Here is a 57,671-nt window from a genome sequence, read left to right on the forward strand (position 1 = left end):
CGTTTCAGTATTTGGATGATATTCAGCAGGAATAACAGTTGTTGCTTCAGTATTAGATGATGCGTACATAGTAATGGTTAAAAATAAAATAATACATTGCAATACTCGCTTGATCATAACATTCACCCTCAGTTTGACAATCAAGATGTAAAAAGAAAACTTGATACGTTTCTTATTATGTATATCTTTCTCCAATAGAGGAACTCTCAAACAATCTATATTTTGGAAATGTAAAATAATGAATAAAAAAATAGCATCCTCTTATAAGAAAGAGGGTGCTATTTGAATATTTCATAATGGTAAAGGCTATACTACAATTAGTCTTCGCGTTTTTTCACTTTTTTATAAAAGGAAATAAGTGGTTTGTAACGTTCATGTACAAGACCGATTATTTCAGCAATGATTTCTGTGAAGAAAATCAAAGCGAAAAGAAGAATAATGGATAACCATAACGTTGCACTAGTAAAAATAATGGCATTTACACTAAAGAAAATACCGAATGCGTATATAATTAGTACCGTTTTACGATGAGAGAATCCCATTGCAAGTAAGCGGTGATGTAAATGCGATTTATCTGGTGCTGAAATAGGTTTTTTATTTACGATACGACGGATGATTGCAAATATCGTATCAAATATAGGTACACCTAAAATGATAATTGGAACGATAAAACTGAATAACGTTACACTTTTGTATAATCCAAGTAACGATATAACAGAAATACAGTATCCTAAAAATAGTGCTCCTGTATCTCCCATGAAAATTTTTGCTGGATGGAAGTTGAAGAATAAAAATCCAATTGTACTTGCTAATATAATTAATGCGAGTGGCAAGATAATAGCTGTTCCAGTACCCCATGGGCTAGTGAAGGCCATATATGCTAGCGTTGCAAGTACGATAGATGAAATACCAGCAGATAATCCATCTAAGCCGTCAATTAAGTTGATTGCATTCGTAATACCTACAAGCCAAAATACTGTAATTGGATAAGCAAGCCATCCAAGTTCAGTATCCCCAAGGAATGGGATATATAATACTTGCACTAATAATCCACTTTTTACAATCATAATGGCAACTAACAGTTGTCCACCGAATTTTACTTTCGCAGATAACTCGTACATATCATCTAAAATTCCGATGATTACAATGATAATCGCACCTAGTGTTATCGATAACATTCTTTGCTCATATAAGCCGCCGACAACAAATCCTACAGCTACACCAATAAATATTGCTAACCCGCCAAGACGTGGCATAATCTTTTGGTGCACTTTACGTGCGTTTGGCTTATCTGTCGCTCCTATTTTAAAAGCTAATTTAATAACTAAAGGAGTAACGACGAGTACAGTGATGAAAGATGCCAAAATGGCATAAATCACTTGTGAGTCCATTAATACCCCACCCTTTATATTCTAACGTAGTTTTTTTTTTTTTGAAAATATATTTATCTGAAAATTATGATGTTTATTTACAGGCTCATAACATATGGTATCACAAAAAGATTAGAATTCAATCTTTTTTTCTCTTTACGGTTAATGGAAGCGGATAGAATATATGACAATTGTATATAGAATGTTGCATCATATGAGAAGGTTAATCGTACTGGACTTTGGAATATGACATTTCCTTTTTTCTTCGATAGTGAATACTTTTAGTTCAGTATTATAAGTGTTACACGTAGAAATGAGTAAGTTTCATGTTAAAATGTGGGAATTTATCTCGCGTCAACTAGTAGCCCCATTCCTACTAATTAAAGTTTTACTTTATCCCGCATTAACGGGCAGTAAGACCCCCACCTCAAAATTCAGCGAAGCAAAGAAGTTAGGTGGGGATCAACTGCCCGTAAAAGCCCCACTGATTAAAGTTTCACTTTATATTATAGTGCATTTAATTTTACAAAAACTTTAAAAAGAATGAGGGAAGTAATTCATATAATGAAAAAGGAAAAGAGTTTTCTCATTTTTAATGTGAGAGGGGGAAGCGCAGGGAGAATTCTATATTTCATATCTTTTCTATTGTATATTCCTGTGCGAAAAGGAAATGAAAATTACGATAGTAGGTACTGGATATGTTGGATTGATTACAGGAGTAGGACTGGCAAAGTTGGGGCATTCAGTTACATGTTTTGATATAGATGATGAGAAAATTGAACGGATAAAACAAGGGGATTTACCTATTTATGAGGTTAGATTACATGAATTAATAAATCATGCATATGAGAATAATGCTTTAACTTTCACATCAAATAAAGAAGAGGCGTTTGAGGATGTAGAGTTTATATTTATTGCAGTTGGAACACCACCTTTATTAGATGGGACGGCGGATTTAACATATATTCAGAGTGCTTGTAATGATATTGGAGTATATGCGACGAACGATATTATTGTTGTTACGAAAAGTACAGTTCCAGTAGGTACAAATGATGTAATGAAAGGATGGATTGAGGAGGAGTTAAAGGGGAGATATACATTACATATCGTATCGAATCCAGAGTTTTTGCGTGAAGGTTCAGGTATTTATGATTTCTTTCATGGAGATCGTATTGTAATTGGAGCAGATAGTGAGGAAGTAGCAAGAAGAGTAAAGAGTTTGTATAGCGAATTACGCTTAGAAACGTATGTTACAGATATTAAAAGTGCAGAGATGATTAAATACGCGTCGAATGCCTTTTTAGCTACAAAGATTAGTTTCATTAATGAAATTTCAAATATATGTGAGAAGGTAGGCGCAAATGTATTGGATGTTGCTAAAGGGATGGGAATGGATAAGAGGATCGGTGCATCTTTTTTAAATGCAGGTATTGGATACGGGGGATCATGTTTTCCAAAAGATACGAAAGCGCTGGTGCAAATTGCGGGAAATGTTGCTCATGATTTTCGTTTGTTAAAAGCGGTTATTGAAGTAAATAATAAGCAACAACTGCTATTGATTGAAAAAGCGAAAAAAGTCATGAACATGAATAAAAAGCGGATTGCAGTTCTTGGCGCATCCTTTAAACCGAATACGGATGATATTAGAGAGGCATCATCTCTTATTATAATAGAAGCATTAATTAATATAGGTGCAGATATTGTTCTTTACGACCCAAAAGCAATTCAATATGTGAAAAATATATTTGGAGATGCTATACAATATAGTAGATGTATAGATGAATCGATTAGAGATGCGAGTGCGGTTTTTATCGTAACAGAATGGGAAGATATTCAAACTTATCCGTTAGAAAAGTACGTACAACTTATGAGGGAGCCTATTTTATTTGATGGGAGAAATTGTTATACTGATGAAGATGTTAAGAAACAAAAGATAGATTATTACTCGGTGGGAAGAAAAAGTATTTGTAATAGAAAAGTTTCTGTTATGCGTTAAAAAGGGATGTACTCATACATATTTTTATATGTCATAATAGAAGCTGTAATTAGTGAAAGAAAAGAGGCAATCACATGACTGAACGTTTAAAAGTAATGACAATTTTCGGGACACGTCCAGAAGCAATTAAAATGGCACCTCTTGTATTAGAGTTGCAAAAACACCCAGAAAAAATTGAATCGATTGTGACTGTAACAGCACAACATCGCCAAATGTTAGACCAAGTATTAAGTATCTTTGGAATTACGCCAGATTTCGATTTAAATATCATGAAAGACCGCCAAACTTTAATTGATGTTACAACGCGTGGCTTAGAAGGTTTGGATAAAGTAATGAAAGAAGCGAAGCCGGATATTGTACTTGTACATGGTGATACAACAACAACATTTATTGCAAGCTTAGCTGCTTTTTATAATCAAATTCCAGTAGGTCATGTTGAGGCGGGCCTTCGTACGTGGGATAAGTATTCTCCATACCCAGAAGAGATGAATCGTCAATTAACAGGTGTAATGGCGGATCTTCATTTCTCACCAACAGCAAAATCAGCAACGAACTTACAGAAGGAAAATAAAGATGAGTCACGTATTTTCATCACAGGAAATACAGCGATTGACGCGCTACAAACGACTGTAAAAGAAACATATAGTCATCCTGTACTAGAGAAACTTGGAAATGATCGTCTTGTACTTATGACAGCTCACCGTCGTGAAAACTTAGGTGAACCGATGCGTAATATGTTCCGTGCAATTAAGCGTCTTGTTGATAAGCATGAAGATGTACAAGTTGTGTACCCTGTTCATATGAACCCTGTTGTTCGTGAAATAGCAAATGAAATTTTAGGTGAACATAACCGTATTCATTTAATTGAGCCGCTAGATGTAATTGATTTCCACAATGTTGCAGCTCGTTCATACTTAATGTTAACGGATTCTGGTGGTGTACAAGAAGAAGCTCCATCACTTGGGGTACCAGTTCTTGTTCTTCGTGATACAACAGAGCGCCCTGAAGGTATTGAAGCAGGTACGCTGAAATTAGCAGGAACAGACGAAGAGACAATCTTTGGTCTTGCTGATGAGTTGTTATCAGATAAAGAAGCTCATGATAAGATGGCGAAAGCATCTAATCCTTACGGTGATGGTCGTGCATCAGAGCGTATTGTAGAAGCAATTTTACAACACTTTAATAAGTAAATAAAAAAGGCCCAATCGGATAGATTGGGCCTTTTTGTTATGGCTGATTGCGCATAATCCACTCTGCATGAGCATTTGTAGAAGGTGGCGGATCAGTTGGTGTTTTATTTTGGTTTGTTTCTTTTTTTGTTTGTTCGTTAGAACTTGAATTTGAATCAGGATTTGAGTTGTTTTTTGTAGTTGGATTTTTTGCTTTTTCTCCTAATTCTTTTTCAATTTCGTTACGCACCGTTTCTACACTGATTGGATCTGGAAGGAAGTAATAAATACCGCCTATCTTTTTGTCTTCGCCTTCAAGCTTTAACGTTTGCATTGTAGAAGGATCAAATCCAGAAATTTTATTGTAAAGAGCAAGTCCGTCTGAAATAGGAATGTCGGTTTTTATATATTTTCCAACGACAGCCGTTAAATCTTTAATTTTAAATACAGTAGATGTGGAGTTTAGTTTATGAGCAACAGCGGCCAGTAATTGTCTTTGTCTAGCAGCTCGACCATAATCGCCATTTGGATCTTGCTTTCGCATACGGACGTAAGCAAGTGCTTCTTCACCGTTTAAGTTTTGCTGTCCTTGCTTAAATTGAATTTTTTTGTAGTAATCCACGTCAGAGCGCTCCCAGAAATCGAAGGGTACGTCAACAGTAACACCGCCAACAGCATCAACGATACCTTTAAAGCCTTGGAAATCAATTTTAAGATAATGGTCTACAGGAACTTTTAGAAAGCCTTCGACAGTTTTGATTGCCATTTCTTCTCCGCCGTAAGCATGGGCAGCGTTAATTTTGTCTTCTTTATTTTTACCAACAATTGTAACTCGAGAATCACGAGGAATACTCATAAGTGAAATCTTTTGCGTTTTCGGGTTGACTGTTGCAAACATTAATGAGTCTGTACGACCATTTTGACCGTCTGTCGCATAATCTTCTATACCCATAATGAGAATTGTAAAAGGTTCCTTTGTAATTTCTACATCTTTGTTTCTTAAATCCGATTTTTCACGAGTAAAACCACTATACATCCCCATAAGAGAAGAGTAAGAATTTAACACATAAACTCCTATACTGCCAAATAAAAATGCGAAAATAAGGAAGAAGAAAAGTTTCCTTCTTCGTTTCTTTTTTATTCTGCTATTTTGGAGATGATAATAACGTTCTTCCATATATAATCTCCTTAGTTCGTTAGTTCATTTGTAGGGAAGTAATTCACTACATTAATCTTTAAAGGTGATAAAAGAGTTATGCTTAGATAACATCTTGTTCTAAGTACAACATATCTCCTTCTGTAATTGTACATTTCCCGTTTGTTAATTCAATCATCCAATCTGTAAAGGCTTGTTTGCCGTCTTCTTCAACATACGTATCAAATGTGACATTTTCTAGATAATGTATATCTTTAATGGCATATTTTGAATTGCGTAATTCATTTTCCACTTTGCCAAGTAATGTGTAATCAATCTCGGTTTGCATCACACGCATTAGTTTTCGCTGGACAACACCGACATGATTAATGCCTTCGCTTGTACACTTTCCATATGCACGAATTAATCCACCTGCGCCAAGTTTAATGCCACCAAAATAGCGTGTTACGACAACAACGGTATCTTTTAGTCCACGTTTTTTAAGTACTTCTAGCATTGGTACGCCAGCTGTACCGCTAGGCTCGCCGTCATCATTTGCTTTTTGAATATGATCTTGTTCGCCAATTAAATAAGCGGAACAATTATGTGTTGCATTCCAATGTTGTTTTTTTATTTTTTGTATAAATTCTTGAGCCTCTTCCTCAGTCGTTGCTCGGCTAATATAACAAATAAATCTTGATTTTTGAATGACGATTTCGTGTTCGCCGTAGTCTTTGATTGTTAAATATTGTAATAGCACTTGTATACGCCCCTATCTATCAAAATGACTAGTACTTTCCATTTTAAAAGCGAGCCTTTTTATATTCAAACATTTTTTCTAAATACGTTGAAGTTTTTGGTGATTATTTTATCTTTTTGTTGTAATTTGTCGAGATGGTGAGTATAATTTCAACCGGCATTTCCCTGTATGGATGCACCATTTGTAGTTTTCGTGTAAAATTAGGAAATAAAACTTTTTATAAGGCAGGTACGAAAATGAAAATAGCTATTGTTACTGATAGTACAGCATATATACCGAAGCAAATTCGTGATGAACTCAATATATATATGATTCCATTAAACGTTGTGTTTGGAACAGAATCTTATCAAGAAGAAGCTGAAATTTCAGCAGATGATTTTTATGTGAAAGTACGTGAACAAGAGGAACTTCCAAAAACTTCTCAACCAGCAATCGGAAAGTTTGTTGAGCTATATGAAGAACTAGCTAAAGATTATGATGCAGTTATTAGTATTCACCTATCAAGTGGAATTAGTGGTACATATCAAACATCAACAACAGCTGGACAGATGGTAGAGGGTATTGATGTATATACGTATGACTCTGAAATTAGTTGTGAAGTACAAGGATTTTATGTGCGTGAAGGTGCAAAGTTAGCAAGTGAAGGAAAGAATCCAAAAGAGATTATCGCTCGTTTTGATGAAATGAAGAAAACGATGGACGCCTATTTTGTAGTTGATGATTTACATCATTTGCAACGTGGTGGTCGATTAAATAGCGCGCAAGCTTTCATCGGCAGTCTGTTACAAGTGAAGCCAGTTTTATATTTTAGAGATAAAATCATTATTCCGTTTGAAAAGATTCGTACACGTAAAAAAGCATTAAAACGTATCATTGAAATTTTTGATGAGCAAGCAAGTAAAGGTGTACCTATGGAAGCAGTTATCATTCATGCGCAACGTGAAGAGGAAGCGAATGAATGGAAGAAAGAATTAGAAGCAAAATATCCTCACGTCACAATTCGTACAGGTTATTTTGGAGCTGTAATTGGTACGCACTTAGGTGAAGGTGCATTAGGTCTTGGATGGTATACGAAGTAATAAAGATATAAAAAGCTCTCTTTTTAAGAGGGTTTTTTTACGGGTATGTTACGTTTAGTTGACAAGTTAATATTTGGAAATGGTAAAATGTACGTAAAATAAAATAATGAGGAAAGTTTTATAACTTACTTTTTACAAGAAACTATATTATAATAGAAGAGAGGTGAAACATATGGAGCATAATTCTTGTTTATGTCCAAAGTTTGAGTCAGCTTTTACTTTGCTTAGTAAGAAATGGACTGGCTTAATTATTAAATCTTTGCTTGAAGAGTCGAAACGTTTTAGAGAAATCGCAGATATTATCCCAAATATGAGCGATCGTATGTTGTCAGAGCGTTTGAAGGAATTGGAAAGCGAGGGCATTGTAGTTCGTAATGTTTATCCAGAAGTACCAGTTCGAATCGAGTATGGCTTAACTGACAAGGGAAAAGCGTTAGAAAGTGTTATGGATGAGGTCCAAAATTGGGCTGAGAAATGGATGAAGTAGCATTTCATTTGTATTCGTATATTTAATAAAACGTAAGGGATTCCTTACGTTTTTTCTTTGTTCACAGAAGTGAGAAAAGTATATAAATTTCTACACATACATACAAAAATATACGAATTTTGCGCTAGAGCTACAAATAATATTACATTTGTTTTACAAAAACGTAACATTAGCAAAAAAAATCCCGAATTATGGTATAAATTTTATAGGTTATATACGGAAAAAGAAAAAAGAAAGCGGTGTAAAAAATAAAATGAAAAAGCTAAAAATGGCATCTTGCGCATTAGTTGCAGGGTTAATGTTTTCAGGACTAACACCAAATGTATTTGCAGAAGATAAAATTTCTGACGTGAAATCACAAATTAATACACAAAATGACACTTTACATAAACAACAACAAGAACGTGATGAATTACAAAAACAAATGAATGACTTAAACAAAACAATTCAAGGTTTAGATAAGTCTGTTCAAGAGAATGCTGCAAAACTTGATGAAACAACGAAAAAAGTTTCTGATACTGAGCAATTGATTGAAAAGAAAAATAAAGATATTGCAGAATTACAAACAAAGATTGCAAAACGTGAAGAGTTATTAAGAAAGCGTTTAGTTGCACTTCAAGAACAACCAAATACGAACGTTGTAACAGAAGTTCTTGTAAACTCTAAAAACGTTGCAGATTTAGTTGATCGTTTAACTTCTGTTTCTAAAATTCTTGAGTCTGATGAAGATATCATGAAAACACAGCAAGAAGATCAAGCTAGTGTGAAAAAAGATGTTGCAACGGTAAAAGAGAAACAAAAAGAATTAAAAGAAGCACAAGCTCAAATTGAAACTGCTAAGAAAGAACTTGACGCTGAAAAAGAGAAAAAAGCAACAGCGGTAAACGATTTAAGTGGTAAAATGGATACAGTTGTAACTACAATGACAAGTACGGAAAGCCAATTAAAAGAGCTTGAGAAACAAGCGTTACAATTACAACGTATTGCAGAAGAAGAAGCACAAGCAAAAGCTGCACAAGAAGCTGCTGCTCAAAAACAAGCAGAGCAAGCTGCTAAAGCTGCGCAAGCTCAGCCAGCACAAGCACCTGCAGAGCAAGCTGCACCAGCAAACAATGGTGGACAAGCTCAAAAAGAAGAGCCTAAAAAAGAAGAACCTAAAAAGGAAGAACCTAAAAAAGAGGCACCTAAAGCAGAAAAGAAAACACCAGAGCAAAACCCAGCACCAACTCCACCGGATACTGGCGTAATTGGTAAAGCTAAGCAATATTTGGGTAAGCCATATGTTTGGGGAAGTGCATCTCCATCAAACGGTGGTTTTGATTGTAGTGGATTCATTTCTTACATTTTTGGTGTAGGTCGTCAAGATGTTAGGGGTTACTGGAACTCAGTTTCTAAAATAAGTAGTCCACAGCCGGGAGACTTAGTGTTCTTCCAAAACACTTATAAAGATGGTCCATCTCACATCGGTATTTACGTTGGTAATGGCCAAATGATCCATGCTAGTGATAAAGGAATTGCGTACGGTGATATTAACAGCTCATATAACCAAAAACATTTCTTAGGTTACGGTCGATTCTAGGATCTATAAAAGAATAAAAAACGTGTATAAAGTCGATAGCTTACTATTTTATAAGTAGGTTATCGGCTTTTTTGAGTTTTTACGGGATTTGAAGAAGGGTTTATAGTAGTGCTGGAGGTGATTGTTGATGCTGGCGGGGAAACAGTTGCTATTAGACGAACTTTCTTCAGATTTACAGAGGGAATTAAATGATTTGAAAAGGAAGGGAGAGGTCATATGTGTACAAGGTGTAAAAAAGAAGAATTCTAAATATAATATGTGCCAACGCTGCGGAAATGTAGATCAGCGGCTATTTGCGTCGTTTTTATGTAGAAGGTGCAGTAAAGTGTGCACATATTGCCGGAAGTGTATAACGATGGGGAGGGTAAGTGAATGTGCTGTACTTGTTCGCGGGATTGCTGAAAGAAAGAGAGAAAAGAAATTAAACTTGTTACAGTGGAACGGGAAGTTGTCTACTGGTCAGAATTTGGCGGCACAAGGTGTTGTAGAGGCTATTAAGCAAAAAGAATCATTTTTTATTTGGGCTGTATGCGGGGCTGGGAAAACAGAGATGTTGTTTTACGGTATTAACGAAGCGCTTCAAAAAGGAGAAAGAGTTTGTATCGCAACGCCGAGAACGGATGTTGTTCTGGAATTAGCACCGAGATTACAAGAAGTATTTCCATATATAAAGGTAGCGGCTTTATATGGAGGGAGTGTGGATAAAGAAAAAGATGCAGTATTAGTCGTTGCGACCACGCATCAATTATTGCGTTATTATAGGGCGTTTCATGTCATGGTTGTAGATGAGATAGATGCTTTTCCATATTGTGCAGATCAAATGTTACAGTACGCGGTAAAACAAGCGATGAAAGAAAGGGCGGCGCGTATTTATTTAACTGCGACTCCAGATGAAACGTGGAAGCGAAAATTTAGAAAAGGTGAACAAAAAGGTGTTATTGTTTCTGGACGATATCACCGTCATCCTTTACCAGTTCCTTTATTTTGTTGGTGCGGGAATTGGAAAAAAAGCCTCATTCATAAAAGAATTCCTCGAGTTTTACTACAGTGGTTACAAACATACTTAAATAAAAAACATCCTATTTTTTTATTTGTCCCCCATGTGCGATATATAGAAGAGATAAGCCTGTTGTTAAAATCATTAAACAAGCGAATTGAAGGTGTACATGCAGAAGATCCGGGGAGAAAAGAAAAAGTAGCGGCTTTCAGAAAAGGAGAAATCCCATTATTAGTTACAACGACAATTTTAGAGCGAGGCGTAACGGTGAAAAATTTGCAAGTAGCGGTTTTAGGGGCTGAAGAAGAAATATTCTCAGAAAGTGCACTCGTACAAATTGCGGGCCGAGCAGGGCGGAGCTTTGAAGCACCGTATGGAGAGGTCATTTATTTTCACTATGGTAAGACAGAGGCGATGGTGCGCGCGAAAAAACATATTCAAGGTATGAATAAAAATGCCAAAGAACAAGGATTGATCGATTAATGCATTGTTTACTTTGTGATGAGTGTTTTGTAGAAAAGGTTAGTTGGTACACTTTTTTTGTAAAGTGTCATAGAAAATATATATGTGATAGATGTGAGCAGAAACTTTCCTATATTATAGGAGAAATTTGCATGGAGTGCGGCCGACCTTTAGAATTTGTTCCTGCCTCATTTCAAGAAGACGGTATTTGCATAGATTGTATAAGGTGGATGAATGAGGAGAAGTATCGTCCTTTTAAAAACCGTTCGTTATACATGTACGATAATGAGATGAAAGAAATAGTAGCACAGTTTAAGTTTCGGGGTGATGCAGAGTTAGTGCGCATTTTTTATCGTCCTTTTCGAAGTTTATTTCAAAAGTATTTTGCTGATGTTTCAACCGTTATCGCTGTTCCGCTTAGTAAGGAAAGGGAAGTTGAACGTGGCTTTAATCAAGCGGAGTTATTAGCAACTTGTTTGCCTGTCCGTATTTCTGATTTTTCCTTAAGACGGCGAGAAACAGAAAAGCAAAGTAAGAAGACGCGTAAAGAAAGGATGTCAGGAAGCAATCCTTTTTATTTTCAGGGAGAAGAGATGTTTTGTGGGCAACATATTTTACTCGTTGATGACGTGTATACGACAGGAATTACAGTTAGGCAAATCGGAAGTTTGTTATATGAAAGAGGGGCAAGGGAAGTATCTAGTTTGACACTTTGTAGAAGTTAATATGGCAGTGTCGAAAGGGATAATAAAAAGGCGATAAGTCTTCTTTGACTTCATATGTTGTCATTCGTTATAGTCAAAATATGGGGCGAATGCCCTGATTTTTAGAGTGAAGGGAATGGAATGAACATGCAAGGACGAGTGAAATGGTTCAATGCAGAAAAGGGATTTGGATTTATTGAGCGCGAAGATGGTGACGATGTATTTGTCCATTTTTCTGCTATTCAACAAGATGGGTATAAGTCATTAGAAGAAGGGCAACAAGTAGAGTTTGACATTGTAGATGGAGCACGTGGACCACAAGCAGCTAATGTTGTAAAACTGTAGGAATATTGTTTTTGGGAAGAGAAAGCTGCATTTGTGGCAACGTTATATATATGGTAGAACCTCTTGTTTTTCGCAAGGGGTTTTTTGTTATAGGGTAAGTTGTCAAAAAGTTGTTTCTTTTCTGTAACGAATTGGCCACAGTTATATTCGTTATTCACGATGTTAATAGGATAAAATAAAGATAGAAACGATGCATCTTTTCATTTCAACAAAAAACGATAAAAAAATCGCAATTCCACTAATTTTTTTAAAAAAGTTAGAAGGAGTTTTTAAGCCAGTGTCGAAATTATAGTACATAGGCTTGAAAGGAGGAATTCATCTATGAAATTCAACATTCGTGGTGAAAATATTGAAGTAACTCCAGCATTAAAGGAATATGTAGAGAAAAAACTAAGTAAGTTAGAACGTTATTTTGATACATTCCCAGAGATTAAAGTTAATTTAAAAGTATACTCTGACAAGCAACGTGTCGAGGTAACAATACCATTTACTGATTTATTACTTCGTGCAGAAGAAACTAATAGCGATATGTACGCTGCTATCGATTTAGTAGTTGATAAAATTGAGCGACAAATTCGTAAACATAAAACAAAAGTAAATCGTAAGTTACGTGAGAAAGGTTCTATGAAAACAAACTTTATCCTTCCAGAAGCAGTAGCTGTTATGGATGAGGTAGAAGAGGATGAATTAGAACTTGTACGTACAAAACGATTCGATTTAAAACCGATGGACGTTGAAGAAGCGATTCTACAAATGGATATGCTAGGACATAATTTCTTCGTCTTCACAAATGCTGATACAAATGAAACTAATGTTGTATACGGCCGTAAAGATGGGAAATATGGTTTAATCGAAACTAAATAATAATTCAAAAGCGCAGCCGAATGAGGCTGCGCTTTTTTGTATTGAGATTTTGAATGTGATTATCTCCATAAGTATGTACTTGTTAGGAGTATACTAATTTTGTTTAATTTAACAATATTTTATAATTGTAAATAAAATATTAAGTTTTCTGGAATCAATTGATAGTGTATTTTGCTTTTGTTATCTTTAAATTGCATTATATAGATTCACTTTGTTTCTTTAGTAAAAAAATAAAATCAATATAATGCTACAAATTATCGGAGGTGCTTTTAGTGAGCATTAAGAAAAAAGTCGTTTTATGTTTGGATCTGTTTTATCGTTAGGTATTTTAGCTAGTACTTTTGCTTTAACCGAACCGGCTAAGGCTAATACTAAGGCTAACACAAGGGATGATCATGTAGAATTTACCTTTAGACTTTGGAGTGCATATGATTTTACTAATGCACGTCCTAAAGAGAACCCTACTTCTATGTATATGCGTGTGAAGAGTAGTGAGAAGGGCCGTGGTTCTTTTAACGTTTGGACAGAAGCGGATAAAAATAAAGGTAAAGGTGATAGAGATTGGGTAAATGTTTCAGGTAAGCATGAAGGAGAAGTGAAACCATATAAAACTTATCTTTTCATGAATCATGCGGTAGAAAGCTATGGGAAAAATGTTCCGGTTAGATTTGGTGGTTATTCTAGAGAAAATAATGCTTATCCTACTGCTTGGAGTCCTGATAGTGTAAGACCTAGTGGACCTTACACTGAATATTGATTTAGAAATTATAAATTAAAATTATTTATTTTATAGTGCTAGAAAAAGTCGTATAGTTTCAAATCTAGATTATACGACTTTTCCTGCTATTTCATTTTAAAAATAGGAGGAGCTGTAATGAAACTTATTTTAAAATATATTGTATTCTGTTGTTTTATATTGAGTATTAGTTTCTTAGTTTCTTGTCAAAAGAAAGTAGATGAACCTATTGTAAATATTGAAGATACTTTAACGGAAAAATATAATTTGAAAAGTATTCAGTTGCAAGAAATTAAGAAAAATACTATTTATGAACAAGTATTTTCGGGGAATAAAAATGGTAATGATTTCTTTCAAGGTCAAATAGATAGAAATGATATTGCAATAGAAGATAGGCTTTCAGATAAAAATTTAAAGTCAGGAGTTATACCAGAAAATTATTATGTGTTTTTATCGGGTGTTACGAATAAGAAAAAACCAACGTATCTTTTGGGACGGATTGAACAAACTGATGGGAAAGTAATTGAGTGGAAACAAGAAGTTAAGAGTGTAAAAAGAAAAGGTACAAATGATGTTTATCAGTATGAAGTTGAGTTTCCTAAATTTGAAGGAGAGAGAGCAAATGTTGCTTTTCGTTACATCTGGTTAAATAAAGAAAATAAATGTTATGGTGTTGCAGATCAATTGTTCATATTAAAAAAGGTTTAAATTTAATTAATGGTTTATGGAGGAGCTGTAGATGAGTTACTTTTTAGGAAGGATTTTAAAAGGTAGGATGTTTTGGTTGTCTTTATTTATTATGTTAATAATTGTTACTGCTCAATATATTGCTATGTTTGTGACAACTAAAGGATTTAACGATGCTGGGATTATAAAGGTATCCCCATATTTATCTAATATTTTACATTTTAATAGATTGTCATTTTATAGTGAGTTTTATCTACTTATATTTCCTATGCTTTCCGCAATGGCTGTAGCAGGGATCTATAGAATTGATAAAAATTATGGATTTATTTATCCTGTTATTTCTAAAATGGGAACAGGTTATTATTTTAAGCTACTTTATTTTATTAACTTTAGTGTATCTTTTTTTATTATAAGTTTCCCTTTACTATTTAATTTTGTAACTACTCAGCTTCTTCAAATAAAAAAACAGGCCAAATACATGTTTCCGATTCGAAAACATGAAAAGAAAATACTCCAATCAGAGAAAGAATCTATGCCAAATAGAGAAATTCTCTTATGAAGTCGTGTTATTCCAAGGAACCGTTCTAGTTTCTATGACTTGGTTTATCGCTTGTAAGACCGATTGTTTTTGTTTTTTCATGGTACTCATAAAGCTTCGTATCTGACAAAAAGATTCTGCGCCTTTCTTACTTCGGAAAGTCCCAGACACTTTCTGTTTTACTTTCGTCATCCGAATATCCCGTTCTGCTTGATTGTTATCAAATGGAATGGCTGGATGTTCTAAAAACGCTAGAATTCTGTCAGAATACTTGACGAAGCGATTCCATAAATTTTGAGAAGGCGTCTGCTTTCCTTTCTTCTTTTGTTTCGTGGAAAGAATCTGTTGTTCTTTCAATATGGATTGATACATAATAAACAGATTCTTTTGCGTCGCTTTTGGCATGGTACCTTCGGATTGCTTTTTCATCGTCAACGCTTGCGTTAGAAATTTCTGCATCTGTTGTGCCCATTGTTCTCCAGTACTATCTATAATTCCTTGTAAATCTCGTAAGAGATGGGCATTACATAAAACGTGACGACAATCTGTATACGCATCATACGATTTCCAACCATCATGCATCGCAATTCCAGAAAAAGATGGCAAGATTTCTCCAGCATCCATTGCTTCTTTTCCACGTTTTTGATGAATATGTTGCAATGTCACCTCCGGTGTACTGGCAGTATGTAACCATTGTGTTTTGTTTTCTACACGCATACCAGTTTCATCAAAATGGACAACAGGAGACTGCAGAATCTTTTCCTTTACTTCTTTTATGAATGGCTGCAATTGAGAAGCGAAAGCCTGTGTATGATTTACCAGGGTTCCTTCGCTTATAGAATGTCCAAAACAATCCTGAAAGAATTCTTTTGTTCGCTTCAAAGAAATGCATTGATAATGCGTTAAATAGGGAATCAGTCTTTTTATATTTGGACCATATTGAACAGGACGAGATACTGTCGAAGGAAATTGGGCTTCTTGGATAGAATGGCAATGTGGGCATTCTTTCTGTTCTACTTTATGTTCTGTCACTTCGATCTGAATAGGTGGTAAGTCATACACTTGGCGAATGCGATACCCTTTTACAGGCTCGTGGTTCAAGGAAGTATGACAACAAGTACAATATGTAGGAGAATGTGTAATCGTATGATCTGGAGTCGCTGTCAAACCAAGAGTATGTCCCTTGTGGCCCAACTGGCCACCCGTTTGACGATGAGACGGTTTGCGCAAACTTTTTGTAACGGGCTTACCCAAACCATCTGTAGAAGGTGGCTTATGACTATTTTTGGAGTTTTTTTTTGAAGCATTTTCTAGTTCTTGTATACGTTTTTCTAACTTAGAAAATGTTTCTTCAAATAAAGAAATAACAGCTTCAGGTCCTTTTTTATATGTATCTAAAATAATTTTTCGATCGACCATAAGATTCACCTCCCCTGTTTGATATACTCAGTATTTACAAATGGGAGGCATATGAAACTAGTAAAATTTAAAAAAGACACCGAAAGGTGGCTGAGTAGTTACTTAATTTTTATTTATATGCAATGACTTATCCAACAGTCGCTCCGCATCCAATATTAAATTATATGGCTGCTACTGTCTCACCAACAGCTCAATTTAATACAGTTTATTATGAGTACCCTACTTTATATTTTCTAATGTATGTATTTTTAAATGGTTTATACGGTGCGGTTTTTTCGAGTTTGGCTTTATCAGTTTCATTTTTTATAAAACGAGTTTATTTTATTTATTTAGTTCCATTTGTTTTACATATTTTTTGGCTTGGTATTGGAAAAGGGATTCTCAATCCTAAAGATTATGTAATTAAAGATTTCGGCTTTTTTGAATTACAAATTTTTCTTAGTGTCTTGTTATGTATTTGGTTTTGTTCTGTAGTTCTTTATTTACGGGGGAGTAGGAAGCATGTTCTTTTATAATGTAATGAAAGAAACTATAAGGATGAAGTACGTTTGGTTAAGTATTCTTTTTTTACTTAATGTTAGTATCATTGGTTGTTTGTTCAATTATTTTGAACCTGGAATTATAAAAGAGAAAATGAACGAATTGGAAACCTTGTATAAGGTTATGTCGTTTTATAATTTGTCGACTATATTTATTCCTTTAACCATCGTTTTTTCTGTATATTCTATGTCGAATTTTTTTAGTATTTATGTAGTTTCTCGAGTAAATAATGCATTGAAATTAGTTTCTATATATTATTTGAAACTATTCATTTTTGTTTGTTTTTTCGCTGGGAGTATGATTTTACAGTTATTTTTGATGTCAAATATGATGGCTGTAAATAGTGTTTCTGTAAATTATGAATTGTTATTTTGCATTCAATTATTTGCGAATATTTTTATATGCATGATAAGTGCTGTATTGCAATTATTTTTACCTAGTTTACTTGTAATAATATGTATGATTACTGCTGTTTTATTAGATAGATTTATATTACATGGATTTTTATTTACAAATGCTTTTTATATAAATGTTTTTGAAGATGCTACTGGTTTACTTATACGCTTATTTGGATGTTTTTTTATCTTTTTTATAAGTGTATGGATTTTATCTAAAAAAAGTTATATTGCTATGAATGATGAGACAGAGGTGATCTAGTTTACATTATGATTTTATATCATTTGTTAAAAAGAGATTTACATGTAAGGTTTAGAGATTCCATCAAGATAATGGCTTTTTTATTCTTAATTTACGCTATGATTGTAGTTACTTTTTTATACAATCAGCCTCTTAGTAATGGTAAAGAACCTGTATTGGTGGATGTTACCTTTTATCGATTTTTTCATGGAGTAGACTTTGTGGATTTATCTTATTTTTATAAGGAAGGGCGATTTTCTATTCCTTTTTATTGGATATTTTTTCAAATCGTTCCTTTGTTGCTAGTAGGGAAGTTTGCTTTTTCAGATATTCAGCAGAATGGTGTTTATTTATTTCCTCGTGTTAAGAAGAAGCATTTTCTTTGGTTAACGAAAATACTATCTTTGTTTTTTTACATAATTAGTATTTGGATTGTTATGTATTTGATTTGGTTTACTGTTTATTATTTGCTTACTTTTGGCGGGCATTCTTTTTCAAATGTATATAGTCAATTTTCTTATAAGATAGTAGGTACTATGCTAATTCAAATAATTATCAGCTTTTTATTAGCTTTAATTTTTGAGTTTTTAACGCTTTATATACCAATAACTATTGTTTTTATACTGATGTTGATGTACCTATTTTTGTCTATTTTCTTTCATAGTATTTATTTTTTAGGTTCTTTTGTTATGCCAAATCGTTGGTATTTTGTTGATCACAGTTCAATGCAATTGACTTTAGGTAATAATCAATCTATTCAATGGCATGAGTTACTTTTAATCGGAGTAGTAATTGTTGTTGTAATGATTTTGTTAGGTAGTTTTTGTTTGAAAAAACTAGATGTGATAGGTGAATAATTTATGGACAATTATATTAAATGTGAATGTATGACGAAAAGATTAAAGGGAAATATTGTGTTAGATAATATTAGTTTGTCAGTAAAAAAAGGAGAGTTTTTAGTTTTGAAGGGGCATAATGGTTCTGGTAAAACAATGATTTTACGTGCTATATCAGGATTAATGCGTTTAAATTCTGGAGTTGTTTATGTAGATAATGAAATGATTGGAAAACAAAAGCAATTTCCTGATTCTATGGGGATATTGATTGAATATCCAAGTTTTATTCCGGGGTATACTGGTTTTCAGAACTTGAAGTTTTTATCATCGATTAACAATAAAATCTCTGATGAGGAAATTTATAATATTATTCAAAGGGTTGGACTTGATAAAACAGATAAGAGAAAGTATAAAAGATACTCTTTAGGTATGAAGCAACGTTTAGGGATAGCGCAAGCTTTAATGGAACAACCAAAATTATTGTTATTAGACGAGCCAACTAATGCTTTAGATAGTGATGGAATAAAAGATGTTTTGGATATTTTGAAAGTAGAAAAATCTAAAGGAACGACTATTATAGTAGCTAGTCATGATGTGCATGTTCTAGATAATGAAATAGTAGATCGCATTGTACATGTTAATAATGGAAAGTTGGTAGATTAAGAGTGACAAGAAATCATGTCTTAATAATCATTGGATTGTGTCTGTTGCTATGTATATTTGCTAGTTTCTTTAGATTTAAAACATTAAATCTAAAGAATGAATCTTATAAAGTGGTAAATGGTGAGTTTTTATCTGATAGAAATTTTGAAGATGGACAAGGAATTACGTTTCATGCACTTGATCCTCTTGATCCTACAAAAGTTTATGATCCTTATGAAGACCGTGAAGTAGTGACGTATGTGTTACCTTTAGATATTACAAATACAACGAATCGGGATATTAATTTGCTTAGTAACAAGTCTATTTCTAATACAATGTTTTATTCTAAAATAGGAGAGTTTTATAATTTAATTCCGTATGCAATGGAGTTACCTAAACAATATCAGTTTGAGCCTGTAATACCTGCTGGTAAAACGGTACGAGGATATATTGGGGCAAATTATTTTATAGGAGATGACCCTGGTAAGAATTATAAAAACTTTTCAAATGAATCAACTAAGGTGAAATTCATTTCTTTTATGAAGGATCAGAAAGGGAAATATCATGAATTAGAAATACCAATAAATTAATAAAATTCATGATTGATACAGATATATTTTAAGGGTGTTTTTTGCTGTGGTTGAGTAGATCTTGCAACATAATAATATCTTTTAAAGTCGGAGTTGTTTCGCAGGTGTAAGTATCTATGGATGCTGCACTTGCGGAATTTCCGACTTTTTGTAATTGTTCATTTAAAACTAATAGATTTCCTTCGATTATCCTCTTTTAAAGACCTGCGGTAGTATGTCAACTGAAAAATAATATATTTTGAAGTTATCAAAGGACAAATTGCTTAAAAAAGACATCACGAAACTAGACCAGCACCGCATGTAAAATACTGGAATTGATTGAAAGGTAGCGATGACAAGTTTTATGTCACACTTTCACACACCTTTCAGGCGTAAAGAGTTGGTGATTACGTAGTAGCGCATCCACCAATCGCACAAATTTTCTTGCGGTTAGAACGAGTGCACGTTTGTGTTGATGTTTTGGTACTTCATTATACTTTTTTGCGTAATATTCTTGGTATTCCAATACATGCTTTCTTACAGAGTTGGCGGCTTCAACTAAGTAATACCGCAAGTAATGATTCCCATTACGAGATAATGAAGTATTTTCAGCGGTGAACCGGCCAGACTGGTATGTACGCCAATATAACCCGGCATATTTTGCGATTTTGGTTTCATCGTCAAATCTTTCGATTTGGCCAATTTCAGCGATAATACCAGCGGCATATATAGGCCCGATTCCAGGAATGGATTCTAATGTTTGCGTTAATCCAGCCATGATCCGCTTAATAGATTTTTCTAGTTCTTTAATTTGTCTTTGATAGGTACGAATGATTTCGATTGATGTTCCTAAAAGAATATCGATTGAGTCTTCTACCACCTTATCTAAACGGTACGACGTGCGAACAGCCTTTTGAATGGTTGATGCGACACATTTCGGGTCACCAAATCGATTTTTACTCTTTTCCTGTAGGAACTCAGCGAGTTCCTCTAAAGGCATGTCAGCTAGCTCTTCTAGACTGAATTTTTCAAGGAACAATTCCATCATGGCGTTACCAAATATAGAAGAATCGACTTCTTGTGAGAACGTATTACATTTATAACTTAGGTGTTGTAGAAAATGTTGTTTCTCCTTTGTCAACATTCTAACGAGTTGATAACGAGCTCTTGTTAATTGCTGTAATGCCACGTATTGACTTTCTTTCACGATGGACATTTGATTTCGCCCAAATCGTAAATAATCAGCGATGACAAAGGCATCAATTTCGTCAGTCTTATTCATGTCTGAATAACTTTTCTTGAAGTTTGCGACTTGTTTTGGATTTAGAAGAAATACCTTTGTGCCAAATCTTTTTAAGTCTTCGTCATGATGGAGAAACATGGATGGGTGAAAACTGTAAACAGATGTAGATTCTAAGCCGATTTTTAAAGTTTCAACCTCTTGATTGGTTGTGCACTGTAATAATCGTTCTTTAAGTACCTGTGCACCTGGTAAGTCATTACTGACTGAAAAAGAATCTAGCTTTTCTCCTTCACCATTTAAAAAGCAAACTTTCATATCAAACGAACTTACATCTAGACCAACAAATAATCTCACGTAAGAGACCTCCTTTCGATTTAGAATCATTGCTTGGACGTCTCGAGATATCTCTAGTGTGTACGCCGACCAACAACCTCGTGTATAAGAGCTAGTCCTGAATCGAAAGCCGCCCTAGAGCTACTAACATCTAGGTTCGAGGATCAGGCTGCTCAGCCTGCGAGTAGGGAGCCCCGCGCGTTCACTGAGAAACACTCTTTTCGTGTGGTAAATCCACAGGGGAATACAGAATTGTCCCAAATGATCCTAAGACCATTATCTAGAAATATCTTGAGACGTCCAAGTATTTTCTTTATTACTGGACTCTTATTAGAGAGAAAAACTAAGCCTGAGATAGGGCTTAAATATTAATATACGAGGGGGATATTTAATACGAAATTTGCAATAGAGGGATAGAGAAAAGACATATTAGTTTGTTGGAACAAATGAAATGAAAACTTTTTTTGAATATAAGGCCTGACATTCGGCCGATTGTTGTCATAGTTATAAGACAAGTGTTACAATTATCATTAGGTATATACATTTTAGTTTTTTTAATTAGGAGAAAAATTGGCATAACATACATTTGATTTTTACAACGACTGATTGTAATAGAGAAAAAGAAAACAATCGGAAGTTTTATTTTAATAAAAGAGGAGCGTATTTCCTATGATCGGTATTTTAAAAAAGGTGTTTGATGTAAACCAACGCCAAATTAAACGTATGCAAAAGACAGTTGAGCAAATTGATGCATTAGAGTCATCTATTAAGCCACTAACTGATGAACAATTAAAAGGAAAGACGCTTGAATTTAAAGAACGTCTAACAAAAGGTGAAACAGTAGATGATCTACTACCGGAAGCTTTTGCAGTTGTTCGCGAGGCGGCAACTCGTGTTCTTGGAATGCGTCCATATGGCGTACAGTTAATGGGTGGTATTGCCTTACATGAAGGGAATATTTCTGAGATGAAAACGGGTGAAGGTAAAACGTTAACATCTACATTACCTGTATATTTAAATGCTTTAACAGGAAAAGGTGTTCACGTTGTTACAGTCAATGAATACTTAGCACAACGTGATGCGAACGAAATGGGACAACTTCATGAGTTCCTTGGCTTAACGGTAGGAATTAACTTAAATAGTATGTCACGCGAAGAGAAACAAGAGGCTTATGCTGCTGATATTACGTATAGCACAAATAATGAGCTTGGATTCGATTACTTACGTGACAACATGGTTTTATATAAAGAGCAGTGCGTTCAACGTCCACTTCATTTTGCTATTATCGATGAAGTCGATTCTATTTTAGTCGATGAAGCACGTACGCCGCTTATTATTTCGGGACAAGCTCAAAAATCAACAGAGCTATACATGTTTGCAAATGCATTCGTTCGTACGTTAGAAAATGAAAAAGAGTATTCATTTGATGTGAAAACGAAAAATGTAATGTTAACAGAAGATGGTATTACGAAAGCAGAGAAAGCCTTCCATATTGAAAACTTATTCGATTTAAAACATGTAGCACTTCTTCACCATATTAATCAGGGGCTTCGTGCACACGTTGTTATGCACCGTGATACAGATTATGTTGTACAAGAAGGCGAAATCGTAATTGTAGACCAATTCACTGGTCGTCTTATGAAAGGTCGTCGTTATAGCGAAGGATTACACCAAGCAATTGAAGCAAAAGAAGGTGTAGAAATTCAAAATGAAAGTATGACACTTGCGACAATTACATTCCAGAACTACTTCCGTATGTATGAAAAATTATCTGGTATGACTGGTACAGCGAAAACAGAGGAAGAGGAATTCCGTAACATTTACAATATGAACGTTATTGTAATTCCAACAAACAAACCGATTATTCGTGATGATCGTGCTGATTTAATCTTTAAATCAATGGAAGGTAAGTTCAATGCTGTTGTTGAGGATATTGTAAATCGTCATAAACAAGGGCAACCTGTTCTTGTAGGTACAGTTGCAATTGAAACTTCAGAGCTTATTTCAAAAATGTTAACGCGTAAAGGTGTACGTCATAACATTTTAAATGCGAAAAACCATGCACGTGAAGCAGATATTATTGCGGAAGCTGGTATGAAAGGTGCTGTAACGATTGCGACGAATATGGCTGGTCGTGGTACAGATATTAAGCTTGGAGATGATGTGAAAATCTTCGGTCTAGCAGTTATCGGTACAGAACGTCATGAAAGCCGTCGTATTGATAATCAGTTACGTGGTCGTGCTGGTCGTCAAGGGGATCCTGGTGTGACGCAGTTCTACTTATCGATGGAAGATGAATTAATGCGCCGATTTGGTTCAGATAATATGAAAGCAATGATGGATCGTCTTGGTATGGATGATTCTCAGCCAATTGAAAGTAAAATGGTTTCTCGTGCGGTAGAGTCTGCACAAAAACGTGTTGAAGGAAATAACTATGATGCACGTAAGCAGTTATTACAATACGATGATGTACTTCGTCAGCAACGTGAAGTTATTTATAAGCAACGTCAAGAAGTAATGGAATCGGAAAACTTACGTGGCATTATTGAAGGTATGATGAAATCTACAGTAGAACGTGCTGTTGCGCTTCATACACAAGAGGAAATTGAAGAGGATTGGAACATTAAAGGTCTTGTTGACTACTTAAATACAAACCTTCTTCAAGAAGGAGACATAAAAGAAGAAGAATTACGTCGCCTTGCTCCTGAGGAAATGAGCGAACCGATTATCGCGAAATTAATAGAGCGTTACAATGACAAAGAAAAGCTTATGCCAGAAGAGCAAATGCGTGAGTTTGAGAAAGTTGTTGTATTCCGCGTTGTAGATACAAAATGGACGGAGCATATTGATGCGATGGATCACCTTCGTGAAGGTATTCATTTACGTGCTTACGGTCAAATTGATCCACTTCGTGAGTACCAAATGGAAGGATTTGCGATGTTCGAGTCAATGGTTGCTTCTATTGAAGAGGAAATTTCTCGTTACATTATGAAAGCTGAAATTGAACAAAACTTAGAACGTCAAGAAGTTGTTCAAGGTGAAGCTGTTCATCCATCTAGCGACGGCGAAGAAGCGAAGAAAAAGCCAGTTGTAAAAGGTGACCAAGTGGGCCGCAACGATTTATGTAAATGTGGTAGCGGTAAAAAATATAAAAACTGCTGTGGTATTGTTCAGTAATATAGGGCGGTAGCTTTGGCTGTTTTGCAAACTTTTATATCAAAAATGTATAATTAAGAAGGGTTAAACTCTCTCCGTAATAAGTGGAGAGAGTTTCCCTTGTTTTCATACGAAAGTAACAGCAATTACATAGAGGTGAAGGAAATGGAATTAGTAGAAATTAGACAGGAATTAGAGAAAATGGCTAAGCGATTAGCGGCTTTTAGGGGGTCTCTTTGACCTTCCTACTAAGGAGAAACAAATTGCAGAATTAGAAGAAAAAATGATGAGCGCAGGATTTTGGGATGACCAACAAGGCGCGCAAGCTGTAATTAATGAAGCGAATGCGTTAAAAGATATGGTTGGAAGTTTCCGTCAATTAGATGAAACGTTCGAAAATTTAGAAGTAACGCATGAGCTTTTAAAAGAAGAATACGATGAAGATTTACATGAGGAATTAGAGTCAGAAGTAAAAGGCTTAATTCAAGAAATGAATGAGTATGAGCTTCAGTTACTATTAAGTGATCCTTATGATAAAAATAATGCAATTTTAGAATTACATCCAGGTGCAGGTGGAACTGAGTCACAAGACTGGGGTTCTATGTTATTACGTATGTATACACGTTGGGCTGAAAAACGTGGATTTAAAGTAGAAACGGTTGACTATTTACCAGGTGATGAAGCTGGTATTAAGAGTGTAACTTTATTAATTAAAGGTCATAACGCTTACGGTTACTTAAAAGCAGAGAAAGGTGTACATCGTCTTGTACGTATTTCACCATTTGATTCTTCAGGTCGTCGTCATACGTCGTTCGTATCTTGTGAAGTTGTACCAGAGTTCAATGATGAAGTTGAAATCGAAGTACGTACAGAAGATTTAAAAATTGATACGTACCGCGCAAGTGGAGCGGGTGGACAGCACGTTAATACGACAGATTCAGCAGTTCGTATTACACATACACCGACAAATACAGTTGTAACGTGTCAGTCGGAACGTTCTCAAATTAAAAACCGTGAGCATGCGATGAAGATGTTAAAAGCGAAATTATATCAAAAGAAACTAGAAGAGCAACAGGCACAATTAGATGAAATCCGCGGGGAACAAAAAGAAATCGGATGGGGTAGCCAAATCCGTTCTTACGTATTCCACCCGTATTCTCTTGTAAAAGACCACCGTACAAATACGGAGGTTGGTAACGTACAAGCAGTTATGGATGGAGAGATTGATCCATTTATTGATGCCTACTTACGTTCTCGCATCTAATAAGTGAAAAAAAGCCAACTAAATTGTTGGCCCACGCTGAGGATATAGAGGATATAAAGAATTTGATTTTATTTTTATAGATGAAGTAAAGAGGAAGAGAAGTTGGAAACGACAACTTCTCTTTTTGATGGGATTATATGTAGATTACAATGGTGTATATTGTTTTGTAAAAAGTAGAGAATAGTAAAATAGAGCGATAATAGGGTAAAGATTTATATAGAACATTTCTAATTTTCCTTTTAAAAAGGATTCTTTATAGAAGTTTTTTAAGCTGTTCACAGAATTGAAACAACTTATGAAAGCTTTATTTTATCAAGGTTCTCACTGTATTTTTGAGGAATATGAAATACACCTTAGTTTTTCTATATAAAGATAATGCTTATAATGAAAATGAGTGTGTTAGGAATAAAAAGAATATCAACAATGGGGAGCGATAGAAGTGAAAAAGAAATTGTTGGCTATTGCGCTAGGGACATCGGTTGTTTTTGCTTTAGGAGCATGCGGAAATAAAGAAGAGAGTAAGTCTTCGAAACAGTCTGCAAGCACAGACAGCGCAGAACAAATTTTCCAAAGAAGTTGTGCTGGATGTCACGCGACAGATTTATCAGGGGCAACTGGACCTGATTTAAGAAAAGTAGGCGGTAAGTACGACGCTGCAGATATCGAAGAGATTATTAAAAAAGGCCGCGGTTCAATGTCACCAGGACTTATTCAAGGTGAAGATGCGAAAAAAGTATCTGAATGGTTAGCTGAACATAAATAAAAAAGGTGAACTGGACGAGTTGATAATATAGGTCAACTCGTTTTCCTTTTCATTTATGTAACATAACTGTAACAAAAATGTATCCGAACTGGAAACCGTTTGATGTTACAATGGGGTTTGTAGAATTTTGCTGAAATATATTACATAGAGTGGTATTGCTTATGAGAAAGCATAAGTAAACTACCTTCAACAAGGATGACTAAGTGAAAATGAAGGATGTCTTTTATTTTCAGATGTACAGAAAAGTATTTCGAAAAAAATCATTAAGTATTGGGTGATAAATAATGATAAAAATGACGAATGTTTATAAGGAGTACCCGAATGGTATGAAAGCCATTGCTGGTCTTACAGTTAACATTAAACAAGGTGAGTTCGTATACGTAGTTGGACCGAGTGGAGCCGGAAAATCTACATTTATTAAAATGATGTATCGTGAAGAGAAGCCATCTACAGGATCAATTAATGTAAATGGACTTGTTATTGAAACATTGGCAGAAAGAGATGTTCCATATTTTCGTCGTCAATTAGGCGTAATTTTCCAAGATTTTAAATTACTACCTAAATTAACGGTATATGAGAATGTTTCGTTTGCTTTAGAAGTAATTGAAGAAGAACCAGATGCAATTCGTGAGCGTGTAACAGAGGTTTTAGGTCTTGTAGGTCTTGAAGATCGTGCAGATGCAATTCCAAGTGAACTTTCAGGTGGAGAGCAACAACGTGTGGCTATTGCAAGAGCGATTGTAAATCGACCAAAGGTTGTAATTGCCGATGAGCCAACAGGTAACTTAGATATTGAAACAGCTCTTGATATTATGAAGATTTTTACTCGCATTAATGAGCGTGGTACAACAATTGTTATGGCGACGCATAATGCAGATATCGTAAATACAATCCGTCATCGTGTAATCGCGATTGAAGGCGGAAAAATTGTTCGAGACGAGATTGAGGGAGGATACGGATATGAAGGCTAAGACCCTTAGTCGACATTTGCGAGAAGGTGTAAAGAATCTATCACGTAACGGATGGATGACATTTGCTTCTGTTAGTGCAGTAACAGTTACATTATTACTTGTAGGTGTCTTTTTAACAGCGATTATGAATATGAACCATTTTGCGACAAAAGTAGAGCAAGATGTAGAGATTCGTGTACACATTGATCCAGCTGCGAAAGAAGCTGATCAAAAGAAATTAGAAGAAGATATGAGTAAGATTGCAAAAGTAGATTCTATTAAATATTCTTCTAAAGAAGAAGAGTTAAAACGTTTAATTAAAAGCTTAGGTGATAGCGGAAAAACGTTTGAGTTATTTGAACAAGATAACCCACTTAAAAACGTATTCGTTGTAAAAGCAAAAGAACCAACAGATACAGCGACAATCGCGAAGAAGGTTGAAAAAATGCAGTTTGTCAGTAATGTTCAGTACGGAAAAGGGCAAGTTGAACGATTATTTGATACTGTAAAAACTGGTCGTAACATTGGGATTGCGTTAATTGCTGGTCTTTTATTCACAGCAATGTTCTTAATCTCTAACACAATTAAAATTACAATTTATGCTCGTAGTACAGAAATTGAAATTATGAAACTTGTTGGTGCAACAAACTGGTTCATTCGTTGGCCATTCTTGCTAGAGGGGTTATTCTTAGGAGTATTAGGATCAATTATTCCAATTGGCCTAATTCTAGTTACGTATAATTCGTTGCAAGGTGTGTTTAACGAAAAACTTGGCGGAACAATTTTCGAGCTTCTACCATACAGTCCTTTCGTATTCCAATTAGCTGGTTTACTAGTGTTAATCGGTGCGTTAATCGGTATGTGGGGAAGTGTAATGTCAATTCGTCGTTTCTTAAAAGTATAAAAAGTTGCAAACATAATTCGTACAAGCTTATCATATAGTAGAAATAGGTAAAGGCATCACACACTGTGTGATGCCTTTTGCTACACCACCTGTGTGTTTTGGAAAGGGGAATTCCGCATTGAAACGTAGAGTTGCAATTATTGGAATGGTTGTTGCATTTTTAATTGGTGCTGGCGGAATGTTTGCAGGCATGTCTGTATTTGGGGTTAACCCAGCAGAAGTAACGCAAACAATTTCGAGTGGGAATGCTAGCACTGCGCAAGGGAATTTGGCAAAAATTAATGAGGCGTATGCACTAATTGATTCACGTTATGTGGAAGACGTGAAAGATGAAAAGTTAGTTGAAGGTGCAATACAAGGCATGTTGTCTACGCTGAAGGACCCTTATTCCACGTATATGGATAAAGAAACAGCCAAACAGTTTAGTGAATCGCTTGATCCTGAATTAGAGGGGATTGGGGCTGAGGTGAACAAAACGGACGATAAGCTTATTATCGTATCGCCAATTAAAGGTTCACCAGCAGAAAAGATAGGAATTAAACCGAATGACCAAATTTTATCTGTAGATGGAAACAGTGTGAAAGACTTATCACGTGAAGAAGCAGTATTAAAGATCCGTGGTAAAAAAGGAACGACTGTCGCAATTGAAATTAAACGTGCGGGAGTAACTGATCCGATTGTATTTAAAATTAAGCGTGAAAAAATTCCGATCTTTACAGTGTTTAGTTCTGTGAAGCAAGAGAGCGGAAGAGATATCGGTTATATGCAAATCACTTCTTTTGCTGAAAATACAGCGAAGGAATTTAAGGATCAGTTAAAAGAGTTAGAGAAGAAAAATATAAAAGGCTTAGTTATTGACGTGCGTGGTAATCCTGGTGGCTATTTAAATAGTGTAGAAGATATACTGGGAGAAATTATGACGAATAAAAAGCCGATGCTACAAGTAGAGCAGCGAAATGGTGAGAAGAAGAAATTCTCTACGGAACTGAAAGAGAGAAAACCATATCCAATTTCAGTATTAATTGATAATGGAAGTGCTTCTGCTTCAGAGATTTTAGCTGGTGCACTGAAAGAAGGAGAAGGATACGATTTAATTGGTGAAAAGACATTTGGTAAAGGTACTGTCCAGCAAGCTGTTCCATTTAAAGACGGTAGCAACATTAAATTAACGATGTTTAAATGGTTAACACCGGATGGGAACTGGATTCATAAAAAAGGAATCGCGCCAACAGTAGAAGTGAAGCAACCAAATTATTATCATGCGACACCAATTCAAATTGAAAAAACACTTTCATACAATTCAAATGATGTACAAGTAAAACATGCTCAAGAAATGCTTAAGAGCTTAGGATATGTACCAGGTCGTGAAGATGGATACTTTAGTAAAGAGACAGAATCAGCGCTGAAAGCATTCCAAAATGCGAATGAAATGGAAGCGACAGGACAGCTTGATAAAAAGACAGCTGAAGCGATTCAAACTAAAATTATCGAAAAAATCCGTTCTGGAGAAAATGATCTACAATTACAGTCAGCATTAAAATTAATGGCAAAATAAGAAGAAATACAGGCAGTTTGCTGCCTGTATTTCTTTGTGTTAAACAAACGTTTGTTTAGTTATGATAATATAAAAAGAAAGAATGATATAAATGGTGGTGAATGAGTTCGTGGAGTCGTGGATTTTTGAAATAATGCGGGCAGTTGGACGTTTTTTCTTACACCCTGCTGTCTATATATTTGTAATAAGTAGTATCTTCGTTGGATACTTACGTATGTTAAGAGAACGAAAAGATTTTTCTTTTAAAGTTTATGATATTTGGTTTGAACTGCGAACCTCTCTATTTGCAGGGATTGGATACGGATTAGTAGTATCTATTATTACGATTGGGCTTGGACTTGTTGTTTCTAAAGCAAGCTTATGGGCCATTTTAATTTGGACATTACTATTTGGATTAACGGCTATGTATCGATATTTATCAGCGGCTTATACATTTAGCATTGCGATTGTATGTGTTCTATTATCTTCTAAGCTACCAGTTTCCTTCTTACAGCTTCGAGAAGGTGAAGAGAATACCATTGTATCCCTTGCTATTTTGCTAGGCGTTATGCTTATTGTAGAAGGCTTATTGATTTCTAAAAACGCAGTAGGATATTCTACACCGAAGATTAGGAAGGGGAAGCGTGGATTAAAGATTGGTTTACACGAATCAAAGCGTTTATGGATCGTTCCTATTTTTATTCTTGTACCGGGTGATGCGGTAACGCAGTTTATTTCATGGTGGCCTGTCGTTTCAATAGGTTCAAATACATATTCTCTATTTCTCGTTCCATTTTTAATTGGATTTATGAGAAAGATTAAAAGTTATGAGCCGACGGAAGCTTTATTATTTACAGGAAGACGTGTTTATGGGTTAGCAGGACTTGTGCTCGTTTTAGGAATCGCAAGTTACTGGTGGCATGTACTTGCAATTATCGCGATGGGAGTCGCAATGCTTGGGCGTTTCACAATTTCGATGCAAGAGAAAATTACTGATGAAACAAGACCAGCGTATTTTGCTGCACGCAATGATGGGCTCGTTGTACTAGATACAATCCCAAATACAATTGGAGCAGAGCTAAAATTACTACCTGGAGAAATTATTACGAAAGTAAATGGAGTCATTCCAAAAAGCGCCGAGGAATTTTATGATGCGCTTCAAACGAAGACGACAGGAGCATTTTGTAAATTAGAAGTATTAGATACAAATGGTGAGCTTCGTCTTGCACAAACTGCATTATATGCTGGTGGACATCACGAATTAGGTATTGTATTCGTTGAGCAGGAGCATGAGTGGGATTCGGAAGCGATGTAATAGAAGGAATGGTATCACCTTGTGGTGGTACCTTTTTTGTTTTGGGGGAGGGTAGTTAGTAAATGAAATTTATATCGGCGATTATTTGAATATATCGACTCTCTGGAAAAAATGACAAATACCAAAAATCTTATTTTTAGTTTCATAGACGGATAACTTGAATAATTATTTGATAATGGTTATCATTTAGAGAGTCTTTTTAATTTTGGAAAATGGAGGTAAGATATGCTGCGTAAATTTTTTTCTTACTATAAACCGTATAAAGGTTTATTTATACTCGACTTTTCTTGTGCGGTTGTCGCAGGATTACTAGAACTTGGCTTCCCGCTTATCGTAAATCAATTTATTGATAAGTTATTGCCAGGACAAAACTGGACGCTTATTTTATGGGCTTGTTTCGGTTTACTTGCAGTGTATATATTAAATGCAGGCTTACAATATGTTGTTACATATTGGGGACATATGCTCGGTGTTAACATTGAAACGGATATGAGGCAGAAATTATTTGATCATATTCAAAAGCTATCATTTAGATTTTTTGACAATAATAAAACAGGTCATTTAATTTCACGTCTTACAAACGACTTAATGGAAATTGGGGAAATTGCTCACCATGGACCAGAAGATTTATTTATCGCTATTATGACTTTAGTTGGGGCATTTTCATTTATGATGATGATCAACTGGAAGTTAGCGCTATTAACGTTCTTCGTCATTCCATTCTTATTATGGTTAGCACTTTACTTCAACAAAAAAATGACAGGTACATTTAGACGTTTATTCTCAGACGTTGCTGACTTCAATGCATGTATTGAGAATAATGTTGGTGGTATTCGCGTAGTACAAGCATTCGGAAATGAAAAGTTTGAGAAAGAGCAATTTGCTGTTAACAACGCTCGTTTCCGCACAACGAAATTAATGGCGTATAAAATTATGGCATTAAATTCATCGATTAGTTATATGCTCATGCGTCTCGTAACACTCTTCGTCTTAATATGCGGTACATGGTTTGTTCTGCAAGGTGAATTAACGTACGGTGGATTTATTGGATTCGTTCTATTAACGAATATTTTCTTCCGCCCAATTGAAAAAATTAATGCGGTAATCGAAAGCTATCCGAAAGGGATCGCTGGTTTTAAGAGATATGTAGAGCTTCTTGAAACAGAGCCAGATATTGTAGACTCTAAAGGTGCGATGGAAGTTAAACATGTACATGGTGATATTCAATATAACAACATTACGTTCGGATATGAAAATAAAGAACCGATTTTAAATGACATTAGTTTGAACATACATGCAGGTGAAACGGTTGCGTTCGTTGGACCATCAGGAGCTGGAAAAACAACGTTATGTAGTTTACTCCCACGTTTTTATGAACAATCGTCTGGTTCAATCCGAATTGATGGTATTGATACGAAAGATATGACATTATCTTCACTTCGTAAACAAATTGGAATTGTGCAGCAAGATGTGTTCTTATTCTCAGGAACGATTCGTGAAAATATTGCTTACGGAAATTTAAAGGCGTCAGAAGCTGAAATTTGGCAGGCGGTAAAACGTGCGCAGTTAGAAGACTTAATTTACTCACAACCAGACGGTTTAGATACCGTTATCGGTGAGCGTGGTGTGAAACTTTCTGGTGGACAGAAACAGCGTCTAGCGATTGCTCGTATGTTCTTGAAAAACCCACCAATTTTAATATTAGATGAAGCGACTTCTGCATTAGATACAGAGACGGAACTAGCGATTCAAAAATCGCTTGCAGAACTATCTGTCGGCCGTACAACATTAGTTATCGCTCACAGGCTTGCAACGATTAAAAATGCAGATCGTATCGTCGTTGTAAATAAAGATGGTATTGCAGAACAAGGTTCGCATGAGGAACTAATTGAGCAAGGCGGAGGATACAGCCGATTATACGAAGCTCAGTTCAGTTCATAAATATAATTTCTGCTGAATTAGTGCACCATAAGTAAGTGAAAATCTTATATTGGAGGCTATAAAGCATGATTGTAACAACAACGTCTACAATTCAAGGAAAAGAAATTATTGAGTACATCGATATCGTCAATGGAGAAGCGATTATGGGCGCGAATATCGTTCGTGACCTTTTCGCTTCTGTTCGTGACGTTGTCGGCGGCCGCGCGGGTGCTTATGAAAGTAAATTAAAAGAAGCGCGCGACATCGCAATGGAAGAAATGAAAACTTTCGCAAGACAAAAAAATGCGAATGCAATTGTTGGTATCGACGTGGATTACGAAGTAGTTCGCGAAGGGATGTTAATGGTTGCGGTGAGCGGGACTGCTGTCCGTATATAAAAGTGAAAAAGCCGTGCTGATGCACGGTTTTTTCACTTTTATTAATGCTATTCTGTGTCGAAGTTCCAATATTTCTTGGGAAATGCGGAAGGCCTTGTCGATATATAGGGAAGACATTAGAGCGCTTCTTTACATTTTCGGATTTGAACTAATAATGTTTCGTATTCTTGTTCGAGAGATGTGATGTCATCGTGATGATTTGGTATGGAAATTCGGCCGATGATTTCTGTTAATTTTGTTTGTAATCGTAATAATTCTTGTTCAGTAACGTTTACAGAATCCCCGGTTGTTCTTTTTGTGTATTGCTCGTAATTACCATGGAATATTCTTGGTTCACTCTCATCTACTTGTAGAATATGGTCTGCAACAGAGCGAATAAAGGCACGGTCATGGCTAATGAAAAGTATTGTGCCAGGGTATTCTTGTAACATAATTTCTAATTCTTCTTGCGTCGCTAAGTCTAAATAGTTTGTCAAACTTATTTCTGTTCGCTATTTTTGAATTTATTATTATACAATTGTGCTTTTGCCAGCGCCTCAGCATCATTTTTGATTTCATCCAATCCATTCGCATCCCCAATAATATATCCTTCAAATGATGAACCAACAAAATCAAAGATGTATTGAAACTGAGCGATAAGCGGCAATGCTTTCAGTTTAGGATTGTCTCCGCCAACGATGACAACATACATTTTTTTGCCTTTCATTTTTTCTTTGAAATGAAGAGATGTATCGCGCAAGCTTTGTGACCAACGATCGACGAAGTTTTTCATATGTCCGCTCATTCCGTACCAGTATAGCGGTGTAGCAAAGATAATTGTGTCGTGCTCTAACATGCGTTTCGTTAACTGCTCATAATCATCATTTACAGGTTGGAATCCTTCTGCATCATGACGTTGGTCTGTAATAGGATGGACTGTATGATCTCGCAAGTGAATTTGTTCTGTTTCAATGCCCTCTATCATCATATGTGTTAAAGCTTCTGTATTTCCGTTTTGTCTTGAACTGCCATGTATAACAAACATGTAATCATCCCTTTTCTTTTGCTTGTTTTAGGAGTGAAACGTGTTTTTGCAAATTTGTTTGAATGTTGGAAAGCAATGAGATTTGCTTTGTTACTTCATTGAGTTTATCTTCATAAAGCGTAAGAATGCTGCTGCACGGATTGTCGTATAGGTGCGGTTCAATTGCAAGGCAACGCAGCATCCTTGCCGTCTCTTCTAAATTTAAGCCAATTTGTAAGTACATTTGAATAAGCTCCACTTTTTCGATGGCACTTTCATCAAAATCACGGTAGCCATTTGCGAGGCGCTTAGAAGGGAGTAGTCCCTTTTCTTCGTAATGTCTTAGTGATCTTTCACTAACGCCAGTTTCTTTTGATAATTCTCCAATTCGCAATGTGTTTCACTCCTTTTACATGTATTGTAAACCTTCACACTAATGTGAAGGTCAATGCTGTTTTTTCGCAAAAGAGTCTACATGATTTAAAAACACCTGAATGGCTTTAGACGGGATGAAGTATTTGCCGCGCACGATGGAGAATGGACGGATGAGTTGTTCATTTGGAACTTCGACGTGGAATAGCTCTTTTGCCAGTAGCTCTTTTCGTACAGTCCAATCAGAAAGTATAGCGATGCCAAGTCCGGCACTAACTGCTTCCTTAACGCTTTGGATACTACTAAATGTAAAGAATCGTTTCATTTTCAAATGGTGTTGATGAATAAAGCGGTCACTATAAGCGCGTGTACCAGAACCACTTTCTCTTAATACCCATACTTGATCTTGGAGTGTACTTTCATTTATTTCATTTGTGCGGAGCAGTGGATGATTTGGAGGGACGACGAGCTTCATTTCATCTTGCATAAACGTTTCAACGTCAACGTCGGCGTATACGACTTGCCCTTCCACTAAGCCGATATCGATTTGATTAGAGCGAAGACTTTGTAAAACGTCTTCTGTATTTGAGATAAAGGTATGAACTTCGACGTGTGGATTTTCATTCGCATAGTTAGCGAGTATTTTTGGAAGTAAGTATTCGCCAATTGTAAAACTAGCACCGATGCGAAGTGTTCCTGTTACAACGTTATGTAGTTCATTAATTTCTTGCTTAGCATCTTCGTAAAGAGAGAGCATTTGCTTTGCATGTATATATAATATGTTTCCAGCTTCCGTAACTTGGACATGCTTCGGGGAGCGTTGAATAAGTGTAGTGCCAAATTCGTTTTCTAAGTTGCGTATATGCATACTTACTCCGGGCTGTGAAAGGTTTAATAATTCTGCTGCACGAGAGAAGTGTTTCTGTTCAACGACAGTAACAAAAATTTTTAAAATGTCTACGTTCATTTGCAAAGCTCCTTTCGTTTTTCTTTCATCTTATCATAAGTATTTCTGATGATAGAGATTTGGTATTGGTATTAAACTTATTATAGAAACTCTCTTATAATGTAAGTAGAAAGAACATGCATGTTCCAATACGATTATTGGGGTGGTACAAGGTGGAACAAACACTTGTTATACAAAAGAAGAAGGGCTTTGGATTTTCGCAAGGAATTGGGATTACATTATTAATCGCAATTGCCGCGAAATATTTAGCGGAGCTTCCATTTTTAAATATTATGGGACAATTAGTAATTGCTATTCTAATTGGGATGGTTTGGCGCGCTGCAATTGGAGTTCCTCATGATGCGATTGCAGGAACGAACTTTGCGAGTAAGAAGTTACTGCGCTTTGGGATCATCTTACTTGGAATGCGATTAAATCTTGTTGATATTGCGAAGGCGGGGCCGAAAGTATTGGTCATCGCGGCGGTTGTTATTACATTTACTATTTTTGTTGTGTACGGACTAACGAAAGTATTTAAAGTAGAAAAGAAACTTGGGATTTTAACAGCATGCGGTACGGCAATTTGCGGCGCGGCCGCGGTCGTGGCAATTGCACCGCAAGTGAAAGCAAAAGATGACGAAACAGCAGTTGGAGCGGCGATCATTGCAATTTTAGGTACAATATTTACGCTTATTTATACGTTATTATATCCAGTGCTTGGCCTATCTCCATACGGATATGGAGTGTTCTCAGGGGCGACACTGCATGAAATTGCTCACGTAATTGCGGCTGCGGCGCCAGGAGGAAGCACGGCTGTAGATATCGCAGTTATCGTGAAACTAACGCGCGTTGCAATGCTTGTACCAGTAGCGATTTTAATCGGATTATGGTTTGGTAAGAGTGAAGGTAGCGAGGAAAAAAGATCATGGCGCGACCTTCCAATTCCGTGGTTCATCTTCGGGTTTTTAGCAATGAGTGCAGTGCATTCGCTTGGGATTATTCCAGAAGTTGTTGCGGGGTACATTGTTGTCATTGCTTATATGCTAATCGCAATGGCGATGGCAGGGCTCGGTTTAAATGTAGAGTTTAAAACTTTCCGTAAATTAGGAAGTAAAGCATTTGTGGCAGGGCTGATTGGCTCGGTTTGCTTATCGGTTCTTGGATACGTTCTTGTATGGGGATTAGGATTTATGTAAGTAGGACGAAGAAGCTGTTCCAAAAGATATTTTGGGGCAGCTTCTTTCTTATGCTTATGGTGCTACTGATTTCGATATTTGTCGGTAAGTCGATATATTTTAAGGTGCGCTGATATATTTAAAAAATCGCTGATATAAATTGAATTACTCTTGTACTTTGTTAGGGTAGATGTTCAATGAAACGTTTTTCTAAAATTTGTAAAGATATCTTTACTTGTAACTGGAAAATATTTATAATTTAAGTAAAGATATCTTTACTTTTGAAGGTGGATCCTATGGGTGTGAAAAATAAAATAAAAGAGTTAAGAAAGCAAAATCATATAACACAAGTTGAAATGGCAAAGGCGATGCAGGTGACGCGGCAGACGATAGTGGCGATTGAAAATCATCATTACAATCCGAGTCTAGAGTTATCCTTGAAAATCGCCAAGTATTTTGGAGTGAAGGTGGAGGAAATCTTTACGCTGGAGTAAGGGGAGAGAAATGGTAGGAAAACGAGCATAGCGATAGGCGGAATAAAAAATGCAGGATGAGTTTGAGAGATTTCAGTCAGATAAAGCGTTTAAATATGTAGGGTTATTTTTTTACGATTAGTTTAGCGATATGGAGTTTATATAATTTAATTGTTGATGGAAATGCTGGTATGCCGTTTGTTTTATTTGTACTAGGGCAGTGGGTGTATTTTCTTGTGAACTATTGGCCGAAGTGGAAATATAGAAATCGAAAAGAGGCTGATCATGTATGAGTAAGAGAGAGGTCATGAGATTCGTAGGGAGTTTGCTTGTAGCAGGAATTCTTTTAAATACGAGTTTAATGATTTTAAGTATTTCGTGGGGAACTATTTTTATATCGAATGTAGCGCTAGTCATTTTATATGGAATTTCGGAATATAAAGAGCAGAAGCGTTTGAAAGAAGAGGGAGTACCATCGATTGATGAGCGAGTTGTGAACAAGATGAAGTCATATTTTACGATTTGTATTACAAGCTTCGTTTTCTTGTTTATTATGTATCTTTGTGTAAATAAGTATTTAGATAGGCAAGCAGTACATGTAACTGAGCTATTATATATTGCTATTTTTGGTGTATTAATAAGTATGGCATCAACGAGCGTGTTAGCAACAAGGAATAGATAGAAAAAAGGGGAACTGGGATGGGATTACCGGTATTATGTGTCGCTACGGCTATTTTTGCTTTGTTTTGGGGAATGCAAAACTTTTCTCGTAATCCAGTGCCAAGTATTTGTATTATGCTCGGTACTGTCGGTTTATCATATTATTTATTAGTTTCAGCTCATTATCATAAAACAGCAACGAGTGTTGTTGTTGGAGCACTTATTTTATTTTGTGGGCGCGCCATACAAAAGGGGTTATTTCCATAAAAGCTGTTTATACACTTTGTATAAACAGCTTTTTGTATTTTTTTACAAATTACTTGAAAGTTACGTAACGTCATCTTTTATAATGAAGGGGAAGAGGTGATGGTAGTGATTTCAATACAAGAATTGACGAGAGAAACAGGGGTTACAGTACGTACATTACGTTATTACGATCAAATAGATTTGTTAAAGCCGAGCGGGAAAACAGAAGGTGGGCATCGTTTATATAGTGAAGTTGACGTAATAAGGCTGCAACAAATTTTATTTTTAAAGGAAATGGGATTTTCATTAAAAGAGGCTGCGAATATGTTAGTAAAAGGTGAGCTTAACTTAAAGGATTCTCTTGAAAAACAACTTCGGTTTGTACAGGAAGAACAAAAGAAATTTAATCGGATGGAGCGTGTTTTACAAGCTGTTGTTTATTCGGTAGATGTGGAGGGAGATCTTGATTGGAAAGTTATGTTTGAACTTATTCAGCTTTCGAAACAGTCTCCTCGTATACGTGAAATATTCCAAAATGAAGTGTTTTCAAAGGAAGAACAAAAGTTGCTTCACAATTTGCCGAATATGAGTGAAGAAGATCCGAATGTTTTAGAATGGGTAGATTTATTAAAGCAATTCCGTACTTTTATGAAGGAAGGTAAAGAAGCTGCTAATGATGAGGTACAAGGGGCAACGAAAAAATTAATGCAGAAGTGTTTAGAAATGGCTAATGGTGACGAAGCATTTTTAGATAAGTTATGGGAAGTTAGAAAATCGAAGGAAGATTCACAGAAAATGAGCATGTATCCAATTGAAGAAGAACTTTTAATATATATGGATGAAGCTTTTCGTATTTATGATGAAAAGGAGAAGGATAAATGAGTATACTCGCAGAATATCGTTGGTATTTTTTAATTGGGGCAGAAATTGTATTTTGGTTATCAGCTATCGGTTTCTTTTTACTCCGTTACGGATTCCGTTTGAAAAAGGCGAGCTTTATTATGGGGATTGTACTCCTCGTAAATGAAGTGTTTATTTTAACATTAGGGGTAGTGGACTATTATCAAACAGGAAAGTTCTCTAATTTTCAAATCATTACTGTAATTATTTTATTGTATGCAGTTTTCTACGGGAAAAAGGATTTGAAGAAGCTGGATATATTTGCGCAAAAGCTAGTTGCGAAATGGCGTAATGAACCAGCGCCAATTATGGAAGAGCACATAGAATTAACAGGTATGGCCTATGCGAAGCAGGAAATAAAAAATTGGGTATTACATCTTGTTTTATTCGTTGGTGTGCACATATTCTTTTTCTTCGCGTATGGATTTATTCCGTTTGAACAATGGGGTAATTGGTTAGAATCAGGAATCGTTTTAAATAAAGCTGCAAGCCGTGTGAGCCAAGTGTGGGCGATTATATTTTTAGTTGATACAGCAATTTCATTTTCATATGTTATTTTTCCAAAGAAGGAGAAAGGAAAAGAAAAGAAAAGCTACTTTCATAGTTGAAAGTAGCTTTTGGGTATACAAATAATTTTTATAGGAGAGGATGACAATAGGAAAAAGAACTAGTTTTATATGTCTATGTCTATTTCTCTTTAGTTTAGTAGCATGTTCACCATCTAACACTACAATTAATAAGAAGAATGATGCCATTGTAAAGGGAACCAGGATTTCCAATCTAGATAAATTCGAGCAGTTCGTTTGGAATGTGGAACAAGGGAAAGTTGATGAAATAAGAATTGTACAGTATACCGATGAAGGTGACCCGGTTTTTCAAACGTTAGAGCATAGTGGGAAAGATATCCTTTATGTGTTAGATAGTAGACAAGACAAATTTGCTGGTGAGGATAAAAGGTTATATAAAGATAGCTGTAAAAGGATTGTTAAAGAGCAGCGTGAATCACAAACGGCTTATAGGTTAATAGACTGTGTGAATGAAAATGGGCGCAATGGATATGATTTATTATATGTACCTAAAAAATAGAGTTAGTAGAGGAAGGAAGTTTTGACTCCTTCCTTTTTCTATGTGTAGATTGTCGAAAATTTTACCGAATATCTGTTCGTTTTTTTAGGTTTTTTATGGGCGTTCGTGGTAAAATAATAATACAGATTTTTATGAGGAGGTCGGATTTTACTTGGAACATCAATTTGAAATTATATCAGCGTATTCCCCGCAAGGTGATCAGCCGGTAGCTATAGAGAAGCTTGTAGAGGGAATTAATAGTGGAAAGAAAAAGCAAGTGTTGCTTGGAGCGACAGGAACGGGTAAGACATTTACGATTTCAAATGTCATTAAAGAAGTGCAAAAGCCAACACTTGTTATGGCTCACAATAAAACGTTAGCAGGACAGCTATATAGTGAGTTGAAAGACTTTTTCCCGAATAATGCAGTTGAGTATTTTGTTAGTTATTACGATTATTATCAGCCAGAAGCGTATGTACCACAAACAGATACGTTTATTGAAAAGGACGCGCAGATTAATGATGAAATTGATAAATTGCGTCACTCAGCAACGTCTGCATTATTTGAACGGGACGATGTAATTATCGTTGCGAGTGTTTCGTGTATATATGGTTTAGGTTCTCCTGAAGAATACCGCGAGTTAGTTGTATCACTTCGAGTTGGTATGGAGAAGGACCGTAATCAATTGCTTCGTGAACTTGTTGATGTACAGTATGGACGTAATGATATTGATTTCAAGCGTGGTACATTCCGTGTGCGTGGAGATGTAGTTGAAATCTTCCCAGCATCACTTGATGAGCATTGTATTCGAATTGAGTTTTTCGGTGATGAAATCGATCGTATTCGCGAAGTAAATGCGTTAACAGGTGAAGTATTAGCAGAACGTGATCATGTAGCAATCTTCCCAGCATCTCACTTCGTTACACGTGAAGAGAAAATGAAGGTCGCTATTGAAAATATCGAAAAAGAATTAGAAGAGCGTTTAAAGGAGTTAAATGATAACGGTAAGTTGTTAGAAGCGCAGCGTATAGAGCAACGTACACGTTATGATTTAGAAATGATGCGCGAGATGGGCTTTTGTTCAGGTATTGAAAACTATTCCCGTCATTTAACACTTCGTCCAGCAGGTGCAACGCCGTATACGTTATTAGATTATTTCCCGAAAGATTTCTTAATCGTTATGGATGAATCGCACGTATCAGTGCCACAAGTAAGAGCGATGTATAACGGTGACCAAGCACGTAAACAAGTGCTTGTGGATCATGGATTCCGTCTGCCATCGGCTTTAGATAATAGACCGCTTATGTTTGATGAGTTTGAGGAGAAAACGAATCAAGTTATTTACGTTTCAGCAACGCCAGGACCGTACGAGTTAGAGCAGTCGCCAGAAGTAATAGAACAAATTATTCGTCCAACAGGGCTTTTAGATCCACCAATCGATATACGACCTATTGAAGGTCAAATTGACGATCTATTAGGAGAAATTCAAGATCGTATTGCAAAAAATGAACGTGTACTAATTACGACTTTAACGAAGAAAATGTCAGAGGATTTAACGGATTACTTAAAAGATGTAGGAATTAAAGTGAACTATCTTCACTCTGAAATTAAAACGTTAGAACGTATTGAAATTATCCGTGACCTTCGCCTTGGTAAGTTTGATGTACTTGTCGGTATTAACTTATTACGAGAAGGATTAGATATTCCAGAAGTATCACTTGTAGCGATTTTAGATGCAGATAAGGAAGGGTTCTTGCGTTCAGAACGTTCGTTAATTCAAACGATTGGTCGTGCGGCGCGTAATGAAAACGGCCGCGTTATTATGTACGCAGATCGCATAACGAGATCGATGGGAATTGCAATTGAAGAAACGCAGCGTCGTCGTACTATACAAGAAGCTTACAATGAAGAGCATGGTATCACGCCGAAAACGATTCAAAAAGGCGTTCGTGATGTAATCCGTGCAACGACAGCGGCTGAAGAGACAGAAACATACGAAGCAACTCCTGCTAAGAAAATGACGAAAAAAGAGCGCGAAAAGACAATTGCGAAGATGGAAGCAGAGATGAAAGAAGCAGCAAAAGCGTTAGACTTCGAGCGTGCAGCTGAACTAAGAGATTTACTATTAGAATTAAAAGCGGAAGGGTGAAAAGAGTGAGTAAGAGCAAGGATTTTATCGTTGTAAAAGGTGCTAGAGCACATAACTTAAAAAATATTGATGTAACCATTCCGAGAAATCAGCTTGTCGTTGTAACGGGATTGTCTGGTTCGGGGAAATCATCATTAGCATTTGATACGATTTATGCAGAAGGGCAGCGCAGATATGTAGAATCGTTATCTGCGTATGCGCGCCAGTTTTTAGGACAAATGGATAAGCCGGATGTAGATACGATTGAAGGATTGTCACCGGCGATTTCAATCGATCAAAAAACGACGAGTCGTAATCCACGTTCAACTGTCGGAACAGTGACGGAGATTTATGATTATTTACGTTTATTATTTGCACGAATTGGTACGCCAATTTGTCCGAATCATGGGATTGAAATTACATCACAAACAGTCGAGCAGATGGTAGACCGTGTTCTTGAATATCCTGAGCGTACGAAATTGCAAGTGTTAGCGCCTATCGTGTCTGGGCGTAAAGGAGCGCATGTGAAAGTACTTGAAGATATTAAGAAGCAAGGGTATGTTCGTGTACGTGTTGATGGTGAAATGCTTGATGTGTCTGAAGAGATTACGTTAGATAAAAATAAGAAGCATTCCATTGAAGTTGTAATTGACCGTATTGTTGTAAAAGAAGGAATCGCAAGCCGTCTTGCTGATTCACTTGAAAGTGCATTAAAGCTTGGCGGAGGCCGAGTGTTAATCGATGTAATGGGAGAAGAGGAACTTCTATTTAGTGAACATCATGCTTGTCCGCATTGTGGTTTTTCAATCGGAGAATTAGAGCCGCGTATGTTCTCATTCAACAGTCCATTCGGAGCATGTCCTTCTTGTGATGGACTTGGTTCAAAGCTAGAGGTAGATTTAGAACTTGTTATTCCGAACTGGGATTTATCATTAAATGAACATGCGATTGCTCCATGGGAACCGACAAGCTCACAATATTACCCACAGCTTTTACAATCTGTATGTAATCATTACGGCGTTGATATGGATGTGCCTGTGAAAGATATACCGAAAGATTTATTTGATAAAGTGTTGTACGGAAGCGGTGAAGAGAAAGTTTATTTCCGTTATGTAAATGAATTTGGTCAAGTAAAGGAAAATGAGATTTTATTTGAAGGTGTTATTCCAAATATCGAACGTCGTTATCGTGAAACGAGTTCTGATTATGTCCGTGAGCAAATGGAAAAGTATATGGCAGAGCAAGCTTGTCCGAAGTGTAAAGGTGGACGCTTAAAGCCTGAGAGTTTAGCTGTTTTCGTTGGTGATAAAACGATTGCTGATGTAACGAAGTATTCTGTTCAAGAAGTACAGGAATTCTTCTCGAATGTGGAGCTAACGGAGAAACAACAAAAAATTGCTCATTTAATTTTAAGAGAAATCCAAGAGCGCGTTGGGTTCTTAGTGAACGTCGGTTTAGATTATTTAACGTTAAGTCGTGCCGCAGGAACTTTATCAGGTGGTGAGGCGCAGCGTATTCGTTTAGCGACGCAAATTGGTTCTCGTCTCACTGGCGTACTTTACATTCTTGATGAGCCTTCTATCGGTTTACATCAGCGCGATAACGATCGTCTTATTCGTACGTTGCAAGAAATGCGCGATTTAGGTAATACATTAATCGTTGTTGAGCATGATGAAGATACAATGATGGCTGCTGATTATTTACTTGATATCGGACCGGGTGCAGGTATTCACGGTGGGCAAGTTGTATCGGCAGGGACACCAGCTGAAGTGATGCAAGATGATAATTCGTTAACAGGAAAATATTTAAGCGGTAAAGAGTTTATTCCAGTTCCACTTGAAAGACGTAAAGGTGACGGACGTAAAGTGGAGATTGTCGGCGCAAAAGAGAATAACTTAAAGAATGCAAAAATGTCATTCCCACTCGGTACGTTTGTAGCGGTAACAGGTGTATCTGGATCAGGTAAAAGTACGATGATTAATGAAGTACTATATAAATCGTTAGCGCAAAAGTTATATAAAGCGAAAGCGAAGCCAGGTACTCATAAAGAGATTAAAGGTCTTGAACATTTAGATAAAGTAATTGATATTGATCAATCGCCAATTGGTCGTACACCACGTTCTAATCCAGCGACGTACACAGGTGTATTCGATGATATTCGTGATGTGTTTGCACAAACGAACGAAGCTAAAGTGCGCGGATATCAAAAAGGACGTTTCAGCTTTAACGTAAAAGGTGGCCGTTGTGAAGCGTGCCGTGGAGATGGAATTATTAAAATCGAAATGCACTTCTTACCAGATGTATACGTTCCGTGTGAAGTTTGTCACGGTAAACGTTACAACCGTGAAACGTTAGAAGTGAAATATAAAGATAAGAATATTTCTGAAGTGTTAGGGATGACAATTGAAGATGGAGTAGAATTCTTCGCCAATATTCCTAAAATTAAGCGTAAACTTCAAACGCTTGTAGATGTTGGGCTTGGTTATATGAAATTAGGGCAACCAGCTACGACTTTATCTGGTGGGGAAGCGCAGCGTGTGAAATTAGCTTCTGAATTACACCGCCGTTCTACAGGTCGTACGTTATACATTTTAGATGAGCCAACGACTGGTTTGCATGCACATGATATCGCGCGTCTTCTAGAAGTGCTGCAACGCCTTGTTGAGAGCGGTGAGACGGTACTTGTAATTGAACATAATTTAGATGTGATAAAAACAGCTGATTATATTGTTGACCTTGGACCAGAGGGCGGAGATAAAGGTGGACAAATCGTTGCTTCTGGCACGCCAGAGCAAGTAGTGAAAGAAGAGCGCTCGTATACTGGTAAGTATTTAAAAGAGATTTTAAATCGTGATAAAGCAAGAATGAAAGAGAAAATAAAAGAAGTAGAGTTATCGCAATAAGTGTATGAATAAAACCGGGTGGAAATGACACTCGGTTTTTATTGTATAGGGGGAGATGATGGAGTTTTTAGATGTGTTGCGAAAGAAGAATATGAAGGTAAGAAAGTTCCAAAAGTGGGGTGTATATTTTCGGAAGCGCTGGGAGAATAACTTTGCAAACCATTTAAGTGATGAAGAAAAAGAAGACATTTTTTTTTACGGAGATAAGTATGTATGTGGATATCTTTGGCACATATTTAGTTATGAGAAAAAGAAGTGCTTAGAAGGAATAGAAGCAGAGAGCGCGTTTCATAATGAAGTGAAAAAGGAGTGCTACATTTTCTACCAACACTGTGATGAGGTACTATTAATAAAGGATGCGAGTTTATTACATATGGATGATACATTGTGTGAGACAGATGATGCGTATAAAGGTGATATCTATATTGTAGATAAAGATTTCACCTGGACTTTTGTAAAAACTCATGAACATAGATGGTGTGGTCCCTATTTCACAAAGAAATGTTGGTAGGTATACAAGCGTGAAGAGTAGAATAAGTTGGTATAAGTATTTGTATGATACTTGCGTTTATTGTCTATTAGCGTATGATGAAATATATATGTTAAAAGGATGTGTAAGAAAATGAGATGGATTGTATCACTTCTTGTAAATAGCGTTGTGTTAATCGCTGTATCGGGACTTTTAAAAGGGATTGCACCAGACGCGTTTTACGTAGCAAATATACAAACTGCAATTATTGCGAGTATTATTTTGGCTGTTTTAAATGTGTTCGTAAAGCCGTTTTTAATTTTAATTACGCTACCAATTACTGTTGTAACTTTCGGCTTCTTCTTAATTGTTATTAATGCGATTACGTTAAAAATAGCAGATTCATTATTAGGAGATGCTTTTAATATATCAGGATTTGGTGTAGCGATTGTTGCGGCAATTTGTATTTCAATTTTTAATATGATTATTGAAAAGGCAATTGTGGAACCTCTATATGAAAAAAAGAGAAAATGACAAAAAGAAAAACATTTCATTATTCGTATGAAATGTTTTTTTCTATTTATCAGAAACCGTATTTCTTGTTTCCAGAAAAAAATGGTACAATATCCGGTAGAATGGAATTTTACATCAAACGAGACTGAACCCGCAGCGGAGTGGAGGTTTATACATATGCCAAAAGTAAGGACAAAAGATTTAATTGAACAATTTCAATTGGAGTTAATAAGTGGTGAGGAAGGAATTCATCGTCCGATTGATACAAGTGATTTATCACGACCTGGAATTGAAATGGCAGGATTCTTTACATATTATCCAGCTGATCGCGTGCAGCTTCTTGGAAAAACGGAGCTTACGTTCTTTGATACGTTAACGACAGAACAAAAACAAGAGAGAATGAAAGCGCTTTGTACCGAGGAGACGCCATGTATTATTATAACTCGTAATCAAGATGTACCAGATGAGTTATTACAAGCATCACGTGAATCAGGCATGCCTTTATTACGTTCTTCTCAAACGACAACGAGATTATCAAGTCGTTTAACCAATTATTTAGAAGGTAAGCTAGCACCAACAACTGCTGTTCATGGTGTATTAGTGGATATTTACGGTGTTGGTGTTTTAATTACAGGTCAAAGTGGTGTTGGTAAAAGTGAGACAGCTCTTGAACTTGTGAAGCGTGGCCATCGCCTTGTTGCGGATGATAGTGTAGAAATTCGCCAAGAAGATGAAGACACATTAGTAGGAAGCTCACCAGATTTAATTGAGCATTTATTAGAAATTCGTGGTCTAGGTATCATTAACGTTATGACGTTATTCGGTGCAGGGGCAGTGCGAAATTATAAGCGTATTACACTTGTTATTAATCTTGAAATTTGGGATCAAAAGAAAAATTATGATCGCTTAGGTCTTGATGAAGAGAAGATGAAAATTATTGATACAGAACTTACGAAGATTACACTTCCGGTTCGTCCTGGTCGAAACTTGGCTGTTATTATTGAAGTAGCAGCGATGAACTTCCGTTTAAAGCGTATGGGAGTCAATGCAGCACAGCAGTTCTCAGAACGATTAATGAGTGCGATTGAGTTAGGGAATCAGGAGTAAACATTGGAGAGGGAGGTCATACATATGCTGTTAGGTTCTGTACCGCAGCTTGACCGCGTAGCTGTCCAACTTGGGCCGTTTCCTGTTTATTGGTACGGGATTATTATCGGTACAGGTGTGCTATTAGGTCTTTGGCTAGCAACTCGCGAGGGAGAAAGGCTAGGTATTCCAAAAGATACATTTGTTGACCTTGTATTAATTGCAGTACCGATCGCTATTCTATTTGCGAGAATGTATTATGTTATTTTTGAATGGGAATATTACGCGCAAAACCCGAGTCAAATTATTAATATTCGTCAAGGTGGCTTGGCGATTCATGGTGGTTTAATCGGAGCGGTTATTACCGGAATTCTTTTTGCAAAGCGACGCGGGGTTTCATTCTGGAAGTTGGCGGATATTGCTGCGCCAAGTATTTTACTAGGACAAGCAATTGGCCGATGGGGAAACTTTATGAACCAAGAGGCACATGGTGATGAAGTAACGAGACAGTTTTTAGAAGGTCTTCATTTACCAGATTTCATTATTAATCAAATGTATATTGAGGGTGTGTACTATCATCCGACGTTTTTATATGAATCATTATGGAATTTTGTAGGTGTAATTTTACTACTTGCATTAAGAAAAGTGAATTTACGCCGCGGGGAATTATTCTTCACATATTTAATTTGGTATTCAGTAGGACGCTTCTTCGTAGAAGGCTTACGTACAGATAGTTTAATGCTAGGACCACTTCGCATTGCACAAGTAATGTCAATTGGACTTGTTGTTATTTCTATTATTTTCATTATTGTGAGACGAAAAATGGGGCAAGCTGATAAAAGATATTCGGAAAATTAGAGAAAAGTAGCATCTTATTGTAAGATGCTGCTTCTTTCATATTCAGGAAAGCGAAAGGACTAAGGCAATGAGAATAAATACAGTGTTATTTGATTTAGATGGAACTTTAATTAATACAAACGAACTTATTATTTCTTCTTTTTTACATACTTTAAATACATATTATCCAAATCAATATAAGCGTGAAGATGTGTTGCCATTTATCGGTCCATCTTTGCATGATACTTTCAGCAAGATTGATGAAAGTAAGGTTGAAGAGATGATTACAAGCTATCGCGAATTTAACCATGATCATCATGATGAATTAGTAGAAGAATATGAAACTGTATATGAAACAGTTCGAGAGTTGAAGAAGCAAGGTTATAAAGTTGGTATTGTTACAACGAAAGCGAGACAAACCGTTGAGATGGGATTACAGTTGTCAAAGCTTGATGAATTTTTTGATGTTGTCGTGACAATTGATGATGTAGAGCATGTGAAACCACATCCAGAGCCACTTCAAAAAGCGCTTGAATTATTAGATGCAAAACCAGAAGAGGCATTGATGGTTGGGGATAATCATCATGATATTGTCGGTGGTCAAAATGCGGGGACGAAAACAGCTGCGGTTTCATGGACGTTGAAAGGTAGAGCGTATTTAGAAGCTTACAAGCCGGACTTTATGCTAGATAAAATGAGTGATTTGCTACCGATTTTGTCTAATATGAACCGTTCATAAAGGTCCAAGTAAGTTAGTAGAGGAGCGAGCTAAGTGCGACGGACAACGCGCTATCCTGTTTCAGGAGGAAATTCATTATGGAATGTGTATAAAACAGTGTCTTTTTGGAAGGTAATGAAAAACTTTATTATTATCCAAATTGCGCGTTACACGCCATTTTTATCTGTGAAGAATTGGTTGTACCGTACTTTTTTACGGATGAAAGTAGGAAAGAAAACATCATTTGCACTTATGGTAATGCCGGATATTATGTTCCCAGAAAAGATAACTGTGGGAGAGAATTCGATTATTGGTTATAACACAACGCTTTTAGCACATGAATATTTAATTCGTGAATATCGACTTGGGGAAATCATCATTGGAAATGAAGTGATGATTGGAGCGAATGTAACAATATTACCAGGTGTGAAAATTGGAGATGGTGCGACTGTCTCAGCTGGCACACTTGTTCATAGAGATGTACCGAGCGGAGCTTTCGTAGGTGGAAATCCAATGCGTATTATTTATACGAAAGAGCAAATGACCGCAAGAGAAGGTTCATGGTGAAAATGTAACATTTCTCTTCTTTTTTTATGAATAAAAAGGAAATAATTGAGTAGAATATACTGTTTTGTTTTTTACGGAATCGTTTATACTTATAGATAGAAGAATGTGTGAACGAAGAAAACAAAAAACTGGAGGATATATGGGGAAAAATCAAAGAATATATAAGGAGAACGGACAAGTTATCTCTTTTAATCAGCTAGCGGACTTCTTTTATAAAAAAGGGATGAGAGCTTACAAAGGGCAAAAATTGCAAGATGCAATTAAATATTTTCGAAGAGCGGCACAAAGTGAGAAGGAGCCGTTTATTTTATGTCAATTAGCATCAGTATTATCTGAGGCTGGTGAATATCAAGAATCGAATCAAATCTTCTTAAAGTTAGTTAGATCTAATCCAGAACTTGAACAGTGCTATTATTTTATTGCAAATAATTATGCATATATGGGGTTATTTCAACAGGCGAAGAAATATGCGGATCGCTATTTAGAATTTGCAAAAGAGAAGGAATTCGTAGAAGATACATTAGAACTTCTTGAGATTATGGAAGAAGAAGCAATGGGTGCGGAAGAGATTGAAGATGAAGATGATTTAATTGTTATGCAGGAAGAAGCGAATCGTTATATTCGTAATGGACAATTGGAAGAAGCGATTGCTACATTAGAAATTGTTACGAAAGATTATCCGGAATTTTGGTCAGGTCATAATAATTTAGCCATTGCACATTTTCAATCTGGTAATGTAGACAAGGCACTGAAGTTAACAGAAATGATTTTAGAGAAAAATCCTGGTAATATACATGCGCTTTGTAATACGCTTATTTTTCTATATTCAATTGGAGAGCATAAACAAGTAGAAGCGTTAGCGGGACAGCTAGTTTCAGTATATCCGATTTCATTTGAACATCGTTTGAAACTGGGAACCACACTTGCAACGATTGGTTATTTCGAGCATGCATATAAATGGTTCAAATTATTAAAGCGTCAAGGATACGAGGGAGACGTTAGTTTTTATTATTGGTTTGCATATTCTGCTTATATGGTGAAAGATCAGCAACTAGCTGAAAAAATGTGGCAACATGTCGTGGAATTGCACCCTGATAAAAAAGGAAAAGAGCCCTGGAATGCGCTGAATTTAGCAGATGAAGGACAAAGTTTGCTATTTGAAGAATTACGAAAATCATTTCAGCAAAGTGCGACGTTAGAAGAACAAATGCTGGCTTTATATTTAATGAATGAATTGTCAACGCCGGAGAAGGTTGGATTCTTCTTTGATATAACGCAAGCGAAGAACGGTGTTCCCATCGTATCACAACTTGCAAATTACTTCTTTTTACTTAATAGTCATAAGAGTATTCCAGCTGATTTACAACAATTTGAGCAGTGCGTACGAATCGCGGATGCATTATACAATTATACGAAAAAAGATGATGAATTAATTGAAGAGTGTTTACACTTTTGGTTTTGTACGTTCATACGTTTATATACATCTGGAGATATATTTACAAATGTGTACGGCTGGTCAGCTGCGATTGAATACATTGTACGCGGCGAACAAGGAAATAAAATGACACAGTCGGAGCTTGGAGATGTATATAATGTATCTGTAGCGACTGTCCGAAAGTATGTGCAAGCTGTTAAGCGTACGCACACATAAGATAAGCAAATCATTGGGAAAAAAATGATGCTAACAGTATAATGAGGGTAACTTAATTGTGTAGGAATGGATAGGAGTGAATAGTGTGTCAGAAGAAAAAATTTATGATGTCGTTATTATTGGTGCAGGACCAGCTGGTATGACAGCTGCAGTATATACATCTCGTGCAAATTTAAGCACATTAATGCTTGAGCGTGGTATTCCAGGTGGCCAAATGGCAAACACAGAGGATGTAGAAAACTACCCAGGTTATGAGTCTATTTTAGGACCAGACTTATCAAATAAAATGTTTGAGCATGCGAAGAAATTTGGTGCTGAATATGCATACGGTGATGTGAAAGAAGTCATCGATGGTAAAGAATACAAAACAATTATTGCTGGTAAAAAAGAATATAAAGCACGTGCAATTATCGTTGCAAGCGGTGCAGAGTATAAAAAAATTGGTGTACCGGGTGAAACAGAACTTGGCGGCCGTGGTGTATCATATTGTGCAGTATGTGACGGGGCATTCTTTAAAGAAAAAGAACTTATCGTAATTGGCGGCGGAGATTCTGCTGTTGAAGAGGGTGTATTCTTAACGCGCTTTGCATCAAAAGTAACGATTGTTCACCGTCGTGACACGCTTCGTGCACAGAAAATTTTACAAGACCGTGCTTTCCAAAATGAAAAAGTAGATTTCATTTGGAACCATACTATAAAAGAAATCAACGAAGCAAGTGGTAAAGTAGGAAGTGTAACACTTGTCGACGTAAACAGTGGAGAAGAGAAAGAAGTCAAAACTGACGGCGTATTCGTATACATCGGTATGTTACCATTATCAAAACCATTTGTTGAACTAGGTATTACAAATGAAAATGGTTACCTTGAAACGAACGAACGTATGGAAACGAAAATTCCTGGTATTTTTGCAGCTGGTGATGTTCGTGAAAAAATGCTTCGTCAAATTGTAACTGCAACAGGTGACGGTAGTATTGCAGCACAAAGTGCTCAACATTACGTAGAAGAATTATTAGAGGAATTAAAAACTGTATCAGAAAAATAAGGGATAATATACCTTGTGAGAAGAAAGCTACCGACAGGAGCTTTCTTCTTTTTTTGTTTGAAAATGTCAAAGTTTTGTCAAAAAATATTAGGATTATAAGCTTTCTTATTGATATACTGGACTTTACGGAAAAAATCACTATAAGAAATGAGGAATTTATTCAGTATGGAATGGCGTAATATATATCGTGGATTTTGTATGGGCGTTAGTGATTTAATTCCTGGTGTGAGCGGCGGTACAATCGCTGTTGTGTTAGGGATTTATGAACAATTGCTTGCGGCAATTAGTGGATTCTTTAGTCGTGAATGGAAAAAACATTTAGGATTTTTAATTCCCCTTGCAGCTGGTGTGGCAGCAGCATTTTTAACGTTAAGTCACGTTATTAAATATTTACTTGCAAATCATTATGAACCGACTCAATTTTTCTTCCTCGGTTTAATTATTAGTATATTACCGATGTTAATGAGAGAAGCTGATGCAAAGTCATCGTTTAAAGGTAAGCACATTGTTTTATTAATAGTTGCAGCAATTCTTGTTGCGATTACAGCTTTCTTTAAACCAGATAAGGCAGCAGATCCAATTACGACGTTAACAATTTTAAATGCAATTGGTTTATTTTTCGCAGGATGGATGGCTAGTATGGCCATGCTGCTTCCTGGGATTAGTGGATCGTTTATTTTATTAATTATTGGTGTGTATCCAACAGCAATTAACGCTTTAACTACACTTAATTTACCTTTAATCGTGGTTATCGGTGCTGGTGTTATGGTCGGATTTGTTGTAAGTAGTAAAGGCATTAGTTTTTTATTAGATCGTTATAAAAGTATGACATTTGCGGCAATTATTGGACTTGTAATCGGTTCGATTGTAATTGTGTTCCCTGGGATTCCGACTGGCGGATTTTCAATTATAAGTTCGATTATTACCTTTATTTTAGGATTTGCGATTGTTACTTATTTCGGTAAGAAATAAAGGCTTTAATCCCCTTAGCGATAAAAATCGTTAAGGGGATTTTTTATGCTATTCATTGAAAGTCTAAGCATTTACATTGCTTGTTATAGAAAGCTTTTTTAAAATTGTTGAGTAGCATATGCTTAACGAAAGAGGACTGGCTCCTTCGTTGTAGCAAACTGTTTTTGATAGTATAATGAAAGAAGTATGCAGTGAGGAATTTTACTGCAAGTAGCTGAGGTGAAGAAACATGCAAAGAGTGACAAACTGTGTGTTAATTAGAGATAATGAAGTACTCTTACTCCAAAAACCTCGCCGAAATTGGTGGGTTGCACCAGGCGGGAAAATGGAGCGTGGTGAGACTGTAAGAGATTCCGTTGTTCGCGAGTATCGTGAAGAAACAGGTATTTATTTGAAAAACCCAACGTTAAAGGGGGTCTTCACCTTTGTCATCCAAGAAGGTGATAAAGTTGTTTCTGAATGGATGATGTTCTCCTTTTTAGCGACAGATTTTGCAGGAGAAAACAAACTAGAGAGCGAAGAAGGCATCATTGGTTGGCATACATTTGACAAAATTGATGATTTAGCAATGGCGCCAGGAGATTATCACATTATTGATTACTTAATTAAAGGAAATGGCATAATCTACGGTACATTTGTATATACCCCAGATTTTGAGTTGCTTTCATATCGATTAGATCCGAGTTAAACCGTCAAGGAGAGGATACGATGACAGAGAATAATGATATAAAAATGGTAATTATTACAGGGATGTCTGGAGCTGGAAAAACAGTAGCTTTACAAAGTTTTGAAGATTTAGGATATTTTTGTGTAGATAATTTGCCACCGATGTTATTGCCAAAGTTTATTGAACTTATGGCGGATTCAAAAGGGAAAATGAATAAAGTGGCACTTGGTATTGATTTACGTGGCCGCGAGTTTTTCGAACATTTATGGGGAGCGCTTGATGATTTATCAGAACGTACATGGATTATTCCTCATATTTTATTTTTAGATGCGAAAGATAGTACGCTTGTAACTCGTTATAAAGAAACGAGACGTTCGCATCCACTTGCACCAACTGGTTTGCCGTTAAAGGGAATCGAAGCAGAGCGCGATTTATTAACAGATATGAAGGCACGAGCGAATATTGTGCTTGATACATCGGATTTAAAACCGAAAGAATTACGTGAAAAAATTGTTCACTTGTTCTCAACAGAAACTGAGCAAGCATTTCGTGTAAATGTTATGTCATTTGGATTTAAGTACGGTATTCCAATTGATGCAGATTTAGTATTTGATGTTCGTTTTTTACCAAATCCATATTACATTCCACATATGAAGCCATTAACAGGACTAGATGAAGAAGTTTCTTCGTATGTACTGAAATTTAATGAGACACATAAGTTTTTAGAGAAGTTGACGGATCTGATTACTTTCATGTTGCCTCATTATAAAAGAGAAGGCAAAAGTCAACTTGTAATTGCAATTGGATGTACAGGTGGACAGCATCGTTCTGTTACGCTTACAGAATACCTTGGGAAACATTTGAAACCAGAGTATAGTGTTCATGTATCTCATCGTGATGTGGAGAAGAGAAAGGGCCATTAAGGGATGAAAAAAGAGAGAAAGCCTAAAATTGTTATCATGGGAGGCGGAACTGGACTCTCTGTTTTATTAAGAGGATTAAAGCAATATCCTGTTGATATTACAGCAGTTGTTACAATCGCTGATGATGGTGGCAGTTCAGGTAGATTACGTGATGAGCTAGAAATTCCACCTCCAGGTGACATCCGTAACGTACTTGTTGCGTTATCGGATGTAGAGCCACTGGTGGAAGCTTTATTTCAGCACCGTTTCACAACAGGGGACGGACTGAAAGGTCATGCGTTAGGAAATCTATTGTTGGCAGGTATGACCTCAATTACAGGAGACTTTTTCCATGCAATTACGGAAACAAGTAAAGTATTAAATGTCAGAGGACGTGTATTACCAGCAGCGAATCAAAGTGCGGTACTTCATGCGGAACTTGAAGATGGAGAAATTGTAACAGGCGAATCAAAGATTCCTTATTACGGAAAGAAGATTAATCGTGTCTTTTTAACTCCAGAAGATGTAGAGCCATTGCATGAAACCTTGGCTGAGATTAAACGAGCTGATTTACTCGTTTTCGGTCCAGGAAGTTTGTATACAAGTATATTACCCAACTTAGTTGTTAATAAAATTGGGGATGCTGTTCTTGCTGCAAAGGCGAAGAAGGTGTATGTATGTAACGTTATGACACAAGCGGGTGAAACGATGGGATATACTGCTTTTGATCATGTGCAGGCTTTACACGATCATTTAGGGCAACCATTTATTAATACTGCAATTGTAAATAACCGTGATATTCCTTGTGAATTACGTAAGTTATATGAGGAAGAAATGTCTACACCAGTTGTAGTGGATGAAGAACGTTTTGCTGAAAATAATATTGATGTCATTCAAGGTGGATTAGCGAAGTATGATGATCGTGTTGTAAGGCATGATACGTTAAAGTTAGCTTCGATTTTATATTCATTGTTATAAATATGCGTTGCCTCGTTTGAGGTAGCGCTCCTCATTCATATAGGACAAGAATTTTGTTCCATAATAATCGTATAAGGAGGTGTTGACTGTGTCATTTGCATCAGAAACAAAGAAAGAGCTGACGAACCTTGAAATGAAGGAATGCTGTGAAAAAGCTGAATTATCAGCGTTACTTCGAATGAATGGATCGCTTTCTTTTTCAAACCGTCGTCTATCTATTGATATTCAAACAGAAAATGCGGCAATTGCAAGAAGAATTTATACGCTTTTGAAAAAGGGATATGACGTAACGGTAGAATTGCTTGTTCGTAAAAAAATGCGATTGAAGAAAAATAATGTATATATCGTAAGGCTTGTTGAGAAGTCTCGCGAAATATTAGCCGATCTTCATATCGTGCGAGATGACTTTTCATTTATTCGAAATATATCACAAGAATTGATTGAGAAGAAGTGTTGTAAACGATCGTATTTACGCGGTGCATTTTTAGCAGGTGGTTCAGTAAATAACCCAGAAACATCATCTTATCATTTAGAGATCTTTTCGTTATATAAGGAACATAATGATGCTATATGTGAACTGATGAACGGATTTGATTTAAATAGTAAGACGCTGGAAAGAAGAAAAGGGTACATTACGTATTTGAAAGAAGCGGAGAAAATTACGGAATTTTTAAATATTATTGGTGCTCATAATGCGCTTTTAAGATTTGAAGATATTAGAATCGTACGTGATATGCGTAATTCCGTAAATCGTTTAGTGAACTGCGAAACAGCTAATTTAAATAAAACAATTGGTGCAGCGCTAAGGCAAATTGAAAATATCCGCTATATTGATGAGACGGTTGGTCTTGATATATTGCCAGATAAACTACGAGAAATTGCGCAGCTACGAAGAGATTATCAAGATGTAACATTGAAAGAGTTAGGTGAGATGGTATCCGGGGGGAAAATTAGTAAATCGGGTATTAATCATCGTTTGCGTAAAATCGATGAAATTGCAGAGAAATTACGCGCGGGGGAAACGGTAGCAAAAAAATAAGAGGTTAAAGGGGAAATGGAGCTGTGGTTCAAAAACGAGTTCAGGTTTCATTAAAAAACGGTTTACAAGCACGTCCGGCTGCGTTGTTTGTACAAGAGGCAAATCGCTTTCATGCAGATATCTTCATTGAGAAAGATGGAAAGACAGTAAATGCAAAGAGCATAATGGGGATTATGAGCTTAGCAATTGGAACTGGAAGCATGATAACAATTACAACAGAAGGTTCAGATGCAGAAGAGGCTTTAGAAGCATTAGCTGCATATGTACAATAAAGAGCTATCGCGTATATGCGATAGTTTTTTTGTTTTGTTGCTTGTGCGGATTAGCGGGTAGGGGGTATGTAGTTGGTTTGTCCTTGTCGGAGATTGTCGGTAAATCGATATGTTGTGTCGAACCGTTGATATATTAAAAAAATCGTTGATATAATTTGAGTTTTGTTCGATATAATTGAAAAATCGTTGATATATTTAGAGGGATACTGGATAGGGTATACAGACGGAGGTATATGATAATAAAAAAGCGCCCAATTATAGGGCGCTTCCGCTTTTAGTTGTATCCAGCTCCAGCGGCTAGAATGGTCGGTGGCTTCGCTTCTTCCGCCGAGGTAAAAAGCACCTCTTTGTCAGAAGCTCCATCCTCCTCCCATTCTGAACGAGCCGCTTCCGCTTTTAGTTATTAACGATTTGTAAAGATCTTATCGATTAAACCGTATTCTAAAGCTTTTTCTGCTGTCATGAAGTTGTCGCGGTCTGTGTCGCGTTGTAGTACTTCAAGTGGTTGACCAGTGCGGTCAGCAAGAATTTGGTTTAGTTTTTCACGTAAGAATAGGATACGTTTTGCAGCGATTTCGATTTCAGTCGCTTGACCTTGTGCTCCACCAAGTGGTTGGTGAATCATTACTTCACTGTTTGGAAGTGCATAACGTTTTCCTTTTTCACCTGCTGCAAGTAAGAATGCACCCATAGATGCTGCCATACCGATACAGATTGTTGATACTTGTGGTTTAATAAACTGCATTGTATCATAGAT

General features: G+C 36.2%; 58 protein-coding genes and 3 pseudogenes (2 of these 61 only partly in view). 50 read left to right on the forward strand and 11 right to left on the reverse strand.

The features are described from left to right. Together MHI28_RS19705 and MHI28_RS19710 are read right to left on the reverse strand one after the other, a co-directional pair. On the reverse strand, positions 1-117 hold the 5' portion of the coding sequence (locus tag MHI28_RS19705) for a polysaccharide deacetylase family protein (RefSeq protein ID WP_000597185.1). The gene continues 621 nt to the left of window position 1, outside the view; the window shows 117 of its 738 coding nt (coding positions 1-117); the start codon lies at positions 115-117; the stop codon falls past the left edge of the window. A 200-nt stretch (positions 118-317) separates the two neighbouring features. Continuing rightward, positions 318-1,391 carry a glycosyltransferase family 4 protein gene (locus MHI28_RS19710; RefSeq protein ID WP_000378306.1) on the reverse strand — a complete coding sequence of 358 codons (1,074 nt, stop codon included), beginning with the start codon at positions 1,389-1,391 and terminating at the stop codon, positions 318-320. 649 nt (positions 1,392-2,040) lie between these two features. On the opposite strand from MHI28_RS19710, the gene MHI28_RS19715 reads away from it, so the two are divergent. Further along, the gene (locus MHI28_RS19715) at positions 2,041-3,366 is read left to right on the forward strand and encodes a UDP-glucose dehydrogenase family protein (protein WP_000704926.1); all 1,326 of its coding nucleotides are present in this window, start codon (positions 2,041-2,043) and stop codon (positions 3,364-3,366) included. 74 nt (positions 3,367-3,440) lie between these two features. Further along, a complete protein-coding gene (gene wecB, locus MHI28_RS19720) occupies positions 3,441-4,556 on the forward strand; it encodes a non-hydrolyzing UDP-N-acetylglucosamine 2-epimerase (RefSeq protein ID WP_000140145.1) in 1,116 nt (371 codons plus the stop codon). Between the two features lie 37 nt (positions 4,557-4,593). Here wecB and MHI28_RS19725 read toward each other — a convergent pair whose 3' ends face one another. Both MHI28_RS19725 and MHI28_RS19730 read right to left on the reverse strand, forming a co-directional pair. Next, entirely contained in the window at positions 4,594-5,712 is a 1,119-nt protein-coding gene (locus MHI28_RS19725) for an LCP family protein (RefSeq protein WP_000392802.1), read from the reverse strand. 82 nt (positions 5,713-5,794) lie between these two features. Beyond that, positions 5,795-6,430 carry a YigZ family protein gene (locus MHI28_RS19730; RefSeq protein ID WP_000926669.1) on the reverse strand — a complete coding sequence of 212 codons (636 nt, stop codon included), beginning with the start codon at positions 6,428-6,430 and terminating at the stop codon, positions 5,795-5,797. Positions 6,431-6,666: 236 nt separating this feature from the next. Here MHI28_RS19730 and MHI28_RS19735 point away from each other — a divergent pair, with 236 nt between their 5' ends. The 10 genes and pseudogenes from MHI28_RS19735 to MHI28_RS19780 form a co-directional block, all read left to right on the forward strand. Continuing rightward, complete coding sequence (locus MHI28_RS19735; RefSeq protein ID WP_000684725.1) at positions 6,667-7,509, forward strand: DegV family protein; 843 nt, start codon at positions 6,667-6,669, stop codon at positions 7,507-7,509. 172 nt (positions 7,510-7,681) lie between these two features. Next, a complete protein-coding gene (locus MHI28_RS19740) occupies positions 7,682-7,996 on the forward strand; it encodes a winged helix-turn-helix transcriptional regulator (RefSeq protein WP_000400857.1) in 315 nt (104 codons plus the stop codon). 148 nt (positions 7,997-8,144) lie between these two features. After that, positions 8,145-9,575, forward strand: coding sequence for a C40 family peptidase (locus tag MHI28_RS19745; RefSeq protein ID WP_000499488.1), 1,431 nt, complete (start codon positions 8,145-8,147; stop codon positions 9,573-9,575). 127 nt (positions 9,576-9,702) lie between these two features. Continuing rightward, positions 9,703-11,055 carry an ATP-dependent helicase ComFA gene (gene comFA, locus MHI28_RS19750; protein ID WP_002162976.1) on the forward strand — a complete coding sequence of 451 codons (1,353 nt, stop codon included), beginning with the start codon at positions 9,703-9,705 and terminating at the stop codon, positions 11,053-11,055. Next, the gene (locus MHI28_RS19755; RefSeq protein WP_044783038.1) at positions 11,055-11,759 is read left to right on the forward strand and encodes a ComF family protein; all 705 of its coding nucleotides are present in this window, start codon (positions 11,055-11,057) and stop codon (positions 11,757-11,759) included. Before comFA ends, MHI28_RS19755 begins: the two co-directional genes overlap by 1 nt. Before the next feature lie 126 nt (positions 11,760-11,885). Beyond that, positions 11,886-12,083: a cold shock protein CspC gene (cspC, locus tag MHI28_RS19760; protein WP_001990088.1), complete on the forward strand. Its 198-nt coding sequence runs from the start codon at positions 11,886-11,888 to the stop codon at positions 12,081-12,083. Between the two features lie 321 nt (positions 12,084-12,404). Beyond that, complete coding sequence (hpf, locus tag MHI28_RS19765) at positions 12,405-12,947, forward strand: ribosome hibernation-promoting factor, HPF/YfiA family (protein ID WP_000671187.1); 543 nt, start codon at positions 12,405-12,407, stop codon at positions 12,945-12,947. Positions 12,948-13,245: 298 nt separating this feature from the next. Further along, on the forward strand, positions 13,246-13,704 hold the full coding sequence (locus MHI28_RS19770) for a hypothetical protein (RefSeq protein WP_000468072.1): 459 nt from the start codon (positions 13,246-13,248) through the stop codon (positions 13,702-13,704). Positions 13,705-13,821: 117 nt separating this feature from the next. Beyond that, entirely contained in the window at positions 13,822-14,391 is a 570-nt protein-coding gene (locus MHI28_RS19775; protein ID WP_000767072.1) for a hypothetical protein, read from the forward strand. A 31-nt stretch (positions 14,392-14,422) separates the two neighbouring features. Beyond that, a pseudogene (locus MHI28_RS19780) lies at positions 14,423-14,806 on the forward strand (hypothetical protein); the annotation flags it as partial. A 117-nt stretch (positions 14,807-14,923) separates the two neighbouring features. Here MHI28_RS19780 and tnpC read toward each other — a convergent pair. Further along, on the reverse strand, positions 14,924-16,327 hold the full coding sequence (gene tnpC, locus MHI28_RS19785) for an IS66 family transposase (RefSeq protein ID WP_100910632.1): 1,404 nt from the start codon (positions 16,325-16,327) through the stop codon (positions 14,924-14,926). A 98-nt stretch (positions 16,328-16,425) separates the two neighbouring features. Between tnpC and MHI28_RS19790 the strand changes: the two are divergent. From MHI28_RS19790 to MHI28_RS19810, 5 genes and pseudogenes are all read left to right on the forward strand, one after another. After that, positions 16,426-16,842 (forward strand): annotated as a pseudogene (locus MHI28_RS19790) (hypothetical protein); the annotation flags it as partial. After that, positions 16,829-17,524 carry a hypothetical protein gene (locus MHI28_RS19795; RefSeq protein ID WP_000466501.1) on the forward strand — a complete coding sequence of 232 codons (696 nt, stop codon included), beginning with the start codon at positions 16,829-16,831 and terminating at the stop codon, positions 17,522-17,524. The pseudogene MHI28_RS19790 and the gene MHI28_RS19795, both read left to right, overlap by 14 nt. Positions 17,525-17,595: 71 nt before the next feature. Further along, positions 17,596-18,360, forward strand: coding sequence for a hypothetical protein (locus MHI28_RS19800; RefSeq protein ID WP_002162977.1), 765 nt, complete (start codon positions 17,596-17,598; stop codon positions 18,358-18,360). Between the two features lie 3 nt (positions 18,361-18,363). Beyond that, entirely contained in the window at positions 18,364-19,002 is a 639-nt protein-coding gene (locus MHI28_RS19805) for an ATP-binding cassette domain-containing protein (RefSeq protein ID WP_000371031.1), read from the forward strand. Positions 19,003-19,043: 41 nt separating this feature from the next. Continuing rightward, positions 19,044-19,571, forward strand: coding sequence for a hypothetical protein (locus tag MHI28_RS19810; protein WP_033669790.1), 528 nt, complete (start codon positions 19,044-19,046; stop codon positions 19,569-19,571). A 346-nt stretch (positions 19,572-19,917) separates the two neighbouring features. Here the strand turns inward: MHI28_RS19810 and MHI28_RS19815 are convergent, their stop codons facing one another. Further along, a complete protein-coding gene (locus MHI28_RS19815) occupies positions 19,918-21,147 on the reverse strand; it encodes an IS110 family transposase (protein ID WP_100909797.1) in 1,230 nt (409 codons plus the stop codon). 648 nt (positions 21,148-21,795) lie between these two features. On the opposite strand from MHI28_RS19815, the gene secA reads away from it, so the two are divergent. The 9 genes from secA (at position 21,796) to MHI28_RS19860 (ending at position 33,330) form a co-directional block, all read left to right on the forward strand. Then, complete coding sequence (gene secA / locus MHI28_RS19820) at positions 21,796-24,303, forward strand: preprotein translocase subunit SecA (protein WP_000579373.1); 2,508 nt, start codon at positions 21,796-21,798, stop codon at positions 24,301-24,303. Between the two features lie 144 nt (positions 24,304-24,447). After that, positions 24,448-25,546, forward strand: a protein-coding gene (gene prfB / locus MHI28_RS19825) for a peptide chain release factor 2 (protein WP_097807990.1) whose coding sequence is annotated in 2 segments (ribosomal slippage) — positions 24,448-24,519 and positions 24,521-25,546 — 1,098 coding nt in all. Because the reading frame shifts where the segments join, the coding sequence is not laid out codon by codon here. A gap of 439 nt (positions 25,547-25,985) precedes the next feature. Continuing rightward, complete coding sequence (gene cccB, locus MHI28_RS19830) at positions 25,986-26,309, forward strand: cytochrome c551 (RefSeq protein ID WP_000727971.1); 324 nt, start codon at positions 25,986-25,988, stop codon at positions 26,307-26,309. Positions 26,310-26,593: 284 nt separating this feature from the next. Then, positions 26,594-27,280 (forward strand): cell division ATP-binding protein FtsE, encoded by a 687-nt coding sequence (gene ftsE, locus MHI28_RS19835; protein ID WP_000594331.1) that lies wholly within the window; start codon positions 26,594-26,596, stop codon positions 27,278-27,280. Beyond that, positions 27,270-28,163: a permease-like cell division protein FtsX gene (gene ftsX, locus MHI28_RS19840; RefSeq protein WP_000645028.1), complete on the forward strand. Its 894-nt coding sequence runs from the start codon at positions 27,270-27,272 to the stop codon at positions 28,161-28,163. Before ftsE ends, ftsX begins: the two co-directional genes overlap by 11 nt. A 118-nt stretch (positions 28,164-28,281) precedes the next feature. Beyond that, entirely contained in the window at positions 28,282-29,718 is a 1,437-nt protein-coding gene (locus tag MHI28_RS19845; protein WP_000830306.1) for a S41 family peptidase, read from the forward strand. 91 nt (positions 29,719-29,809) lie between these two features. Beyond that, positions 29,810-31,012 carry a PDZ domain-containing protein gene (locus MHI28_RS19850; RefSeq protein WP_000261257.1) on the forward strand — a complete coding sequence of 401 codons (1,203 nt, stop codon included), beginning with the start codon at positions 29,810-29,812 and terminating at the stop codon, positions 31,010-31,012. A 225-nt stretch (positions 31,013-31,237) separates the two neighbouring features. After that, entirely contained in the window at positions 31,238-32,953 is a 1,716-nt protein-coding gene (locus MHI28_RS19855; protein WP_000944607.1) for an ABC transporter ATP-binding protein, read from the forward strand. A gap of 65 nt (positions 32,954-33,018) precedes the next feature. Further along, complete coding sequence (locus tag MHI28_RS19860; protein ID WP_000637523.1) at positions 33,019-33,330, forward strand: heavy metal-binding domain-containing protein; 312 nt, start codon at positions 33,019-33,021, stop codon at positions 33,328-33,330. 116 nt (positions 33,331-33,446) lie between these two features. Here the strand turns inward: MHI28_RS19860 and MHI28_RS19865 are convergent, their stop codons facing one another. Genes MHI28_RS19865 through MHI28_RS19880 form a run of 4 tightly spaced genes read right to left on the reverse strand, consistent with a single transcriptional unit; the run spans position 33,447 to position 35,672 of the window. Beyond that, entirely contained in the window at positions 33,447-33,806 is a 360-nt protein-coding gene (locus MHI28_RS19865) for a hypothetical protein (RefSeq protein ID WP_000186323.1), read from the reverse strand. Positions 33,807-33,808: 2 nt separating this feature from the next. Beyond that, positions 33,809-34,354, reverse strand: coding sequence for a flavodoxin family protein (locus MHI28_RS19870; protein WP_000497615.1), 546 nt, complete (start codon positions 34,352-34,354; stop codon positions 33,809-33,811). Positions 34,355-34,358: 4 nt separating this feature from the next. Continuing rightward, entirely contained in the window at positions 34,359-34,727 is a 369-nt protein-coding gene (locus MHI28_RS19875; protein ID WP_001219192.1) for a MerR family transcriptional regulator, read from the reverse strand. Positions 34,728-34,778: 51 nt separating this feature from the next. Continuing rightward, positions 34,779-35,672: a LysR family transcriptional regulator gene (locus MHI28_RS19880; RefSeq protein ID WP_001099986.1), complete on the reverse strand. Its 894-nt coding sequence runs from the start codon at positions 35,670-35,672 to the stop codon at positions 34,779-34,781. A gap of 152 nt (positions 35,673-35,824) precedes the next feature. Here MHI28_RS19880 and MHI28_RS19885 point away from each other — a divergent pair, with 152 nt between their 5' ends. From MHI28_RS19885 to MHI28_RS20000, 24 genes and pseudogenes are all read left to right on the forward strand, one after another. Beyond that, on the forward strand, positions 35,825-36,847 hold the full coding sequence (locus MHI28_RS19885) for a YeiH family protein (protein WP_000438414.1): 1,023 nt from the start codon (positions 35,825-35,827) through the stop codon (positions 36,845-36,847). Positions 36,848-37,122: 275 nt separating this feature from the next. After that, positions 37,123-37,320, forward strand: coding sequence for a helix-turn-helix transcriptional regulator (locus MHI28_RS19890; protein ID WP_000538364.1), 198 nt, complete (start codon positions 37,123-37,125; stop codon positions 37,318-37,320). Between the two features lie 49 nt (positions 37,321-37,369). Next, positions 37,370-37,592: pseudogene (locus tag MHI28_RS19895) on the forward strand (hypothetical protein). Further along, positions 37,589-37,981, forward strand: a complete 393-nt coding sequence (locus MHI28_RS19900; protein WP_000043993.1) for a hypothetical protein — start codon at positions 37,589-37,591, stop codon at positions 37,979-37,981. The pseudogene MHI28_RS19895 and the gene MHI28_RS19900 overlap by 4 nt, the downstream one beginning before the upstream one ends. A 17-nt stretch (positions 37,982-37,998) precedes the next feature. After that, positions 37,999-38,226, forward strand: a complete 228-nt coding sequence (locus MHI28_RS19905) for a hypothetical protein (RefSeq protein WP_000524123.1) — start codon at positions 37,999-38,001, stop codon at positions 38,224-38,226. A gap of 99 nt (positions 38,227-38,325) precedes the next feature. Continuing rightward, positions 38,326-39,087: a MerR family transcriptional regulator gene (locus MHI28_RS19910; RefSeq protein ID WP_000260349.1), complete on the forward strand. Its 762-nt coding sequence runs from the start codon at positions 38,326-38,328 to the stop codon at positions 39,085-39,087. After that, positions 39,084-39,713, forward strand: coding sequence for a hypothetical protein (locus MHI28_RS19915; RefSeq protein WP_000025206.1), 630 nt, complete (start codon positions 39,084-39,086; stop codon positions 39,711-39,713). The genes MHI28_RS19910 and MHI28_RS19915 overlap by 4 nt, the downstream gene beginning before the upstream one ends. A gap of 40 nt (positions 39,714-39,753) precedes the next feature. Then, positions 39,754-40,191 (forward strand): DUF4362 domain-containing protein, encoded by a 438-nt coding sequence (locus MHI28_RS19920; protein ID WP_000151997.1) that lies wholly within the window; start codon positions 39,754-39,756, stop codon positions 40,189-40,191. Between the two features lie 151 nt (positions 40,192-40,342). Next, positions 40,343-42,319, forward strand: a complete 1,977-nt coding sequence (gene uvrB, locus MHI28_RS19925; RefSeq protein ID WP_000400993.1) for an excinuclease ABC subunit B — start codon at positions 40,343-40,345, stop codon at positions 42,317-42,319. Between the two features lie 5 nt (positions 42,320-42,324). Then, the gene (gene uvrA / locus MHI28_RS19930; RefSeq protein ID WP_000045589.1) at positions 42,325-45,201 is read left to right on the forward strand and encodes an excinuclease ABC subunit UvrA; all 2,877 of its coding nucleotides are present in this window, start codon (positions 42,325-42,327) and stop codon (positions 45,199-45,201) included. Positions 45,202-45,259: 58 nt separating this feature from the next. Further along, positions 45,260-45,712, forward strand: coding sequence for a DUF4275 family protein (locus tag MHI28_RS19935; protein ID WP_000394721.1), 453 nt, complete (start codon positions 45,260-45,262; stop codon positions 45,710-45,712). 111 nt (positions 45,713-45,823) lie between these two features. Next, positions 45,824-46,204, forward strand: coding sequence for a phage holin family protein (locus tag MHI28_RS19940; protein ID WP_001267308.1), 381 nt, complete (start codon positions 45,824-45,826; stop codon positions 46,202-46,204). Positions 46,205-46,360: 156 nt separating this feature from the next. Beyond that, a complete protein-coding gene (gene hprK, locus MHI28_RS19945) occupies positions 46,361-47,290 on the forward strand; it encodes an HPr(Ser) kinase/phosphatase (RefSeq protein ID WP_001127251.1) in 930 nt (309 codons plus the stop codon). 24 nt (positions 47,291-47,314) lie between these two features. Further along, positions 47,315-48,127: a prolipoprotein diacylglyceryl transferase gene (gene lgt / locus MHI28_RS19950; RefSeq protein ID WP_000924241.1), complete on the forward strand. Its 813-nt coding sequence runs from the start codon at positions 47,315-47,317 to the stop codon at positions 48,125-48,127. Between the two features lie 67 nt (positions 48,128-48,194). Continuing rightward, the gene (ppaX, locus tag MHI28_RS19955) at positions 48,195-48,845 is read left to right on the forward strand and encodes a pyrophosphatase PpaX (protein WP_001222403.1); all 651 of its coding nucleotides are present in this window, start codon (positions 48,195-48,197) and stop codon (positions 48,843-48,845) included. Between the two features lie 33 nt (positions 48,846-48,878). Then, on the forward strand, positions 48,879-49,391 hold the full coding sequence (locus MHI28_RS19960; protein ID WP_001255086.1) for an acyltransferase: 513 nt from the start codon (positions 48,879-48,881) through the stop codon (positions 49,389-49,391). Positions 49,392-49,530: 139 nt separating this feature from the next. After that, the gene (locus tag MHI28_RS19965) at positions 49,531-51,042 is read left to right on the forward strand and encodes a tetratricopeptide repeat protein (RefSeq protein WP_000517718.1); all 1,512 of its coding nucleotides are present in this window, start codon (positions 49,531-49,533) and stop codon (positions 51,040-51,042) included. Between the two features lie 85 nt (positions 51,043-51,127). After that, positions 51,128-52,084, forward strand: coding sequence for a thioredoxin-disulfide reductase (trxB, locus tag MHI28_RS19970; protein ID WP_001288077.1), 957 nt, complete (start codon positions 51,128-51,130; stop codon positions 52,082-52,084). A gap of 165 nt (positions 52,085-52,249) precedes the next feature. Next, entirely contained in the window at positions 52,250-53,056 is an 807-nt protein-coding gene (locus tag MHI28_RS19975) for a DUF368 domain-containing protein (protein WP_000455196.1), read from the forward strand. Positions 53,057-53,285: 229 nt separating this feature from the next. Then, on the forward strand, positions 53,286-53,744 hold the full coding sequence (locus MHI28_RS19980) for an NUDIX hydrolase (RefSeq protein ID WP_001190082.1): 459 nt from the start codon (positions 53,286-53,288) through the stop codon (positions 53,742-53,744). A 20-nt stretch (positions 53,745-53,764) separates the two neighbouring features. Then, positions 53,765-54,646 carry an RNase adapter RapZ gene (gene rapZ, locus MHI28_RS19985; protein WP_000138458.1) on the forward strand — a complete coding sequence of 294 codons (882 nt, stop codon included), beginning with the start codon at positions 53,765-53,767 and terminating at the stop codon, positions 54,644-54,646. Between the two features lie 3 nt (positions 54,647-54,649). Beyond that, the gene (locus MHI28_RS19990) at positions 54,650-55,603 is read left to right on the forward strand and encodes a gluconeogenesis factor YvcK family protein (RefSeq protein ID WP_000712185.1); all 954 of its coding nucleotides are present in this window, start codon (positions 54,650-54,652) and stop codon (positions 55,601-55,603) included. A gap of 88 nt (positions 55,604-55,691) precedes the next feature. Next, entirely contained in the window at positions 55,692-56,642 is a 951-nt protein-coding gene (whiA, locus tag MHI28_RS19995) for a DNA-binding protein WhiA (protein ID WP_000006563.1), read from the forward strand. Positions 56,643-56,665: 23 nt separating this feature from the next. Further along, entirely contained in the window at positions 56,666-56,914 is a 249-nt protein-coding gene (locus MHI28_RS20000; RefSeq protein WP_000250307.1) for an HPr family phosphocarrier protein, read from the forward strand. Between the two features lie 403 nt (positions 56,915-57,317). Here the strand turns inward: MHI28_RS20000 and clpP are convergent, their stop codons facing one another. Then, positions 57,318-57,671: the 3' portion of an ATP-dependent Clp endopeptidase proteolytic subunit ClpP gene (gene clpP / locus MHI28_RS20005; protein WP_001049162.1), read on the reverse strand. The gene runs 228 nt beyond the window's last position; the window shows 354 of its 582 coding nt (coding positions 229-582); its start codon lies beyond the right edge, outside the window — the gene reads right to left on this strand; its stop codon occupies positions 57,318-57,320.

This window comes from Bacillus sp. FSL K6-0268, from assembly GCF_038005425.1.
Lineage (GTDB): Bacteria > Bacillota > Bacilli > Bacillales > Bacillaceae_G > Bacillus_A > Bacillus_A thuringiensis_S.

Excerpts from the sequence above, each read along its gene's own strand:
- rapZ (WP_000138458.1), top strand. The coding sequence starts at position 53,765 with ATGACAGAGAATAATGATATAAAAATGGTAATTATTACAGGGATGTCT.
- ppaX (WP_001222403.1), top strand. The coding sequence starts at position 48,195 with ATGAGAATAAATACAGTGTTATTTGATTTAGATGGAACTTTAATTAAT.
- MHI28_RS19800 (WP_002162977.1), top strand. The coding sequence starts at position 17,596 with ATGGCTTTTTTATTCTTAATTTACGCTATGATTGTAGTTACTTTTTTA.
- ftsE (WP_000594331.1), top strand. The coding sequence starts at position 26,594 with ATGATAAAAATGACGAATGTTTATAAGGAGTACCCGAATGGTATGAAA.
- MHI28_RS19755 (WP_044783038.1), top strand. The coding sequence starts at position 11,055 with ATGCATTGTTTACTTTGTGATGAGTGTTTTGTAGAAAAGGTTAGTTGG.
- cspC (WP_001990088.1), top strand. The coding sequence starts at position 11,886 with ATGCAAGGACGAGTGAAATGGTTCAATGCAGAAAAGGGATTTGGATTT.
- MHI28_RS19860 (WP_000637523.1), top strand. The coding sequence starts at position 33,019 with ATGATTGTAACAACAACGTCTACAATTCAAGGAAAAGAAATTATTGAG.
- MHI28_RS19710 (WP_000378306.1), bottom strand. The coding sequence starts at position 1,391 with ATGGACTCACAAGTGATTTATGCCATTTTGGCATCTTTCATCACTGTA.
- MHI28_RS19850 (WP_000261257.1), top strand. The coding sequence starts at position 29,810 with ATGGTGGTGAATGAGTTCGTGGAGTCGTGGATTTTTGAAATAATGCGG.
- MHI28_RS19805 (WP_000371031.1), top strand. The coding sequence starts at position 18,364 with ATGGACAATTATATTAAATGTGAATGTATGACGAAAAGATTAAAGGGA.
- MHI28_RS19900 (WP_000043993.1), top strand. The coding sequence starts at position 37,589 with ATGAGTAAGAGAGAGGTCATGAGATTCGTAGGGAGTTTGCTTGTAGCA.
- hpf (WP_000671187.1), top strand. The coding sequence starts at position 12,405 with ATGAAATTCAACATTCGTGGTGAAAATATTGAAGTAACTCCAGCATTA.
- MHI28_RS19965 (WP_000517718.1), top strand. The coding sequence starts at position 49,531 with ATGGGGAAAAATCAAAGAATATATAAGGAGAACGGACAAGTTATCTCT.
- MHI28_RS19770 (WP_000468072.1), top strand. The coding sequence starts at position 13,246 with ATGTTTGGATCTGTTTTATCGTTAGGTATTTTAGCTAGTACTTTTGCT.
- MHI28_RS19870 (WP_000497615.1), bottom strand. The coding sequence starts at position 34,354 with ATGTTTGTTATACATGGCAGTTCAAGACAAAACGGAAATACAGAAGCT.
- MHI28_RS19975 (WP_000455196.1), top strand. The coding sequence starts at position 52,250 with ATGGAATGGCGTAATATATATCGTGGATTTTGTATGGGCGTTAGTGAT.
- MHI28_RS19935 (WP_000394721.1), top strand. The coding sequence starts at position 45,260 with ATGGAGTTTTTAGATGTGTTGCGAAAGAAGAATATGAAGGTAAGAAAG.
- secA (WP_000579373.1), top strand. The coding sequence starts at position 21,796 with ATGATCGGTATTTTAAAAAAGGTGTTTGATGTAAACCAACGCCAAATT.
- MHI28_RS19775 (WP_000767072.1), top strand. The coding sequence starts at position 13,822 with ATGAAACTTATTTTAAAATATATTGTATTCTGTTGTTTTATATTGAGT.
- MHI28_RS19890 (WP_000538364.1), top strand. The coding sequence starts at position 37,123 with ATGGGTGTGAAAAATAAAATAAAAGAGTTAAGAAAGCAAAATCATATA.
- hprK (WP_001127251.1), top strand. The coding sequence starts at position 46,361 with ATGCCAAAAGTAAGGACAAAAGATTTAATTGAACAATTTCAATTGGAG.
- MHI28_RS19725 (WP_000392802.1), bottom strand. The coding sequence starts at position 5,712 with ATGGAAGAACGTTATTATCATCTCCAAAATAGCAGAATAAAAAAGAAA.
- ftsX (WP_000645028.1), top strand. The coding sequence starts at position 27,270 with ATGAAGGCTAAGACCCTTAGTCGACATTTGCGAGAAGGTGTAAAGAAT.
- MHI28_RS19980 (WP_001190082.1), top strand. The coding sequence starts at position 53,286 with ATGCAAAGAGTGACAAACTGTGTGTTAATTAGAGATAATGAAGTACTC.
- wecB (WP_000140145.1), top strand. The coding sequence starts at position 3,441 with ATGACTGAACGTTTAAAAGTAATGACAATTTTCGGGACACGTCCAGAA.
- MHI28_RS19915 (WP_000025206.1), top strand. The coding sequence starts at position 39,084 with ATGAGTATACTCGCAGAATATCGTTGGTATTTTTTAATTGGGGCAGAA.
- tnpC (WP_100910632.1), bottom strand. The coding sequence starts at position 16,327 with ATGGTCGATCGAAAAATTATTTTAGATACATATAAAAAAGGACCTGAA.
- lgt (WP_000924241.1), top strand. The coding sequence starts at position 47,315 with ATGCTGTTAGGTTCTGTACCGCAGCTTGACCGCGTAGCTGTCCAACTT.
- MHI28_RS19735 (WP_000684725.1), top strand. The coding sequence starts at position 6,667 with ATGAAAATAGCTATTGTTACTGATAGTACAGCATATATACCGAAGCAA.
- MHI28_RS19880 (WP_001099986.1), bottom strand. The coding sequence starts at position 35,672 with ATGAACGTAGACATTTTAAAAATTTTTGTTACTGTCGTTGAACAGAAA.
- comFA (WP_002162976.1), top strand. The coding sequence starts at position 9,703 with ATGCTGGCGGGGAAACAGTTGCTATTAGACGAACTTTCTTCAGATTTA.
- MHI28_RS19990 (WP_000712185.1), top strand. The coding sequence starts at position 54,650 with ATGAAAAAAGAGAGAAAGCCTAAAATTGTTATCATGGGAGGCGGAACT.
- MHI28_RS19940 (WP_001267308.1), top strand. The coding sequence starts at position 45,824 with ATGAGATGGATTGTATCACTTCTTGTAAATAGCGTTGTGTTAATCGCT.
- MHI28_RS19905 (WP_000524123.1), top strand. The coding sequence starts at position 37,999 with ATGGGATTACCGGTATTATGTGTCGCTACGGCTATTTTTGCTTTGTTT.
- MHI28_RS19715 (WP_000704926.1), top strand. The coding sequence starts at position 2,041 with ATGAAAATTACGATAGTAGGTACTGGATATGTTGGATTGATTACAGGA.
- MHI28_RS19920 (WP_000151997.1), top strand. The coding sequence starts at position 39,754 with ATGACAATAGGAAAAAGAACTAGTTTTATATGTCTATGTCTATTTCTC.
- MHI28_RS19910 (WP_000260349.1), top strand. The coding sequence starts at position 38,326 with ATGGTAGTGATTTCAATACAAGAATTGACGAGAGAAACAGGGGTTACA.
- MHI28_RS19855 (WP_000944607.1), top strand. The coding sequence starts at position 31,238 with ATGCTGCGTAAATTTTTTTCTTACTATAAACCGTATAAAGGTTTATTT.
- MHI28_RS19795 (WP_000466501.1), top strand. The coding sequence starts at position 16,829 with ATGTTCTTTTATAATGTAATGAAAGAAACTATAAGGATGAAGTACGTT.
- MHI28_RS19740 (WP_000400857.1), top strand. The coding sequence starts at position 7,682 with ATGGAGCATAATTCTTGTTTATGTCCAAAGTTTGAGTCAGCTTTTACT.